At 47.1% G+C, this 56,980-nt stretch carries 66 protein-coding genes, 2 rRNA genes and 2 other annotated features (2 of these 70 only partly in view); all 68 genes read left to right on the forward strand.

What is annotated here, in order from left to right; translation table 11 throughout:
• A 23S ribosomal RNA gene (locus tag BBI11_RS00460) occupies positions 1–995 on the forward strand; it begins 1,938 nt to the left of the window's first position.
• A 65-nt stretch (positions 996–1,060) separates the two neighbouring features.
• Positions 1,061–1,176 (forward strand): 5S ribosomal RNA (gene rrf / locus BBI11_RS00465).
• Positions 1,177–1,290: 114 nt separating this feature from the next.
• The gene (locus BBI11_RS00470) at positions 1,291–1,536 is read left to right on the forward strand and encodes a hypothetical protein (RefSeq protein ID WP_068459619.1); all 246 of its coding nucleotides are present in this window, start codon (positions 1,291–1,293) and stop codon (positions 1,534–1,536) included.
• Positions 1,537–1,675: 139 nt separating this feature from the next.
• Positions 1,676–2,161 (forward strand): CtsR family transcriptional regulator, encoded by a 486-nt coding sequence (locus tag BBI11_RS00475; protein WP_068459627.1) that lies wholly within the window; start codon positions 1,676–1,678, stop codon positions 2,159–2,161.
• Positions 2,158–2,691 carry a UvrB/UvrC motif-containing protein gene (locus BBI11_RS00480; protein WP_068459628.1) on the forward strand — a complete coding sequence of 178 codons (534 nt, stop codon included), beginning with the start codon at positions 2,158–2,160 and terminating at the stop codon, positions 2,689–2,691. The genes BBI11_RS00475 and BBI11_RS00480 overlap by 4 nt, the downstream gene beginning before the upstream one ends.
• Positions 2,681–3,772, forward strand: coding sequence for a protein-arginine kinase McsB (locus BBI11_RS00485; RefSeq protein WP_068459629.1), 1,092 nt, complete (start codon positions 2,681–2,683; stop codon positions 3,770–3,772). The genes BBI11_RS00480 and BBI11_RS00485 overlap by 11 nt, the downstream gene beginning before the upstream one ends.
• The gene (locus BBI11_RS00490; protein WP_068459631.1) at positions 3,769–6,213 is read left to right on the forward strand and encodes an ATP-dependent Clp protease ATP-binding subunit; all 2,445 of its coding nucleotides are present in this window, start codon (positions 3,769–3,771) and stop codon (positions 6,211–6,213) included. The genes BBI11_RS00485 and BBI11_RS00490 overlap by 4 nt, the downstream gene beginning before the upstream one ends.
• Positions 6,214–6,272: 59 nt before the next feature.
• Positions 6,273–7,655 (forward strand): DNA repair protein RadA, encoded by a 1,383-nt coding sequence (radA, locus tag BBI11_RS00495; protein ID WP_068459633.1) that lies wholly within the window; start codon positions 6,273–6,275, stop codon positions 7,653–7,655.
• Between the two features lie 103 nt (positions 7,656–7,758).
• Positions 7,759–8,859 (forward strand): PIN/TRAM domain-containing protein, encoded by a 1,101-nt coding sequence (locus BBI11_RS00500; RefSeq protein WP_068459636.1) that lies wholly within the window; start codon positions 7,759–7,761, stop codon positions 8,857–8,859.
• 12 nt (positions 8,860–8,871) lie between these two features.
• Entirely contained in the window at positions 8,872–9,567 is a 696-nt protein-coding gene (gene ispD / locus BBI11_RS00505) for a 2-C-methyl-D-erythritol 4-phosphate cytidylyltransferase (protein ID WP_068459638.1), read from the forward strand.
• The gene (gene ispF / locus BBI11_RS00510) at positions 9,564–10,064 is read left to right on the forward strand and encodes a 2-C-methyl-D-erythritol 2,4-cyclodiphosphate synthase (protein ID WP_058382195.1); all 501 of its coding nucleotides are present in this window, start codon (positions 9,564–9,566) and stop codon (positions 10,062–10,064) included. Before ispD ends, ispF begins: the two co-directional genes overlap by 4 nt.
• A 42-nt stretch (positions 10,065–10,106) precedes the next feature.
• On the forward strand, positions 10,107–11,570 hold the full coding sequence (gltX, locus tag BBI11_RS00515; protein WP_068459640.1) for a glutamate--tRNA ligase: 1,464 nt from the start codon (positions 10,107–10,109) through the stop codon (positions 11,568–11,570).
• Positions 11,571–11,615: 45 nt separating this feature from the next.
• Positions 11,616–11,828, forward strand: a binding site (T-box leader).
• A gap of 51 nt (positions 11,829–11,879) precedes the next feature.
• On the forward strand, positions 11,880–12,554 hold the full coding sequence (gene cysE, locus BBI11_RS00520; protein ID WP_068459642.1) for a serine O-acetyltransferase: 675 nt from the start codon (positions 11,880–11,882) through the stop codon (positions 12,552–12,554).
• Positions 12,551–13,948: a cysteine--tRNA ligase gene (cysS, locus tag BBI11_RS00525; RefSeq protein WP_068459644.1), complete on the forward strand. Its 1,398-nt coding sequence runs from the start codon at positions 12,551–12,553 to the stop codon at positions 13,946–13,948. Before cysE ends, cysS begins: the two co-directional genes overlap by 4 nt.
• 3 nt (positions 13,949–13,951) lie before the next feature.
• The gene (locus tag BBI11_RS00530; RefSeq protein ID WP_068459646.1) at positions 13,952–14,368 is read left to right on the forward strand and encodes a Mini-ribonuclease 3; all 417 of its coding nucleotides are present in this window, start codon (positions 13,952–13,954) and stop codon (positions 14,366–14,368) included.
• A complete protein-coding gene (gene rlmB / locus BBI11_RS00535) occupies positions 14,365–15,114 on the forward strand; it encodes a 23S rRNA (guanosine(2251)-2'-O)-methyltransferase RlmB (protein WP_068459649.1) in 750 nt (249 codons plus the stop codon). The genes BBI11_RS00530 and rlmB overlap by 4 nt, the downstream gene beginning before the upstream one ends.
• A gap of 4 nt (positions 15,115–15,118) precedes the next feature.
• Positions 15,119–15,628: an NYN domain-containing protein gene (locus tag BBI11_RS00540; RefSeq protein ID WP_068459651.1), complete on the forward strand. Its 510-nt coding sequence runs from the start codon at positions 15,119–15,121 to the stop codon at positions 15,626–15,628.
• Positions 15,629–15,699: 71 nt separating this feature from the next.
• Positions 15,700–16,350, forward strand: coding sequence for an RNA polymerase sporulation sigma factor SigH (gene sigH, locus BBI11_RS00545; RefSeq protein ID WP_068459653.1), 651 nt, complete (start codon positions 15,700–15,702; stop codon positions 16,348–16,350).
• Between the two features lie 68 nt (positions 16,351–16,418).
• The gene (gene rpmG / locus BBI11_RS16210; RefSeq protein WP_082799265.1) at positions 16,419–16,565 is read left to right on the forward strand and encodes a 50S ribosomal protein L33; all 147 of its coding nucleotides are present in this window, start codon (positions 16,419–16,421) and stop codon (positions 16,563–16,565) included.
• A gap of 59 nt (positions 16,566–16,624) precedes the next feature.
• On the forward strand, positions 16,625–16,810 hold the full coding sequence (secE, locus tag BBI11_RS00550) for a preprotein translocase subunit SecE (RefSeq protein WP_068459656.1): 186 nt from the start codon (positions 16,625–16,627) through the stop codon (positions 16,808–16,810).
• Positions 16,811–16,906: 96 nt separating this feature from the next.
• Entirely contained in the window at positions 16,907–17,440 is a 534-nt protein-coding gene (nusG, locus tag BBI11_RS00555; protein ID WP_058382185.1) for a transcription termination/antitermination protein NusG, read from the forward strand.
• A gap of 173 nt (positions 17,441–17,613) precedes the next feature.
• Positions 17,614–18,039 (forward strand): 50S ribosomal protein L11, encoded by a 426-nt coding sequence (rplK, locus tag BBI11_RS00560; protein ID WP_058382184.1) that lies wholly within the window; start codon positions 17,614–17,616, stop codon positions 18,037–18,039.
• A 106-nt stretch (positions 18,040–18,145) separates the two neighbouring features.
• Entirely contained in the window at positions 18,146–18,844 is a 699-nt protein-coding gene (gene rplA / locus BBI11_RS00565; RefSeq protein WP_068459658.1) for a 50S ribosomal protein L1, read from the forward strand.
• A gap of 42 nt (positions 18,845–18,886) precedes the next feature.
• Positions 18,887–19,037 (forward strand) — a sequence feature (ribosomal protein L10 leader region).
• A gap of 35 nt (positions 19,038–19,072) precedes the next feature.
• Positions 19,073–19,573, forward strand: coding sequence for a 50S ribosomal protein L10 (gene rplJ, locus BBI11_RS00570; RefSeq protein ID WP_068459660.1), 501 nt, complete (start codon positions 19,073–19,075; stop codon positions 19,571–19,573).
• A 54-nt stretch (positions 19,574–19,627) separates the two neighbouring features.
• Positions 19,628–19,987, forward strand: coding sequence for a 50S ribosomal protein L7/L12 (gene rplL, locus BBI11_RS00575; protein WP_068459662.1), 360 nt, complete (start codon positions 19,628–19,630; stop codon positions 19,985–19,987).
• 113 nt (positions 19,988–20,100) lie between these two features.
• A complete protein-coding gene (locus BBI11_RS00580) occupies positions 20,101–20,703 on the forward strand; it encodes a class I SAM-dependent methyltransferase (RefSeq protein ID WP_068459664.1) in 603 nt (200 codons plus the stop codon).
• Between the two features lie 216 nt (positions 20,704–20,919).
• Positions 20,920–24,474, forward strand: a complete 3,555-nt coding sequence (gene rpoB / locus BBI11_RS00585) for a DNA-directed RNA polymerase subunit beta (RefSeq protein WP_068459667.1) — start codon at positions 20,920–20,922, stop codon at positions 24,472–24,474.
• A gap of 110 nt (positions 24,475–24,584) precedes the next feature.
• Positions 24,585–28,190 (forward strand): DNA-directed RNA polymerase subunit beta', encoded by a 3,606-nt coding sequence (rpoC, locus tag BBI11_RS00590; RefSeq protein WP_068459670.1) that lies wholly within the window; start codon positions 24,585–24,587, stop codon positions 28,188–28,190.
• Positions 28,191–28,494: 304 nt separating this feature from the next.
• Positions 28,495–28,914 carry a 30S ribosomal protein S12 gene (gene rpsL / locus BBI11_RS00595; RefSeq protein ID WP_068459672.1) on the forward strand — a complete coding sequence of 140 codons (420 nt, stop codon included), beginning with the start codon at positions 28,495–28,497 and terminating at the stop codon, positions 28,912–28,914.
• A gap of 44 nt (positions 28,915–28,958) precedes the next feature.
• A complete protein-coding gene (gene rpsG / locus BBI11_RS00600) occupies positions 28,959–29,429 on the forward strand; it encodes a 30S ribosomal protein S7 (protein ID WP_058382176.1) in 471 nt (156 codons plus the stop codon).
• A gap of 50 nt (positions 29,430–29,479) precedes the next feature.
• The gene (gene fusA, locus BBI11_RS00605) at positions 29,480–31,558 is read left to right on the forward strand and encodes an elongation factor G (RefSeq protein WP_068459674.1); all 2,079 of its coding nucleotides are present in this window, start codon (positions 29,480–29,482) and stop codon (positions 31,556–31,558) included.
• 119 nt (positions 31,559–31,677) lie between these two features.
• The gene (tuf, locus tag BBI11_RS00610; RefSeq protein ID WP_068459676.1) at positions 31,678–32,865 is read left to right on the forward strand and encodes an elongation factor Tu; all 1,188 of its coding nucleotides are present in this window, start codon (positions 31,678–31,680) and stop codon (positions 32,863–32,865) included.
• Between the two features lie 416 nt (positions 32,866–33,281).
• On the forward strand, positions 33,282–34,184 hold the full coding sequence (gene ilvE / locus BBI11_RS00615; RefSeq protein WP_068459678.1) for a branched-chain-amino-acid transaminase: 903 nt from the start codon (positions 33,282–33,284) through the stop codon (positions 34,182–34,184).
• Positions 34,185–34,524: 340 nt separating this feature from the next.
• Positions 34,525–36,258, forward strand: a complete 1,734-nt coding sequence (gene ilvB, locus BBI11_RS00620; RefSeq protein WP_068459680.1) for a biosynthetic-type acetolactate synthase large subunit — start codon at positions 34,525–34,527, stop codon at positions 36,256–36,258.
• Positions 36,255–36,767, forward strand: coding sequence for an acetolactate synthase small subunit (ilvN, locus tag BBI11_RS00625; protein ID WP_058382171.1), 513 nt, complete (start codon positions 36,255–36,257; stop codon positions 36,765–36,767). Before ilvB ends, ilvN begins: the two co-directional genes overlap by 4 nt.
• A 34-nt stretch (positions 36,768–36,801) precedes the next feature.
• Entirely contained in the window at positions 36,802–37,830 is a 1,029-nt protein-coding gene (ilvC, locus tag BBI11_RS00630) for a ketol-acid reductoisomerase (RefSeq protein WP_068459682.1), read from the forward strand.
• Positions 37,817–39,358 carry a 2-isopropylmalate synthase gene (locus BBI11_RS00635; protein WP_068459684.1) on the forward strand — a complete coding sequence of 514 codons (1,542 nt, stop codon included), beginning with the start codon at positions 37,817–37,819 and terminating at the stop codon, positions 39,356–39,358. The genes ilvC and BBI11_RS00635 overlap by 14 nt, the downstream gene beginning before the upstream one ends.
• 28 nt (positions 39,359–39,386) lie before the next feature.
• Positions 39,387–40,487 (forward strand): 3-isopropylmalate dehydrogenase, encoded by a 1,101-nt coding sequence (leuB, locus tag BBI11_RS00640; RefSeq protein ID WP_068459686.1) that lies wholly within the window; start codon positions 39,387–39,389, stop codon positions 40,485–40,487.
• Positions 40,488–40,506: 19 nt separating this feature from the next.
• The gene (leuC, locus tag BBI11_RS00645; protein WP_068459688.1) at positions 40,507–41,925 is read left to right on the forward strand and encodes a 3-isopropylmalate dehydratase large subunit; all 1,419 of its coding nucleotides are present in this window, start codon (positions 40,507–40,509) and stop codon (positions 41,923–41,925) included.
• 18 nt (positions 41,926–41,943) lie between these two features.
• Positions 41,944–42,537 (forward strand): 3-isopropylmalate dehydratase small subunit, encoded by a 594-nt coding sequence (gene leuD / locus BBI11_RS00650; protein WP_068459690.1) that lies wholly within the window; start codon positions 41,944–41,946, stop codon positions 42,535–42,537.
• Between the two features lie 151 nt (positions 42,538–42,688).
• A complete protein-coding gene (locus tag BBI11_RS00655; protein ID WP_068459692.1) occupies positions 42,689–44,014 on the forward strand; it encodes a Na+/H+ antiporter family protein in 1,326 nt (441 codons plus the stop codon).
• Between the two features lie 256 nt (positions 44,015–44,270).
• Entirely contained in the window at positions 44,271–44,579 is a 309-nt protein-coding gene (gene rpsJ, locus BBI11_RS00660; RefSeq protein WP_068459695.1) for a 30S ribosomal protein S10, read from the forward strand.
• A 49-nt stretch (positions 44,580–44,628) separates the two neighbouring features.
• Positions 44,629–45,258, forward strand: a complete 630-nt coding sequence (rplC, locus tag BBI11_RS00665; RefSeq protein ID WP_058382164.1) for a 50S ribosomal protein L3 — start codon at positions 44,629–44,631, stop codon at positions 45,256–45,258.
• A gap of 28 nt (positions 45,259–45,286) precedes the next feature.
• Positions 45,287–45,910, forward strand: a complete 624-nt coding sequence (rplD, locus tag BBI11_RS00670; RefSeq protein ID WP_068459697.1) for a 50S ribosomal protein L4 — start codon at positions 45,287–45,289, stop codon at positions 45,908–45,910.
• On the forward strand, positions 45,910–46,194 hold the full coding sequence (gene rplW / locus BBI11_RS00675) for a 50S ribosomal protein L23 (RefSeq protein ID WP_058382162.1): 285 nt from the start codon (positions 45,910–45,912) through the stop codon (positions 46,192–46,194). Before rplD ends, rplW begins: the two co-directional genes overlap by 1 nt.
• Before the next feature lie 47 nt (positions 46,195–46,241).
• Complete coding sequence (gene rplB / locus BBI11_RS00680; RefSeq protein ID WP_068459700.1) at positions 46,242–47,072, forward strand: 50S ribosomal protein L2; 831 nt, start codon at positions 46,242–46,244, stop codon at positions 47,070–47,072.
• A gap of 60 nt (positions 47,073–47,132) precedes the next feature.
• Positions 47,133–47,411, forward strand: coding sequence for a 30S ribosomal protein S19 (rpsS, locus tag BBI11_RS00685; protein ID WP_068459701.1), 279 nt, complete (start codon positions 47,133–47,135; stop codon positions 47,409–47,411).
• Between the two features lie 19 nt (positions 47,412–47,430).
• Positions 47,431–47,772, forward strand: a complete 342-nt coding sequence (gene rplV, locus BBI11_RS00690) for a 50S ribosomal protein L22 (RefSeq protein WP_058382159.1) — start codon at positions 47,431–47,433, stop codon at positions 47,770–47,772.
• Between the two features lie 3 nt (positions 47,773–47,775).
• Entirely contained in the window at positions 47,776–48,432 is a 657-nt protein-coding gene (gene rpsC / locus BBI11_RS00695) for a 30S ribosomal protein S3 (protein ID WP_068459703.1), read from the forward strand.
• A 1-nt stretch (position 48,433) separates the two neighbouring features.
• A complete protein-coding gene (gene rplP, locus BBI11_RS00700) occupies positions 48,434–48,868 on the forward strand; it encodes a 50S ribosomal protein L16 (protein WP_058382157.1) in 435 nt (144 codons plus the stop codon).
• Positions 48,858–49,058, forward strand: coding sequence for a 50S ribosomal protein L29 (gene rpmC, locus BBI11_RS00705; protein ID WP_058382156.1), 201 nt, complete (start codon positions 48,858–48,860; stop codon positions 49,056–49,058). The genes rplP and rpmC overlap by 11 nt, the downstream gene beginning before the upstream one ends.
• A 23-nt stretch (positions 49,059–49,081) precedes the next feature.
• Entirely contained in the window at positions 49,082–49,345 is a 264-nt protein-coding gene (rpsQ, locus tag BBI11_RS00710; protein ID WP_068459705.1) for a 30S ribosomal protein S17, read from the forward strand.
• 47 nt (positions 49,346–49,392) lie between these two features.
• Positions 49,393–49,761 carry a 50S ribosomal protein L14 gene (gene rplN, locus BBI11_RS00715; RefSeq protein ID WP_033542790.1) on the forward strand — a complete coding sequence of 123 codons (369 nt, stop codon included), beginning with the start codon at positions 49,393–49,395 and terminating at the stop codon, positions 49,759–49,761.
• Between the two features lie 36 nt (positions 49,762–49,797).
• Positions 49,798–50,109, forward strand: a complete 312-nt coding sequence (gene rplX / locus BBI11_RS00720) for a 50S ribosomal protein L24 (RefSeq protein ID WP_058382154.1) — start codon at positions 49,798–49,800, stop codon at positions 50,107–50,109.
• A 27-nt stretch (positions 50,110–50,136) separates the two neighbouring features.
• Positions 50,137–50,676 (forward strand): 50S ribosomal protein L5, encoded by a 540-nt coding sequence (gene rplE, locus BBI11_RS00725; protein WP_068459707.1) that lies wholly within the window; start codon positions 50,137–50,139, stop codon positions 50,674–50,676.
• Between the two features lie 19 nt (positions 50,677–50,695).
• Positions 50,696–50,881: a type Z 30S ribosomal protein S14 gene (locus tag BBI11_RS00730; RefSeq protein ID WP_068489164.1), complete on the forward strand. Its 186-nt coding sequence runs from the start codon at positions 50,696–50,698 to the stop codon at positions 50,879–50,881.
• Positions 50,882–50,910: 29 nt separating this feature from the next.
• The gene (rpsH, locus tag BBI11_RS00735; RefSeq protein WP_068459709.1) at positions 50,911–51,309 is read left to right on the forward strand and encodes a 30S ribosomal protein S8; all 399 of its coding nucleotides are present in this window, start codon (positions 50,911–50,913) and stop codon (positions 51,307–51,309) included.
• A gap of 30 nt (positions 51,310–51,339) precedes the next feature.
• A complete protein-coding gene (gene rplF, locus BBI11_RS00740) occupies positions 51,340–51,879 on the forward strand; it encodes a 50S ribosomal protein L6 (protein WP_068459711.1) in 540 nt (179 codons plus the stop codon).
• Positions 51,880–51,912: 33 nt separating this feature from the next.
• Positions 51,913–52,275, forward strand: a complete 363-nt coding sequence (rplR, locus tag BBI11_RS00745) for a 50S ribosomal protein L18 (RefSeq protein ID WP_058382150.1) — start codon at positions 51,913–51,915, stop codon at positions 52,273–52,275.
• Between the two features lie 20 nt (positions 52,276–52,295).
• On the forward strand, positions 52,296–52,796 hold the full coding sequence (gene rpsE / locus BBI11_RS00750; RefSeq protein ID WP_058382149.1) for a 30S ribosomal protein S5: 501 nt from the start codon (positions 52,296–52,298) through the stop codon (positions 52,794–52,796).
• 14 nt (positions 52,797–52,810) lie between these two features.
• On the forward strand, positions 52,811–52,993 hold the full coding sequence (rpmD, locus tag BBI11_RS00755) for a 50S ribosomal protein L30 (protein ID WP_068459713.1): 183 nt from the start codon (positions 52,811–52,813) through the stop codon (positions 52,991–52,993).
• Between the two features lie 33 nt (positions 52,994–53,026).
• A complete protein-coding gene (rplO, locus tag BBI11_RS00760; protein WP_058382147.1) occupies positions 53,027–53,467 on the forward strand; it encodes a 50S ribosomal protein L15 in 441 nt (146 codons plus the stop codon).
• Positions 53,467–54,762, forward strand: a complete 1,296-nt coding sequence (gene secY, locus BBI11_RS00765) for a preprotein translocase subunit SecY (RefSeq protein WP_068459716.1) — start codon at positions 53,467–53,469, stop codon at positions 54,760–54,762. The genes rplO and secY overlap by 1 nt, the downstream gene beginning before the upstream one ends.
• 57 nt (positions 54,763–54,819) lie before the next feature.
• Positions 54,820–55,473 carry an adenylate kinase gene (locus BBI11_RS00770; protein ID WP_068459718.1) on the forward strand — a complete coding sequence of 218 codons (654 nt, stop codon included), beginning with the start codon at positions 54,820–54,822 and terminating at the stop codon, positions 55,471–55,473.
• 402 nt (positions 55,474–55,875) lie between these two features.
• Complete coding sequence (infA, locus tag BBI11_RS00775; protein WP_006828950.1) at positions 55,876–56,094, forward strand: translation initiation factor IF-1; 219 nt, start codon at positions 55,876–55,878, stop codon at positions 56,092–56,094.
• 37 nt (positions 56,095–56,131) lie between these two features.
• Positions 56,132–56,245, forward strand: a complete 114-nt coding sequence (gene rpmJ / locus BBI11_RS00780) for a 50S ribosomal protein L36 (protein WP_006828951.1) — start codon at positions 56,132–56,134, stop codon at positions 56,243–56,245.
• Between the two features lie 24 nt (positions 56,246–56,269).
• Complete coding sequence (gene rpsM, locus BBI11_RS00785; RefSeq protein ID WP_058382144.1) at positions 56,270–56,635, forward strand: 30S ribosomal protein S13; 366 nt, start codon at positions 56,270–56,272, stop codon at positions 56,633–56,635.
• Between the two features lie 25 nt (positions 56,636–56,660).
• Positions 56,661–56,980, forward strand: the 5' portion of a protein-coding gene (rpsK, locus tag BBI11_RS00790; protein ID WP_058382143.1) for a 30S ribosomal protein S11. 70 nt of this gene lie beyond the right edge of the window; 320 of the gene's 390 nt are visible here — the first part of the coding sequence; the start codon lies at positions 56,661–56,663; the stop codon falls past the right edge of the window.

Consider the following 56,980-nt stretch of genomic DNA (forward strand, 5'->3'; position numbering starts at 1 on the left):
CGGCCGTAACTATAACGGTCCTAAGGTAGCGAAATTCCTTGTCGGGTAAGTTCCGACCCGCACGAAAGGCGTAACGATCTGGGCACTGTCTCAACGAGAGACTCGGTGAAATTATAGTACCTGTGAAGATGCAGGTTACCCGCGACAGGACGGAAAGACCCCGTGGAGCTTTACTGTAGCCTGATATTGAATTTTGGTGCAACTTGTACAGGATAGGTAGGAGCCAGAGAACCCGGAGCGCCAGCTTCGGGGGAGGCGTCGGTGGGATACTACCCTGGTTGTATTGAACTTCTAACCCACAAGCCTTAGCGGCTTGGGAGACAGTGTCAGGCGGGCAGTTTGACTGGGGCGGTCGCCTCCTAAAGAGTAACGGAGGCGCTCAAAGGTTCCCTCAGAATGGTTGGAAATCATTCGCAGAGTGTAAAGGCACAAGGGAGCTTGACTGCGAGACGGACAGGTCGAGCAGGGTCGAAAGACGGACTTAGTGATCCGGTGGTTCCGCATGGAAGGGCCATCGCTCAACGGATAAAAGCTACCCCGGGGATAACAGGCTTATCTCCCCCAAGAGTCCACATCGACGGGGAGGTTTGGCACCTCGATGTCGGCTCATCGCATCCTGGGGCTGTAGTCGGTCCCAAGGGTTGGGCTGTTCGCCCATTAAAGCGGTACGCGAGCTGGGTTCAGAACGTCGTGAGACAGTTCGGTCCCTATCCGTCGCGGGCGCAGGAAATTTGAGAGGAGCTGTCCTTAGTACGAGAGGACCGGGATGGACACACCGCTGGTGTACCAGTTGTTCTGCCAAGAGCATCGCTGGGTAGCTATGTGTGGCCGGGATAAGTGCTGAAAGCATCTAAGCACGAAGCCCCCCTCAAGATGAGATTTCCCATTGCGCAAGCAAGTAAGATCCCTCAGAGACGATGAGGTAGATAGGTTCGGGGTGGAAGCGTGGCGACACGTGCAGCTGACGAATACTAATCGATCGAGGACTTAACCAATAACTGAAATGCGTTTCCGTAATCCAATGTCGATTTATCCAGTTTTGAGCGAACAAGCTCAAAAGTCCAGTGATGATGGCAAAGAGGCCACACCCGTTCCCATCCCGAACACGGAAGTTAAGCTCTTTTGCGCCGATGGTAGTTGGGGGTTTCCCCCTGTGAGAGTAGGACGTCGCTGGGCATCTAATAGAAAGGCCGTTACCGGAAAACCTGGTAACGGCCTTTTTTTATTTTACAATTCAAAAAAGGGTTGAAAATATCAAATAAAGGGAAAAAAGAAATGAGGTGAAGACTTATGAAAGCTGGTTTTTACGAGGTGAAAAAAGTCGATAAAAGAACGGCATTATTAGTCTCATTAAAAGGTTCTGCTGAACAATATACTTACCCCATCGAATATTTCACTCATAACGTAAATGAGGGGGATGTAGTAGAGGTATGGCAAGAGGGGGCGCGTTGGAGAACTAAGTATATTGAAGAAAAAACCCATTCTCTATCCAGTCATACGAAAGACTTCATGAAACGAATGTTGGACCAAGAATAAAAAGTCTCGGGATAATCAGCCCGAGACTTTTTCTATCTCAAACTAAGTATTTGATATCCGCAAAATGCTTATGTATAATTAAGTCAAATATAGTCAAAGTCAATTATTAGCGCATTTACACGTTAAAGAGGTGAAAGCGATGCGGAATATTTCAGACATAATTGAAGGTTATTTAAAAGAGATTATAGAAATAAGCGGTAAGGATCATATTGAAATTAAACGAAGTGAGGTAGCTGAAAAATTTCAATGTGTTCCATCTCAGATTAATTATGTGATCAATACTAGATTTACCTCAGATCGTGGGTACTTAGTTGAAAGCAAGCGTGGTGGGGGCGGATATATTCGTATCCGGAAAGTACGTCTTCATAAAAAGTCAGATTTAATTGCTCAAATTATTAGTCGTCTTGAAGCTGGTGCTTCACAAACGATGGCTGAAGATATTGTGTGGAGGCTTTTGGGTGAAGAAGTCATATCTAAACGTGAAGCTAAATTGATTTTGAGTGCCGTTGATCGTTCTACTCTGGGACTGCCTCTTCCTGTACGAGATGAAGTACGAGCACGAATTTTAGTGGCGATGCTGTTTACTATTCAGTATGAGTCGAACGGGCAAGGAGTGATCAAGTGATTTGTGAGCAATGTGGAGAACGGCCAGCTACAGTCATCGTGAAAGAAAATCAGCAGGGCCATTTAATTGAAAAACACTTCTGCCATGTCTGTGCAGCGGAAAATCATAATATCAACTTTTCTTTTGACCAGGATCCGATGGCGATTCATAACTTATTAGCTAATTGGTTTCCAAAACAGAAATCTGCTGTGAGTCCTGTGCGAAGAGATGCTTTGACTTGTCCAAGATGTGGATTTACTTTCCAAAAATTCTTGAGTCTTGGTAAATTCGGCTGTGCAGAGTGTTACAGCACCTTTTCGCCCCAGTTAACTGAGATTTTGAAACGCGTGCAAAATGGAAATACAGAACATACAGGCAAGATTCCTGCTTCGTATGGAACGACATTGAAAATTAAAAAAGAAATTGAAGAATTGAGAAAGCAAATGCAGGCTGCGATTCAAGAAGAGGATTTTGAAGAAGCTGCAAGGCTACGCGATCAAGTGAAGCTTCTGAATGAAAAGCTTGAAGGAGGTGGGAACATTGGCGATTGACCGTTTCCTTCAACCTCGTGCAAGCAGTTGGATGGCTAATAATGGTGAGCATGTTGATATAGCCATGAGTACGAGAATCCGTCTTGCGCGAAATTTAGAAGAGTTTAAATTTCCATATGCATTTTCTGAAGATGAAGCGTTGAAAGTCGATAAAGCCATTTCTTCAGTCCTATTAGATAAAGGAAAAGAATGCGGATATGATTTTACCCACATCAGTGTCGAAGAGTTAAATGAGCTGCAGCGTGAAGTATTGGTGGAAAAGCATTTAATCAGCCCATATTTAGCGAATAGCCAGCATTCCAGTGCAGTATTATTATCAGATGAAGAAGAGCTCAGCGTCATGATTAATGAAGAGGATCATATGCGAATCCAAAGTTTGCAATCGGGTTTTCATCTACAGGAAGCATACGATATAGCGAATAAAATGGATTCACTTTTAGAAGAACACCTTTCTTATGCTTTTCATGAAAAATTTGGTTATTTGACCAGTTGTCCGACCAATACAGGTACAGGCATGCGCGCTTCTGTTATGCTTCACTTGCCCGCCTTAACCATGTCCCATCAAATCAATCGGATCATCCCGGCTATATCCCGTCTGGGGATGGTTGTAAGAGGGATTTATGGAGAGGGAAGTGAAGCGCTTGGAAATATATACCAGATTTCTAATCAAGTAACGCTAGGGAAATCTGAGTATGAGATTTTGCAGGATTTGCAAAACATGACCGAGCAGATTATCGAACAGGAAAGAAGAGCAAGAGAAGCGTTAAATGCGAATTCTTCGCTGCTTTTGGAAGATAGGGTTTATCGGTCGTTAGGTGTGTTGACCCATGCCCGGCTGTTAAATACAGAAGAGGCAGCCACTTGTTTATCGGATGTCAGGCTTGGCATTGACCTTGATCTGATTACAAACGTTGATATGTCCATATTAAATGAACTGATGGTCTTTATGCAGCCTGCCTTTTTACAGCAGTATGCAGGGCGTCCATTGGAAGCGAAGGAACGGGACCTTGCCCGAGCGGAATTGTTCCGAGAGAGGTTAGCTGATAACGGGATAAATACAAAAGGAGAGGATTTTGCATGATGTTCAACCGATTCACACAACGCGCACAAAAAGTTCTTCAATTAGCCCAAGAAGAGGCAATCCGCATGAAGCACGAATCGATCGGAACTGAGCATATTCTGCTTGGTTTGATCCGAGAAGGTGGCGGAATCGCTGCAAAAGCTCTTGAAGCGATTGAAGTGAATACACAATTGATCGAAGATGGTGTTAAAGAATTAGTGGGAGTCGGAGAAAAAGATGTCGGCCCGATTGTTCATTATACGCCGCGAGCTAAAAAAGTCATTGAACTGTCTGTTGATGAATCTCGTAAGCTTGGCCATTCTTATATCGGAACTGAGCATTTATTGCTTGCGCTTATCCGTGAAGGGGAAGGCGTCGCTGCACGTGTACTCGGCAATGCCGGTGTCAGCTTGAACAAAGCCCGCCAGCAAGTATTGCAGTTGCTTGGCAGTAACGAGCAAGCATCAACTGGCACAAGCCCAAATGCTTCGGCCAACACACCAACTCTAGATGGTCTAGCACGCGATTTGACACAAGTCGCGCGTGAAGGTAGCTTGGATCCGGTGATCGGGCGCAGTGATGAAATCACGCGTGTGATTGAAGTATTGAGCCGTAGAACGAAAAACAACCCGGTATTGATTGGGGAGCCAGGTGTCGGTAAAACGGCCATTGCAGAAGGGCTTGCGCAACAGATTGTTAATAATGAAATTCCAGAAACTTTGCGTGATAAACGCGTCATGGTACTGGATATGGGAACGGTTGTTGCCGGAACGAAATACCGCGGTGAATTTGAAGACCGCTTGAAAAAAGTGATGGATGAAATTCGCCAAGCGGGAAATGTCATTCTCTTCATTGATGAGCTTCATACCTTAATCGGTGCTGGTGGGGCTGAAGGCGCAATTGATGCTTCGAATATCTTGAAGCCTTCCCTTGCACGTGGTGAGTTGCAGTGCATTGGTGCGACCACGCTTGATGAATACCGCAAATACATCGAAAAAGATGCAGCGCTTGAGCGTCGCTTCCAGCCTATCCAAGTGGATGAGCCATCGGTTGAGGAATCCATTGAGATCATCAAAGGGTTGCGTGACCGTTACGAGGCGCATCACCGTGTGAAAATTACCGATGAAGCGATTGTTGCGGCAGCTAAAATGTCTGACCGTTACATTTCCGACCGCTTCTTGCCGGATAAAGCGATTGATTTGATCGATGAGGCCGGTTCAAAAGTGCGCTTGCGTTCGTATACGACTCCACCTGATTTGAAAGAGCTTGAAGCTCGTCTCGAAGCTGCGCGTTCTGAAAAGAATGAAGCGGTACAGAGCCAGGAATTCGAAAAGGCGGCTTCTCTTCGCGATGCCGAGCAGAAACTGAAAGATGAGCTCGATCAGACGAAGAAAGAATGGAAAGAAAAACAAGGCAAAGAAGAATCTGAAGTGACAGTCGAAGATATCGCAAAAGTTGTCTCTATGTGGACAGGCGTGCCGGTATCGAGATTAGCACAGACAGAATCTGATAAATTGCTGAATCTAGAGCAGATTCTCCATAGCCGTGTCATCGGCCAAGATGAAGCAGTGACGTCGATTTCGAAAGCGATCCGCCGTGCACGTGCCGGGTTGAAAGATCCAAAACGTCCGATCGGCTCATTCATTTTCCTAGGGCCTACGGGTGTCGGTAAAACGGAACTCGCGAAAGCTTTGGCCGAGTCAATGTTCGGAGATGAAGATGCCATGATTCGCATCGATATGTCCGAATACATGGAACGCCATACGACTTCACGCCTTGTGGGTTCACCTCCGGGTTACGTTGGATATGAAGAAGGCGGCCAATTGACGGAGAAAGTCCGCAGAAAGCCGTATTCAGTAGTCTTGCTAGACGAAATTGAGAAAGCACACCCTGAAGTCTTCAACATCCTGTTGCAAGTGCTTGAAGATGGCCATTTGACCGATTCGAAAGGACGCCGCGTCGATTTCCGCAATACGGTGATCATTATGACATCGAACGTCGGTGCACAAGAACTGAAATACAATAAATATGTTGGTTTCAACTTGGAAGATTCGAAAACGGATTACAAAGACATGAAAGGCAAGATGCTTGCGGAACTGAAGAAAGCGTTCCGTCCGGAATTCTTGAACCGTGTCGATGATATGATCGTCTTCCATTCACTTGAAAAGAACGACTTGCGCAAGATTGTCGAGCTGATGACGCAGCAGTTGACGGCCCGTTTGAAAGAACAGGACATCGACTTGGAGCTAACCGAAGCAGCGCTTGATAAAATTGCCAAAGAGGGGTATGATCCGGAATACGGAGCACGTCCTTTGCGCCGCTCACTTCAAAAATATGTCGAAGACCGTTTGTCTGAAGAGTTGCTGAAAGGTACAGCGATTGCCGGGCAAAAAATTATCTTCGATGTAAAAGACGAAGAATTCTTCGTCCGTACGAATGAAGAGGCCGTGAAGAAATCGTAACGATATCCCGCCCGCCGGATATAGCTCCGGCGGGCTTTTTCTATATATAGGAGGTAACTATGGCGAAGAAAAAAATAAAGTTCATCTGCCAATCCTGTGGTTATGAGTCTGCGAAGTGGATGGGGAAATGTCCGGGTTGTGCAGCTTGGAATACGATGACAGAAGAGACCGAAGTGGCAGCACCGAAAGGCACGAGAGGCGCATTCCAGCACAGCGCGCCGCAAATTGCCCAAAAAGCGACACCGATCAATTCGATTGAAACAAAAGAAGAGCCGCGAACAAAAACGGAGATGGAAGAGCTCAACCGTGTACTTGGCGGTGGAATCGTTTCCGGGTCGCTCGTGCTAATTGGCGGCGATCCAGGAATCGGGAAGTCCACTTTACTCTTGCAAGTGTCCGCATTGCTTGCGAAAGCGGGCAAGAAAGTGCTGTATATTTCAGGTGAGGAATCCATCCGTCAGACGAAGATGCGGGCAGAGAGGTTAGATGCAGTGTCTGGAGATTTATTGATTTTTGCGGAAACCAATTTGGAGCTGATTCATCATACGATTGAAGAAGTAGAGCCAGATTTTGTGATTGTCGATTCGATTCAGACAGTCTATCATCCGGAAGTGACGTCTGCGCCAGGCAGTGTGACGCAAGTGCGCGAGAGCACAGCGGAATTGATGAGGGTGGCGAAAACCAAAAACATCGCGATTTTCCTTGTCGGCCACGTGACGAAAGAAGGCCAAATTGCAGGACCGCGTATTTTGGAACACATGGTGGATACGGTGTTGTATTTTGAAGGAGAACGTCATCACACGTACCGGATCTTGCGCAGCGTCAAAAACCGTTTTGGCTCGACGAATGAAATCGCGATTTTTGAAATGCTGCAAGGCGGGTTAAAGGAAGTATTGAACCCATCCGAGCTATTTCTACAGGAACGTTCGAGCGGAACGGCAGGATCGACAGTGGTCGCTTCGATGGAAGGGACAAGGCCAATCCTGGTGGAGATTCAGGCATTGGTTACACCATCAAGCTTTAATTACCCGAAGCGGATGGCGACAGGAATTGATCAGAACCGGGTGTCGTTATTGATGGCGGTACTGGAGAAGCGCGTCGGGTTGATGTTGCAGTCACAAGATGCATATATCAAAGTAGCAGGCGGCGTAAAGCTGGATGAACCAGCGATCGATTTAGCAGTGCTCGCGAGCATTGTTTCGAGTTTCCGGGATATTGCGCCGAAAGTAGATGATTGCATTATCGGTGAAGTCGGATTGACTGGCGAAGTGCGGCGGGTATCGCGCATCGAGCAACGCGTGCAGGAAGCGGCGAAACTTGGGTTTAAACGCGCTATTATTCCAAATTCAAATATGGGTGGCTGGGATTTTCCGGAAGGAATACGCGTCGTAGGTGTGGAAACTATAAACGAGGCGCTGAAGGAATTATTCCCACAACAATGAGGGGCAGCAATGCCTCTTTTTTTCTATTCATGGCAGCGTAAGGCTATGCAGAGAGTTTCATATACAAAACGTGTATAATATTAAGGAGAAGGAGGTGCAATGGATGCTTCGAAAAATTATTCAGCTGTTGTTTTTATTAATCGGCGCTACGGTGGGAATTTTGTTTTTGCCATATGCTTTTGAACTTATTTCTATCTCTAATAATTTTTGGATTAACAACCCGTATGTAGCTGCAATTATCGGTGCTGCGATTTTTTATGTATTGTCATTGCTATTCGTCGATTCGATTGTCCATTTTATGAAATGGATGGAAGGCAAACTGCTCCACGCCCCGACGGCGGATCTATTGTTTGGAACGATTGGGTTGATTATCGGCTTGGTAGTCGCTTTTTTGGTCGGCTTCGCTTTGAATACCATTGATGTGCCATTAATCGCTACGGTGGCTCCTATCATTTTATCGGTAGTTTTGGGTTATTTAGGTTTCCAGGTTGGCTTTCAAAAAAGGGACGAGTTGATGGGGATGCTCACGCCTGCCAAATTGCCAAGTGTGAAAAAGGCGGAAGATGATCCAGTGGAACAATCCGCCTATAAATTGCTCGATACGAGTGTCATCATCGACGGGCGCATTGCGGATATTTCTGAAACCGGATTTATGGAAGGGACGTTTGTCGTTCCGCAATTCGTGATCGCTGAGCTTCAACACATTGCCGATTCATCGGATACCTTGAAGCGTACGCGCGGCAGGAGAGGGCTCGATATTTTGAAACGCCTGCAAACAGAGCGTGTCGGTGCGATCATGATCACGGAAGAGGATTTTGGCGATGCTGCGGAAGTCGATATGAAATTGATGCGCGCAGCCCAGAAAATGGGCGGGAAAGTCGTAACGAACGATTTTAATTTAAACAAAGTGTGCGAACTGCACAATGTGCCGGTGTTGAACATTAATGACCTCGCCAACGCGGTAAAGCCGGTGGTCATTCCGGGCGAGGAAATGCATGTGGTTGTCATTAAAGACGGCAAAGAGCAAAACCAAGGCGTCGCGTACTTAGATGATGGCACGATGATCGTGATCGAGGAAGGCAAAGGCCATATCGGCGAGGCGATCGACGTTGTCGTGACAAGTGTGCTTCAGACTTCTGCCGGGCGAATGATTTTTGCCAAACCTAAGGGACTTGCCGTGAAGAAAAATGGATCAAAAAAATAAAGGATGTCTATCATGAAATATACAGTCGTACTACCTGCTGCCGGCAGCGGAAAAAGAATGAAAGCCGAACGCAATAAATTATTGCTCGAGCTTTCGGGTAAGCCGATCTTCATCTATACATTGGAAGTGTTCGATAAAGACCCTCACTGCGAAGGCATGTGGCTTGCGGTCAAAGAAGAGGAACGTCAGCTGATTGAGGATTATGTCGAGCGCTATGCCATCCGGAAAGTCAGGGGCTATGCAACCGGCGGAGCAGAGCGCCAAGATAGCGTACGTGCGGGTCTTGAGTTGGCGGGGCAATCTGAAATCGTACTTGTGCATGATGCGGCGCGCCCATTTATCAGCCCAGTGGTCATCAGGGAATTGGTGGAGCAGGCAAGTGAATCGGGTGCTGCCATTGCTGGTGTGCCAGTAAAAGATACCATTAAAAAAGTACGCGAAGCCGTTATTACGGAAACGGTGGACCGTGAAGAACTATGGATGATCCAGACGCCGCAAGCGTTCCGTTACGACTTGTTGTTGGAAGCGGCGCAACGAGCACAAGCTGACGGATTCCTCGGGACAGACGAGGCGATGCTTGTAGAGCGCATGGGGCATCCGGTACAAATTGTGGAAAGTACGTATGATAACGTTAAGATGACCACACCCGATGATTTGATTTATGGAAAAGCGATTCTTGCGAGTCGATTACAGGAGGAACAGTCATGATACGAATTGGACAAGGATACGATGTGCATCAATTGGCAGAAGGGCGCCCTTTTATTCTAGGCGGCGTTGAAATTGAACACGACCGCGGGCTTCTCGGCCATTCGGATGCGGATGTGCTATTGCACACGATTACAGATGCCGCACTAGGCGCAATTGGCGGGGGCGATATCGGCAAACATTTCCCGGATACCGATCCGGAATTCAAAGATGCCGATTCCAAGAAATTGCTGACGCATATTTGGGAATACGTGAAAGAACAAGGCTATGAGCTTGGCAATGTCGATTGCACGGTTATCGCACAAAAGCCGAAACTTGCACCGTATATCGAGCAAATGCGTGCATCAATTGCGGAATTATTAGAAGCGGATATTTCACAAGTGAACGTGAAAGCGACGACGTCTGAACATCTTGGATTTACGGGTCGCGAAGAAGGCATTGCGGCGCTTGCGGTGATTTTGCTGAACCAACGTCCGCTTTCGCTGGACGTTCCAGAGTGATAGAATAACTAAAGGATAAAGGCAATTTTAGGAGGAAATCAAATGACACAAGAAACACGTGTACGCTATGCACCAAGCCCAACCGGACACTTACATATCGGCGGAGCCCGCACAGCGTTGTTTAACTATTTATACGCACGCCACATGAACGGCAAATTCATCGTTCGGATCGAAGACACGGATACTGCGCGCAATATCGAAACGGGCATCATGTCCCAAATCGATAACTTAAAATGGCTCGGCATCAAGCACGACGAGTCGATTGATGTCGGTGGCGAGTACGGTCCATATCGCCAAATGGAGCGTTTGGATATCTATAAAAAATATGCCGATGAGTTATTGGCGAAAGGCGATATTTACAAATGCTTCTGTACGCCAGATACACTCGAGACAGAACGTGAAGCTCAGCGCGCCTCTGGCATTGCAGCCCCTCAGTACAGCGGAACTTGCCGCAATTTGACGGCAGAAGAAGTGGCTGCAAAAGAAGCGGCCGGCGAGACGTTTTCTCTACGCATGAAAGTGCCGACAGATGTTACGTATAAATTCGATGATATGGTGCGCGGCGAGATTTCATTTGAATCTAAAGATGTTGGCGACTGGGTCGTTGTGAAAACAAATGGCATCCCGACTTATAACTTTGCAGTGGTCATCGATGATCATTTGATGAAGATCACTCATGTATTCCGCGGGGAAGAACATTTGTCGAACACGCCGAAACAGCAAATGGTTTACGACTCGTTTGGCTGGGATCATCCAACTTACGGACATATGACCTTGATCGTTAATGAAGATCGCAAGAAGCTATCGAAACGTGATGAGTCAATCATCCAGTTTATCTCCCAGTACAGAGACCTTGGCTATATTCCAGAAGCGTTGTTTAATTTCTTTGCGCTACTCGGCTGGTCCCCGGAAGGTGAAGAAGAGATCTTCTCAAAAGATGAATTGATCCGCATTTTCGATACCGAGCGTTTGTCGAAGTCACCATCGATGTTTGATAAGCAAAAATTGACATGGATGAATAACCAATACATCAAGCAAATGTCACTTGAGGAAGTCGTTGGCTTGGCATTGCCGCATCTGCAAAAAGCAGGCAAGCTGCCGGAAGATTTGAACGAAGAGCAAACGCAGTGGGCAGAGAAATTGATCGCCTTGTATCATGAGCAATTGAGCTTTGGTGCAGAAATCGTCGAGTTGTCCGATTTGTTCTTTACCGATGATCTTCATTACGGCGAAGCCGAAAAAGAAGTATTGAGCGGTGAGCAGGTGCCGGAAGTCATGGCTGCTTTTAAAGAGCAATTGGCGTCTTTAGATGCGTTCGAACCGGCTGAAATCAAATCCGCAATCAAAGCGGTGCAAAAAGCGACCGGCCATAAAGGGAAAAACCTCTTCATGCCAATCCGCGTCGTGACGACAGGGCAGACACACGGCCCGGAATTGCCGGATGCCATTGCACTTCTCGGCAAGGAAAAAGCGATTGCGCGCGTCGGCCAATACGCAGGGGCATAAAGTTTTGACTTATGCGCATAAGCGTGTACAATGAATTTACCAATTACCAAAACGTTGACGGGAAGAAGTAAGGAAAGCATGCTCCAAAGAGAGGGTCATCACCGGCTGTAAGTGACCCGTGCCGCTGCGTTCCTGAAATGCCTCCCCGAGTGCTGAGTCGAATCAAGTAGACCAGACGTTTGCCTGCGTTAAAGGCTTCGAGAGAAAAGGGCGTGCCCTTTTAATCAGAGTGGAACCGCGCGGGAAAGCGTCTCTGTCAAGCAATTGACAGGGGCGCTTTTTATATTGGAACAGAAAGGAGCAAGCCGCATGTGGAAGTTATTGAAAGAAGATATTGACGTTATTTTTGAACAGGACCCTGCTGCCCGGAGTTATTTTGAAGTGATGCTGACGTATGCCGGTCTGCACGCCATTTGGGCCCACCGGCTGGCGCATTTCTTCTTCAAGAAGAAACTGTTTTTCATCGCGCGGGCGATTTCCCAGGTCAGCCGCTTTTTCACCGGTATTGAAATCCACCCGGGCGCTGTTATCGGCCGTCGGTTGTTTATCGACCATGGCATGGGTGTGGTTGTCGGGGAAACCTGTGAAATTGGCAACGATGTCACACTGTACCAAGGCGTCACACTTGGTGGAACTGGCAAAGAGCGCGGCAAACGCCACCCGACACTCGCAGATAACGTACTCGTCGCGACAGGTGCCAAAGTGCTTGGGTCGATTACGGTCGGTGAAAACTCCAAAGTTGGAGCAGGCTCGGTCGTCTTAAAAGACGTACCTGCGAATTCCACGGTCGTCGGCATTCCAGGAAAAGTCGTCATCCAGGACGGTGTTAAAGTGAAGACTCGTGACTTGAATCATCAGAATATGCCGGATCCTGTAATGGACAAATGCGATGGCATGGAAATGAAAATTGCTGCTTTGCAGCGTGAAGTGGAACAATTGAAACAGCAAAATAATCAGCAGCAGGAAGAAGGGAAGATGTTATGACTATCCAAATTTTTAATTCATTGACGCGCCAAAAAGAAGTATTTGTGCCGCTCGAAGAAGGCAAAGTGAAGATGTATGTGTGCGGGCCGACCGTCTACAACTATATCCATATCGGCAATGCACGCCCTGTCATCGTTTATGACACGGTGCGCCGCCACTTGGAATATCGTGGCTTCGATGTGAAATACGTATCAAACTTCACCGATGTCGATGATAAATTGATCAAAGCCGCGAATGAACTGGGCGAGGAAGTGCCAGAAATTGCAGAACGCTTCATCACTGCCTATTTTGACAACACGAAAGCGCTCGGCTGCGCAGAAGCGGATGTTCACCCACGCGTGACGGGTCATATGCCGCAAATCGTTGAATTTATCGAAGCGCTCATTGAAAAAGGCTATGCCTATGAATCACAAGGCGATGTTTATTACCATACCCGTAAATTTGATGGTTATGGTAAATTGTCCCATCAATCGGTAGACGAACTGAAGATCGGAGCGCGCATCGAAGCAGGGGATAAAAAACAAGATGCGCTCGATTTCGTGTTATGGAAAGCGGCCAAACCCGGTGAGATTTCTTGGGAAAGTCCGTGGGGCAAAGGCCGCCCTGGCTGGCATATCGAATGCTCGGTCATGGCGAGAGAACATCTCGGCGACACGATTGATATTCATGCTGGCGGACAAGACTTGACGTTCCCTCACCATGAAAACGAAATCGCCCAATCGGAAGCTTATACAGGCAAGCCATTTGCGCGTTATTGGATGCATAACGGGTATATTAATATTGAAAACGAAAAAATGTCCAAGTCGCTCAACAACTTTGTATTAGTCAATGACATTTTGAAAGAACTCGATCCGCAAGTACTGCGGTTGTTCATGCTGTCGGTTCATTACCGTCATCCGATCAATTATTCGAGAAGTTTGGTGGAAGATGCCCAAGCAGGAATGGAACGAATCCGCACAGCCTACAGCAATTTGAAGCACCGCTTGGAAAATTCGGCGGGACTTGGCGACCATAACGATATTTGGCTGGACAAAATCAGCACAATCAAACAGGAATTCATTGAAACGATGGATGACGACTTCAATACGGCAAATGCCATTTCTAAATTGTTCGACCTGGCGAAACTGGCGAATACGTACCTGCTCGAGAAGCAGACGGCTGAAGCAGTTTTGAAAACCTTTGTAGAAGTGTTTGATGAGTTGGCGGGAGTGCTCGGTTTGCCATTTCCACAGACGGAGCTCTTGGATGCAGAAATCGAAGCATTGCTAGAAGAACGCATCGAAGCACGCAAAAACCGTGATTTTGCACGATCGGATGAAATTCGCGATCACTTGAAAGAACAAAACATCATTTTAGAAGATACAGCGCAAGGCACGCGTTGGAAGAGAGGCTAAGGCATGGTGTTGAGAAAGCAAGATGTCGACCAATTGAATGCTTTGGCGCTCGCTTATATGGGCGATGCGGTGTATGAGACGGCCGTGCGCGCCCACCTGCTCCACGCGGGACGCGTCAAGCCGAATATTCTCCACCGGTCATCGACTGCATTCGTCTCTGCGAAGTCGCAAGCGCTCATTTTGAAGCGCTTTGTCGATGAAGGGATTTTGACTGAAACAGAGCTTGCCATCATGCGTCGAGGCCGTAATGCCAAATCCGGTTCGGTACCGAAAAACACCGACGTCCAGACCTATAATTTCAGTACCGCTTTTGAAGCGGTGCTCGGCTGGTTGTATTTAAAAGAAGAACAGGCACGGCTGGATGAACTGATCAATTATGCAATCACCATTGCCGAAGAGCCGAGAGGAGTGATCAAATGACAGAGGAAACACCTGAAATCATTGGAGGCAAAAATCCGGTGCTAGAAGCATTGCGCGCGAAGCGTGACATCAATAAAATCTGGATCGCAGAAGGCGTCCAGAAAAAAGGCATTGCTGAGCTTCTGCAATTGGCTAAAGAGCAGAAAGTACTGGTTCAGTTTGTTCCGAAAAAGAAAATTGATGGACTGACCGATACGAATCACCAAGGAATCGCGGCAGCTGTCGCGGCTTATCGCTATGCAGAACTGGAAGAGTTGTTCGCTAAAGCCGAGGACAAGCAAGAAGATCCGTTTTTCCTGATCCTCGATGAATTGGAAGACCCCCATAATCTTGGTTCGATCATGCGGACAGCGGATGCGGTTGGGGTTCATGGCTTGATCATTCCACAACGCCGTGCAGTCGGTTTGACCGGCGTCGTCGCAAAATCGTCCACAGGAGCGATTGAACACGTGCCGGTTGTGCGCGTCAATAATCTATCGCAGACGGTCGACGAATTGAAAAAGCGCGGCGTATGGATCGCGGGAACGGATGCTAAAGAATCAGCAGACTACCGGCGCATGGATGCGACCTTGCCGCTTGCTGTCATTATCGGCAGCGAGGGCAAAGGCATGAGCCGCATCCTGCGCGACAAATGCGACTTCCTTTATCAATTGCCGATGGTTGGCCATGTGACCTCTTTGAATGCTTCGGTGGCGGCGAGCCTGTTGATGTATGAAGTCTACCGCAATCGCCATCCACTCGGGTGATGCGATGAATATTCTGTTGGTGGATGGCTATAATATCATTGGCGATTGGGCGGAGCTGCAGGCGCTGAAGAATGAACGATTGGCCGATGCGCGCGACCGCCTCATTGAACGGATGGCTGAGTACCAAGGCTTTAAAGGTTGGCGCGTCATTGTCGTGTTTGATGCCCACTTGGTACCGGGAATCGAAGCGAAAAATCTTCGGAGCGAAGTAGAAGTTATCTTCACACGATCGAGTGAAACGGCGGATGAGCGGATTGAGAAACTGGCAATCAGCCTGAATAGCCGGCGTGACCAAATTTATGTCGCCACTTCTGATTCGACCGAGCAATGGGTCATTTTTGCAAAAGGTGCCTTGCGCATCTCTGCCCGCGAACTGGAAATCGAAATGGAAGAAATCGATAAACGCATTGCCAAAAAAGTTCGGGAAATTCAAGAGCAGCGCGGCATCTCAAAGATTCCACTTGAAGGTGAAGTGGCAGAAATTTTTGAAAAATGGCGCCGTGGCCTCAAATGAGTTGTTGACGCTCAATTTTTTCTTCCTGTATACTGGAAATATCGAGGCTCACCCAATCGGAGGGATCACCCGTGGAAAAATTTGAGCAAGTTCGCAACCGTAACTTTACTGAATTGGCAGATGAAGAACTTGTCGGTCTGGTCCATAACGGCAACACGGAAGCCTTGGATTTTCTGATTACCAAGTTCCGTCCGTTTGTGCGGATGAAAGCGCGTTCGTATTTTTTGATCGGCGCAGATAAAGAAGACATTATCCAAGAAGGAATGATTGGCTTGTATAAAGCCATCCGTGATTTCAAGAGCGATAAATTGTCTTCCTTCCGTGCATTTGCCGAACTGTGCATCATCCGCCAGATTATCACGGCGATCAAAACAGCGACCCGCCAGAAACATATTCCGTTGAATTCCTATGTCTCTCTCGACAAGCCGATTTACGACGAAGAGTCAGACCGGACCTTGATGGATGTCCTTGCCGGAAGCGGTGCGGACGATCCGGAAGAGCTGATGATCCATAACGAGGAATTCCGCTATATGGAAGGCAAAATGGATGAAGTGCTGAGCGAGTTGGAACGCGAAGTGTTAACGCTTTATCTCGATGGACAGTCTTACCAGGAAATCTCTGAAAAGCTTGAACGGCATGTGAAATCGATTGATAATGCCTTGCAGCGGGTCAAGCGAAAATTAGAACGGCATCTACAGGCCAGTGAAAGCCGGACCTCGTAGTACTATTGACAGCAAGTTTTTATGATGATACTCTTGAAAAAGCTGTAAAATAGAGCAAGGTGATAAAAATGGCTAAAAAAATCGTGTTGAGCTGCTCGAAATGTGCTTCCCGAAATTATTCGGTACCTGCGAAAGCGGATTCAAGCACACGTTTGGAACTCAAAAAATTCTGTGCTCATTGCAACGAGCACACCGTGCATAAACAAACGAAATAATCTTGCTGTGAATGCCGGACGATATAGAGTGATTTTGAAATTCGGAGGTTTTTACGATAATGGGTAACATTGGCGATTTCTTTAAAAATGTCATTTCGGAAATGAGAAAAGTCAGCTGGCCAAAACGCAAGGAATTGACGCGCTACACAATCGTCGTCTTGTCCACGGTCATCTTTATGGCTCTTTTCTTCGCATTGATCGATACCGGCATATCGGAATTATTCCGTTGGTTCCTGGCCCTGTAACACAGTCATAAGAATAACGAAAAATAGCCCGTCATTCCATGGAACGGGTTTTTTCATTTGTAAAAAAGGAGGGATGGACGCTTAGTCCGCTCGAATATGGAGAAAAATTGGTATGTAGTCCATACGTATTCCGGTTACGAAAATAAGGTAAAAGCAAACCTGGAAAAGCGCGTAGAAACAATGGGAATGGAAGATTTGATTTTCCGCGTCATCATCCCTGAAGAACAGGAAACAGATTTTAAAGATGGTAAAAAACGCACGGTGATGCGCAAAACTTTCCCGGGCTATGTGCTCGTAGAGTTAGTCATGACCGATGAATCTTGGTATGTTGTCCGCAACACGCCAGGAGTCACTGGCTTTATCGGCTCATCAGGCGGTGGGGCGAAACCGACGCCACTACTAGAAGAGGAAGTCGATTTCATCCTCAAGCAAATGGGTATGACCGAGCGCAAAGTAGATATCGACTTTGCAGTGGCGGATACTGTCGAAGTCATGGAAGGGCCATTCGCCAACTTCCAAGGGAAGGTCGAAGAAATCGACGATACAAAAGGTAAAGTCAAAGTGTCGATCGACATCTTCGGACGCGAAACGAAAATGGAGCTCGATTTCGAGCAGGTCCAAAAAGTATAACAAGCCCCCTTGCTATTTTTTTGCAATGGTGGTATCATTTCATAGGTCAGACTGCCAAAGGGCAGCATCTGTACTAACCAATTAATTCTATCAACGAAAATCAAGTTGACGGACAGATATGAGTGGGAGGGGCAACCCTATTACCACATCACGGACTTAAGGAGGTGTGTTTCGTGGCTAAAAAAGTAGTTAAAGTCGTAAAATTGCAGATTCCTGCAGCAAAAGCTAACCCAGCGCCGCCAGTAGGACCAGCACTAGGTCAAGCAGGCGTCAACATCATGGGCTTCTGTAAAGAATTTAACGCGCGTACTGCTGAACAAGCAGGACTTATTATTCCGGTTGAGATTTCGGTATTTGAAGACCGTTCATTTACTTTCATTACGAAAACTCCGCCAGCTGCAGTTCTATTGAAGAAAGCAGCAGGTATTGAATCAGGTTCAGGTGAACCGAACCGCAATAAAGTAGCGACTGTGAAACGCGACCAAGTTCGCGAAATCGCAGAAACTAAAATGCCAGATCTAAATGCCGCTTCAGTTGAAGCTGCAATGTTGATGGTTGAAGGTACTGCTCGCAGCATGGGCATTACAATCGAAGACTAATTTCAAGAAGTTGTTTTTGGATGGGTTGCGCAGTTCAACGCGAACAGCGCAGCCCTTAATCGTGGGAGGTTCAATCCGTTAGACCACAACAAGGAGGACGTTTAAAATGGCTAAAACAGGCAAAAAGCTGCAAGAAGCAGCAAAACTGATCGACCGTTCTAAGCTCTACGAAGCAAAAGAAGCGATTGAACTTGCTAAAAAAGCAAGCACAGTCAACTTTGATGCTACTGTAGAAGTCGCTTTCCGCCTAGGAATCGACACGCGTAAAAATGACCAGCAAATCCGTGGGGCAGTCGTGCTTCCAAACGGTACTGGTAAAACTCAGAGCGTTTTGGTTTTCGCTAAAGGCGACAAACTAAAAGAAGCTCAAGAAGCAGGCGCTGACTATGTTGGCGATGCTGAGTACATCCAAAAAATCCAACAAGGCTGGTTCGAATTCGACGTTATCGTCGCTACTCCGGACATGATGGGCGAAGTTGGTAAACTTGGACGCGTCCTTGGACCAAAAGGCTTGATGCCAAACCCGAAAACAGGCACAGTTACATTTGATGTAGCGAAAGCTGTTCAGGAAATCAAAGCTGGTAAAGTGGAATACCGTGCAGAAAAATCTGGTATCATTCACGCGCCAATCGGCAAAGTGTCTTTCGAAGACGACAAACTTGCTGAAAACTTGCAAGCAATCTATGACGTGATCTTGAAAGCTAAGCCATCTGCTGCTAAAGGCACGTACATGAAATCCCTAAACGTAACGACTACAATGGGACCTGCTGTTAAAGTAGACCCTGCAAAAGTAGTAGTTAAATAAAATATTGACATTCTTTCACAACTTCGCTATACTGGCGAAGTTGTGAAATAACCATTTGTACCGCAGACAGTAGGGGCGGCTTGCCGCTTAATGAATCCCTGCCGAGGACATGATGAATTCAGATTCCATCTTAATTGATGCTGATTTTATGCCTCTGCGTCTGTACTGGACCAGAGGCTTTTCTTATGGACGGACGGTATGAATGACAAATCTATAGGAGGTGCCCATATGAGCAAAGCAATTGAAACGAAAAAAGTTGTTGTGCAAACAATCGCTGACAAGTTCGACGCTGCTGCATCAGTTGTCGTTGTTGACTACCGCGGTTTGAACGTTGCCCAACTTACAGAACTTCGTAAACAGCTTCGTGAGGAAGGCATCGAGTTTAAAGTTTACAAAAACTCTATGACTCGCCGCGCGACAGAAGTTCACGGCCTAGAAGCGATCAACGAACACTTCACAGGACCGAACGCTATCGCATTCTCAAACGAAGATGTTGTTGCTCCGGCGCGAATCATCAACGAATTCGCAAAAGGCAACGAAGCACTAGAAATCAAAGCCGGTATCATTGAAGGCAATGTTGCATCTGCAGATGAAATGAAAGCTCTTGCTGAACTTCCATCACGCGATGGCCTATTGTCTATGCTACTCAGCGTACTACAAGCTCCAGTCCGCAACTTCGCTGCTACTACTAAAGCTGTTGCAGACCAAAAAGAAGAACAGGGCGCATAATCTTTTAGCATCCTGAGCACTACAAAAAATTACCTATCATAGGAGGAAATTATAATGACACAAGAACAAATTCTAGACGCAATCAAAGAAATGACAATTCTTCAACTAAACGACCTAGTTAAAGCAATCGAAGACGAGTTCGGCGTAACTGCTGCTGCTCCAGTTGCTGCAGCTGCTGCTGGTGGCGCTGCTGAAGAAGAGCAAACTGAGTTCGACGTAATCCTTAACTCTGCTGGCGACCAAAAAATCAAAGTCATCAAAGTTGTTCGCGAAGTTACAGGCCTTGGCTTGAAAGAAGCGAAAGGTCTTGTTGACGAAGCTCCTAAAGCTCTTAAAGAAGGCGCTACTAAAGAAGAAGCTGAAGAAATCAAAGGCAAACTTGAAGAAGTTGGCGCTTCTGTAGAAGTTAAATAATCCAATTACTTTATAAGAAAGAAAGCTCGTCAGTATTTACCGACGGGCTTTTTCTTCTTTTTAAATCCAATCCAAGGGAAACTTGAGATTGTATGATGGAAGGAGGGCTCCGTATGTCCCAACATTATTATTCCAAAAATCCTCAAACTAAGAGCAAACCCCAAGAGTGGACCTACACATTGCGGGGCGAGACGTTCCGGTTTCAAACGGATTCAGGCGTTTTCAGTAAAAATGAGATCGACTTCGGTTCAAGGCTATTGATTGAGGCCTTTGATGAACCAGCTATAGAGGGTCCCATTCTTGATGTCGGGTGCGGCTATGGACCGATCGGAATGGCTATCGCCAACGCATTTCCACAAAGACACGTGCACATGGTGGACATTAACGCTAGAGCCATTGAACTCGCACAAAAAAACACCGTATTAAACGGTGTTGAAAATGTTTCAGTCTATGAAAGTGACGGCTTGTCTAGTGTTGAACAGCAGGGCTTCGGTGCTATTTTAACCAACCCGCCGATACGTGCGGGAAAAGAGACGATTTTCCGGTTTTACGAAGAAGCCTACACAAAACTCGCAGCTGCTGGATCGCTGTGGGTGGTCATACAGAAAAAGCAAGGAGCCGCTTCGACTCAGGAGAAATTGCAGGAGTTGTTCGGTGACGTTCGAGTCGCTGATAAGAAGAAGGGGTACTTTATTTTCGAGGCCAGAAAAGTTTGACTTGACAAAACGCCTGTGATATTATAATAAAATGCAAAAAATATTATTTTGAGGTCGTTTGCCCTTTTTCGGGCAGAGCATGGCGGCCAGTTTTAACATGTGTAAACCGAAAATGAGCTCATATGCGGTCTCGTTTTCTTTTTGTCTTTTCGATATCATACACTATTTTACAGATATCGCAAAGTCCTATAATCGTTTTATTGAGGGGTGAATAAGTTGACAGGTCAACTAGTTCAGTACGGTCAGCATCGTCAACGCAGAAGTTTTTCGAGAATCAGTGAAGTTCTAGATCTCCCGAATCTGATTGAGATCCAATCGTCATCTTACGAATGGTTCTTAGAAGAGGGGCTACGTGAAATGTTCCGCGACATTTCACCAATCGAAGATTTCACAGGAAACCTTTCCTTGGAATTCGTCGACTACAGCTTAGCAGATCCTAAGTACCCGGTGGATGAATCGAAAGAACGGGACGTCACTTACGCTGCACCACTACGCGTAAAAGTGCGTCTTCACAACAAAGAAACGGATGAAGTGAAAGAACAAGATGTCTTCATGGGTGATTTCCCACTGATGACAGAAACTGGTACTTTCGTCATCAACGGCGCAGAGCGCGTCATCGTTTCACAATTAGTCCGCTCGCCAAGTGTCTATTTCCATGACAAGACTGACAAAAACGGCAAACGAGGTTTTGGTGCTACTGTTATTCCAAACCGTGGTGCATGGCTTGAGTATGAAACCGACGCAAAAGATGTCGTCTATGTACGCATCGATCGGACACGTAAATTGCCAGTAACGGTTCTATTGCGTGCGCTAGGCTTTGGTTCCGATCAGGAAATCATTGAATTGCTCGGAGATAACGAGTATTTGCAGAACACTTTGGAAAAAGATAACACCGAAAACACGGAAAAAGCGCTTCTTGAAATTTATGAGCGTCTTCGCCCGGGAGAGCCGCCGACAGTAGAGAGCGCTAAGAGCTTACTTTACTCGCGTTTCTTCGACCCAAAACGCTATGACTTGGCAAATGTCGGCCGTTACAAGATGAACAAAAAGCTTCATATTAAAAACCGCTTGTTCAATCAGACGATTGCAGAAACACTCGTCGATCCTGAAACGGGCGAAATTTTAGTAGAAGCTGGCACTGTTATCGACCGCCGCGTTCTTGACCGCCTGATCCCTAATTTGGAGAATGGCGTTGGGTTCCATACCGTTTCCCAAGCAGGAGGCGTGCTAGAAGACGACGTCACCCTACAGTCCATTAAAATTTATGCGCCGAATGACGATGAGCAAAAAGAAATCACCGTCATCAGCAATGCATATATCGAAGATAAAATTAAAAACGTAACACCTGCAGATATCATTTCGTCTATCAGCTATTTCTTCAACTTGCTGCATGGCGTCGGCAATACAGATGATATCGACCACTTGGGTAACCGTCGTCTGCGTTCAGTCGGCGAACTTCTGCAGAACCAATTCCGTATCGGTTTGTCCCGTATGGAACGTGTTGTACGCGAACGTATGTCGATCAATGACACCCAATCGATCGTACCGCAGCAATTGATCAATATCCGTCCGGTTATTGCATCGATTAAAGAGTTCTTCGGCAGTTCTCAATTGTCTCAGTTTATGGACCAAACGAACCCGCTTGCAGAGTTGACGCACAAACGCCGTCTATCTGCGCTTGGACCCGGTGGTTTGACGCGTGAGCGCGCTGGCTTTGAAGTCCGTGACGTTCACTACTCCCACTATGGCCGTATGTGCCCGATCGAAACGCCTGAGGGCCCGAACATTGGCTTGATCAATACGCTTTCGACATTTGCGAAAGTGAATAAATTTGGCTTTATCGAAACACCTTATCGCCGCGTCGACCCGGAGACGAATAAAGTCACCGACCAAATCGATTACTTAACGGCTGATGAAGAAGATAACTATGTAGTCGCTCAGGCGAATTCCCGTTTGAATGATGATGGATCGTTTGTAGAAGAAGAAGTCGTTGCGCGTTTCCGCGGTGAAAACACTGTGTATAGCCGTTCGAGCATCGATTACATGGACGTCTCTCCTAAGCAAGTCGTGTCCGTTGCAACTGCATGTATTCCTTTCCTTGAAAACGATGACTCCAACCGAGCATTGATGGGAGCGAACATGCAGCGTCAAGCTGTGCCTCTATTAAATCCAGAAGCACCGTTTGTCGGAACAGGCATGGAGCATTTGGCTGCGCGTGATTCAGGCGCTGCTGTTATTGCTAAGCATGGCGGAATTGTTGAATTCGTTGAAGCGAAAGAGATTCGTGTTCGCCGCATCGAAAACGTAGAAGGCAATGAAGTCAAAGGCGACGTGGATACGTACCGTCTGCAAAAATTCATTCGTTCTAACCAAGGGACCAGCTACAACCAGCGTCCGATTGTCAAAGTCGGCGACCGCGTCGAAAAACGCGATATCTTAGCTGATGGACCTTCAATGGAGCGCGGTGAAATGGCGCTTGGCCGTAACGTGCTTGTCGGCTTCATGACTTGGGATGGCTTTAACTATGAGGATGCGATCATCATGAGTGAGCGCCTTGTTAAAGATGATGTCTATACATCCGTTCATATCGAAGAATACGAATCAGACTCTCGTGATACAAAGCTCGGGCCTGAAGAGATCACGCGTGATATTCCTAACGTCGGCGAAGATGCATTGCGCAACTTAGACGACCGCGGCATTATCCGTGTCGGTGCTGAAGTAAAAGACGGTGATATCCTCGTCGGTAAAGTAACTCCAAAAGGGGTTACGGAATTGACTGCAGAAGAACGTCTGCTTCATGCAATCTTCGGTGAAAAAGCACGTGAAGTACGTGATACTTCCTTGCGTGTGCCTCACGGTGCAGGCGGAATCGTACTTGATGTGAAGATCTTCAATCGTGAAGACGGAGATGAATTGCCACCGGGTGTTAACCAATTGGTCCGTGCTTATATTGTCCAAAAACGGAAAATCTCCGTTGGGGATAAGATGGCCGGACGCCATGGTAACAAAGGTGTTATCTCCCGCATTTTGCCTGAAGAAGATATGCCGTTCATGCCTGATGGCACACCAATCGACATCATGTTGAACCCGCTTGGTGTACCGTCCCGTATGAATATCGGACAGGTACTTGAGCTTCACCTGGGTATGGCTTCCCGTTCTCTAGGCCTTCACATGGCATCATCCGTATTTGATGGTGCTAATGAAGAAGATGTTTGGGAAACGATGGAAGAAGCTGGAATGCCGCGCGACGGTAAAACCATCCTTTATGATGGCCGTTCAGGTGAACCATTTGACAACCGTGTTTCTGTCGGAATCATGTATATGATCAAACTGGCACACATGGTTGACGATAAACTCCATGCACGTTCTACTGGCCCTTACTCGCTTGTAACGCAACAGCCACTTGGCGGTAAAGCACAGTTTGGCGGTCAGCGTTTCGGGGAGATGGAAGTTTGGGCACTAGAAGCATATGGTGCCGCTCATACACTCCAAGAAATCTTGACTGTTAAATCGGATGATGTTGTCGGCCGTGTGAAAACGTACGAAGCGATTGTCAAAGGTGAAAGTGTTCCAGAACCGAGCGTTCCGGAATCATTCAAAGTATTGATCAAAGAGCTTCAAAGCTTGGGCATGGACGTTAAAATGCTCACAATCGACGACGAAGAAATCGAATTGCGCGATTTGGATGAAGAAGACGATCTTCAGCCGGCGGATTCGCTGAATATCTTGCCGATTGCGGACGAAGAATCACCAGTAGGCACGATTGAATAAAGTATATATAGAAGAAACCGCCCAGCATTGTGCCGGGCGGAAACTTATCGATTCAGCCATAAACGAGGAAGAGCCGTACAGAAACTCGAGACAAAAGGGAGGTAGGCTCCTTGATAGATGTAAATAATTTTGAGTATATGAAAATCGGATTAGCATCACCCGATAAAATTCGCTCATGGTCCTATGGGGAAGTCAAAAAACCAGAAACAATCAACTACCGTACGTTAAAGCCTGAAAAAGATGGTTTGTTCTGTGAACGTATTTTCGGTCCTACTAAAGACTGGGAATGCCATTGCGGAAAGTACAAACGCGTCCGTTATAAAGGTGTCGTCTGTGACCGCTGTGGCGTCGAAGTAACCCGCTCAAAAGTGCGCCGTGAGCGCATGGGCCATATCGAGCTTGCAGCACCGGTTTCCCATATTTGGTATTTCAAAGGAATCCCAAGCCGTATGGGCCTTATCTTAGATATGTCCCCGCGTTCTTTGGAAGAAGTGATCTATTTTGCTTCTTACGTCGTCATTGATCCAGCGGATACGCCGCTCGAGAAAAAACAATTGCTTTCCGAAAAAGAATATCGTGCATATCGCGATAAATTCGGCAAGAAATTCCAAGCAGCGATGGGTGCTGAAGCAATCAAACGCCTGCTTCAGGAAATCGACTTGGAACGTGAAACAGATGCATTGAAAGAAGAACTCAAATCTGCTCAAGGCCAGCGTCGTACACGTGCGATCAAACGCCTTGAAGTAGTAGAATCTTTCCGTAACTCTGGAAACAACCCGGATTGGATGATCTTGGATGTACTTCCTGTCATCCCGCCAGAATTGCGTCCGATGGTCCAGCTTGACGGTGGCCGTTTTGCGACTTCCGACTTGAACGACCTTTACCGCCGTGTCATTAACCGCAACAACCGCCTCAAGCGTTTGCTTGACCTTGGTGCACCAAGCATCATCGTCCAGAACGAAAAACGCATGCTTCAAGAAGCTGTTGATGCATTGATCGACAATGGTCGTCGCGGCCGTCCAGTTACAGGTCCTGGTAACCGTCCGTTGAAATCTCTTTCTCATATGCTGAAAGGGAAACAAGGACGTTTCCGTCAAAACTTGCTCGGAAAACGTGTCGATTATTCTGGACGTTCTGTAATCGTTGTAGGACCAAACTTGAAGATGTATCAATGCGGATTGCCTAAAGGCATGGCAATTGAACTCTTTAAGCCGTTCGTTATGAAAGAATTGGTGGAACGCGGACTCGCGCACAACATCAAGAGCGCGAAACGCAAAATCGAACGTCTCCATTCGGAAGTTTGGGACGTGCTGGAAGATGTCATCAAGGAGCATCCGGTTCTCTTGAACCGCGCACCGACACTTCACAGACTTGGGATCCAAGCATTTGAACCGACACTTGTTGAAGGTAAGGCTATTCGCCTTCACCCACTCGTATGTACGGCTTATAACGCCGACTTTGATGGTGACCAAATGGCTGTTCACGTACCGCTATCGTCTGAAGCGCAAGCGGAAGCTCGTCTTCTCATGCTCGCAGCACAGAACATCTTGAACCCGAAAGATGGAAAACCGGTCGTAACACCTTCTCAGGATATGGTTCTTGGAAACTATTACCTAACGCTCGAGCGCAAAGGCGCGACAGGCGAAGGGGCAACGTTCTCTGGACCTGAAGAAGTATTGATTGCTTATCAAACGGGTCACGTTCACTTGCATACGCGTATTGCGATTCAAGCTGGAACAGTGAGCAACCCAACATTTACGGAAGAACAAAATAAAATGCTTCTTCTGACAACAGTCGGAAAAGTGATTTTTAACGAAATTCTTCCGAAGTCGTTCCCTTATATCAACGAACCAACGGATTACAACCTGCAAGTGGAAACGCCAGCGAAATACTTCGTCCCAACGACGACAGATGTTCGTAAGCATATTCAGGAATCAGAGCTTGTAACACCGTTCAAGAAGAAAATTCTTGGGGAAATCATCGCAGAAGTGTTCAAACGTTTCCATATTACGGAAACTTCACGTATGCTTGACCGCATGAAGAGCCTTGGATTTAAATATTCTACACAAGCCGGCATCACGGTTGGTGTGGCCGATATCGTCGTTTTGCCTGACAAAGGTGAAATCCTAGTAGAAGCCCAAAGCAATGTAGATAAAGTGATGAAGCAATTCCGCCGTGGTTTGATCACGGAAGAAGAGCGCTACACACGCGTTATCTCTTATTGGAGCACTGCGAAAGATATCATTCAGGAAAAACTGATGGCTTCCCTTGATACGCTGAACCCGATTTACATGATGAGTGACTCTGGAGCGCGTGGTAACGCGTCCAACTTCACGCAGCTTGCGGGTATGCGCGGACTCATGGCCAACCCGGCCGGCCGCATTATCGAACTTCCAATCAAATCTTCCTTCCGTGAAGGTTTGACAGTACTCGAATACTTCATCTCGACTCACGGTGCACGTAAAGGTCTTGCCGATACAGCACTGAAAACAGCTGACTCCGGTTACTTGACTCGTCGTCTCGTGGACGTTGCACAAGATGCAATCGTACGCGAAAATGATTGCGGAACGGACCGTGGCTTGCTTGTAGGGGCGCTTATGGAAGGTACGGAAGTTATCGAAGAGCTAGAAGAACGGATCGTTGGCCGTCATGCTAAGAAGACGGTACGTCATCCAGAAACAAAAGCAGTGATTGTAGAGAGAGACGCACTCATCACACAAGATTTGGCTCGCCTCGTAATCGAAGCCGGCATCAAAGAAGTGACGATCCGCTCTGCCTTCACGTGTAATACTAAACACGGCATTTGCAAAAAGTGCTATGGTACAAACCTTGCAACAGGCGACGAAGTGGAAGTTGGCGAAGCAGTCGGAATCATCGCTGCCCAGTCCATCGGAGAGCCGGGTACACAGCTTACGATGCGTACATTCCACACAGGCGGTGTAGCAGGGGACGATATCACACAAGGTTTGCCGCGTATCCAAGAAATCTTCGAATCCAGAAATCCGAAAGGGCAAGCGGTTATCTCTGAAATCACGGGTACGATCACCGAGGTTGATGAAATTCGCGAAGGCCAGAAGGAAATCACGATTCAAGGCGATGTGGAAACACGCAAATACTTGGCACCTTACAATGCCCGTTTGAAAGTTCAAGTAGATGATACAATCCAGCGCGGTGAAGTGCTGACAGACGGTTCTATTGATCCGAAGCAATTGCTTCAGGTTAAAGAAGTCCAATCTGTTCAATTGTATCTATTGAAAGAAGTTCAAAAAGTTTACCGCATGCAAGGGGTAGAAATCGGGGATAAACACGTTGAAGTTATGGTCCGTCAAATGTTCCGTAAAGTCCGCGTCATTGAAGCCGGAGATACCGACTTGCTGCCAGGTTCTCTTCTTGATATTCACCAGTTCACAGAAGCAAATGAAAAAGCAGTGCTTGCTGGCAATATGCCAGCAACTAGCCGACCTGTCATTCTCGGGATCACGAAAGCTTCCCTAGAAACAGAATCGTTCTTGTCTGCTGCGTCCTTCCAAGAGACGACTCGTGTCCTTACCGATGCGGCGATCAAAGGAAAACGCGATGAGCTTCTCGGATTGAAAGAGAATGTCATTATCGGGAAATTGGTTCCTGCGGGGACTGGTATGCAACGTTACCGTCAGATCGAAATCGAGCAAAGCGAAAAAGCCCAGCAAGAAGAGATCGTCGGAAGCGAATCATAAGCTAGTAAAACTATTCCTGGAGAGCAATGCGCTCTCTGGGATTTTTTTTGATTTTTGGTTGACAGTAATGCATAGTGAATGATAGTATATTAAGGGTTGATGATTATCGATCTTTGCATGTCAGGAACATGATCGTCAGGTACGAAGCAAAAACAGTAAAAGCGTTCAGCTTTGCTGGATGTAGCCGTCATGGCATTACTGGATACCGGTTTTTGTGTGAAATCACAAAGACTTTGTTTTTTACCCAAAAATGAACCACCTGGATATGTGGTATTAGAACACCTTTTGAGAGGAGGAAAAATCGATGCCTACAATTAACCAATTGGTTAACAAGCCTCGTAAACCAAAAAGCACTAAATCAGACTCACCTGCGTTGAACAAGGGGTATAACAGCTTCAAGAAAGCCCAGACTAACTTGAGCGCTCCACAAAAACGTGGCGTCTGCACACGTGTTGGAACGATGACACCTAAAAAACCAAACTCCGCATTGCGTAAATATGCGCGTGTACGTTTGACAAACCAAATTGAGGTCAATGCATACATCGGCGGCGAAGGTCACAACCTTCAAGAGCACAGTGTTGTTCTTATCCGCGGCGGTCGCGTAAAAGACCTTCCGGGTGTACGTTACCACGTTGTACGCGGAGCACTTGATACTGCTGGAGTAAACGGCCGTATGCAAGGACGCTCTAAATACGGAACAAAACGCCCTAAAGCAAAAAAATAATAACAATGAATTAACGAAAGTTTTCGTTGAAAGGAGGAACATACATGCCTCGTAAAGGTCCTGTAGCTAAACGTGACGTGTTGCCAGATCCGATTTATAGTTCGAAATTGGTAACTCGTTTGATTAACAAATTGATGGTTGACGGAAAAAGAGGTACTTCACAAAAGATCCTCTACGGTGCGTTCGAACTAATTAAAGAACGCAGCGGGAAAGATCCGATCGAAGTATTCGAACAAGCTTTGGAAAACATCATGCCGGTTCTTGAAGTTCGCGCTCGCCGTGTTGGTGGAGCTAACTACCAAGTACCAGTTGAAGTTCGTCCAGAACGCCGTACGACTCTTGGACTTCGCTACCTAGTGAACTACTCACGTCTACGTGGGGAAAAAACTATGGAAGAGCGTCTAGCTAACGAAATTCTAGATGCTGCCAACAACACTGGTGCTTCCGTCAAAAAACGTGAAGATATCCACAAAATGGCAGAAGCCAACAAAGCATTTGCTCATTACCGCTGGTAAATTCTTGCGAAACTTAAAATCTTATTTCGAGACGGAAGGAGAAAGACCATATGCCTAGAGAGTTCTCCTTAGACCATACACGTAATATCGGAATCATGGCTCACATCGATGCCGGTAAAACGACTACTACGGAGCGTATTTTGTATTACACAGGCCGTATCCACAAAATCGGCGAAACGCACGAAGGTGCTTCTCAAATGGACTGGATGGAGCAGGAGCAAGAGCGTGGAATCACGATCACATCTGCTGCGACAACAGCTTCATGGGAAGGCCACCGCGTTAACATCATCGATACTCCAGGACACGTAGACTTCACAGTTGAAGTTGAACGTTCACTGCGCGTACTTGATGGTGCTGTAACGGTTCTTGATGCCCAATCAGGCGTTGAGCCGCAAACAGAAACAGTATGGCGTCAAGCGACAACATACGGAGTACCGCGTCTTGTATTCATCAACAAAATGGATAAAATTGGCGCAGACTTCTTGTATTCAGTAGGCACTCTTCACGATCGCCTGCAAGCTAACGCACACCCAATTCAATTGCCAATCGGCGCAGAAGACGAGTTCTCAGGGATCATTGACCTTGTAAACATGAACGCGCGCTTCTATGCGAACGATTTGGGAACTGAAATCACTGAAGGCGAAATTCCTGAAGAGTACAAGGAGCTTGCTGACGAGTGGCACACGAAACTACTCGAAGGCGTTGCTGAGCTTGATGAAGACTTGATGGAAAAATACCTTGGTGGCGAAGAAATTACTGTTGATGAACTTAAAGCTGCAATCCGTAAAGGAACGCTTGACGTTGAGTTCTATCCAGTAGTTTGCGGAACTGCTTTCAAAAACAAAGGGGTTCAATTGATGCTTGATGCAGTAATTGATTACCTCCCATCACCACTAGATGTACCACCAATGACAGCACTTCGTCCGGATTCAGACGAAGAAGTATTGCGTAAAGCATCTGAAGACGAGCCTTTCTCTGCTCTGGCATTTAAAGTAATGACAGACCCATATGTAGGGAAATTGACGTTCTTCCGTGTTTACTCTGGTACGTTGAAATCTGGTTCGTACGTACAAAACTCTTCAAAAGGCAAGCGTGAGCGCGTAGGACGTATCCTGCAAATGCACGCTAACTCCCGCGAAGAAATCGCTGAAGTATATTGCGGGGATATCGCTGCTGCGATCGGCCTAAAAGATACTTCTACAGGCGATACATTGTGCGACGAAAAAGATCAAGTAATCCTTGAGCGCATGGTCTTCCCGGAACCGGTTATCTCACTTTCAGTAGAGCCGAAATCCAAAGCGGACCAAGACAAGATGGGCCAAGCCCTTGCGAAATTGCAAGAAGAAGACCCAACTTTCCGTGCGCACACAGACCAGGAAACTGGTCAAACGATCATCGCGGGTATGGGTGAGCTTCACCTTGATATCCTAGTTGACCGTATGAGACGCGAATTCAACGTTGACGCAAACGTCGGAGCTCCTCAGGTATCTTACCGTGAGACATTCCGTCAGTCTGCGAAAGTTGAAGGGAAGTTCGTACGTCAATCCGGTGGTCGCGGTCAGTTCGGACACGTTTGGATCGAGTTCTCTCCAAACGAAGAAGGCGCTGGCTTTGAGTTCGAAAATGGAATTGTCGGTGGTGTTGTTCCACGTGAATACATCCCAGCAGTTGAAGCGGGTCTTCGTGACTCACTTGATAACGGTGTAGTTGCCGGTTATCCATTGGTCGACATTAAAGCGCGTTTGTTCGACGGATCTTACCACGATGTTGACTCCAACGAGATGGCGTTTAAAGTAGCTGCTTCTATGGCACTGAAAAACGCTGTATCGAAAGTTAACCCGGTAATCCTTGAGCCGATCATGAAAGTTGAAATTGTAATCCCTGAAGAGTACCTTGGCGATATCATGGGTGACGTTACGTCACGCCGTGGACGCGTAGAAGGTATGGACGCTCGCGGAAACGCGCAAGTTGTCCGTTCAATGGTTCCACTTTCTGAAATGTTCGGTTACGCAACAAACTTGCGTTCAAACACGCAAGGACGCGGTGTGTTCTCGATGCACTTTGACCACTACGAAGAAGTGCCGAAATCTATCGCTGAAGACATTATCAAAAAAAATAAAGGCCAATAATTGAATTTTGGTCTTTAATCAAGTATAAATAGTTTGTATGCTCAAACTGCTGTTTTTCGGTAGCTTGAGCCATCAAACTACTACTACTATTAACTTACATTCTGAGGAGGATTTTTCTAATGGGTAAAGCTAAATTTGACCGTTCTAAAACACACGCTAACATTGGTACAATCGGACACGTTGACCATGGTAAAACAACTTTGACTGCAGCAATCGCTACAGTTCTTGCAAGAGCATCAGGCGGGGAAGCTCGTTCTTACGACCAAATCGATAACGCACCTGAAGAAAAAGAGCGCGGTATCACAATCAACACTTCTCACGTTGAGTACGAAACTGAAACTCGTCACTATGCACACGTTGACTGCCCAGGTCACGCTGACTATGTTAAAAACATGATCACTGGTGCTGCACAAATGGACGGCGGGATCCTAGTAGTATCTGCTGCTGACGGCCCAATGCCACAAACTCGTGAGCACATCTTGCTTTCACGTCAAGTAGGCGTACCTTACCTTGTAGTATTCATGAACAAATGCGACATGGTAGACGACGAAGAGCTTCTTGAACTAGTTGAAATGGAAGTTCGCGACCTATTGTCTGAATATGACTTCCCTGGCGATGACATCCCAGTCATCAAAGGTTCTGCTCTTAAAGCTCTTGAAGGAGAGTCTGAGTGGGAAGAAAAAATTCTTGAGTTGATGGCTGCTGTTGATGAGTACATCCCAACTCCAGAACGCGACACTGACAAGCCATTCATGATGCCAGTTGAGGACGTATTCTCAATCACTGGCCGTGGTACAGTTGCAACTGGCCGTGTTGAGCGTGGACAAATCAAAGTTGGCGACAACGTTGACATCATCGGTATCAACGAAGAAGCTAAATCTACAACTGTTACAGGTGTAGAAATGTTCCGCAAATTGCTTGACTATGCTGAAGCTGGCGACAACATTGGCGCACTTCTTCGCGGTGTTTCTCGTGACGATATCCAACGTGGACAAGTTCTTGCTAAACCAGGCACAATCACTCCACATACAACTTTCAAAGCAGAAGTTTATGTTCTTTCAAAAGAAGAGGGTGGACGTCACACTCCATTCTTCACAAACTACCGTCCGCAGTTCTACTTCCGTACAACTGACGTAACTGGCGTTTGTAACCTTCCTGAAGGAGTAGAAATGGTTATGCCTGGCGACAACATCGAAATGGATGTTGAGCTTATCTCACCAATCGCTCTTGAAGAAGGTACTAAGTTCTCTATCCGTGAGGGTGGACGTACTGTAGGCGCTGGCGTTGTAGCTTCTATCCAGAAGTAATTCGCTTTTGCTGAAACCCCCTAACTCGTAATGAGTTAGGGGGTTTTTTTTGCGTTCATTTCTAAAAGAAGAGTGAACATTCCGTGACAGTATCAAAATAGGATGGCGTAAAGATCTACGTTTGCCGGTATCTAATTCTTCCTAAAATAGACAGGGACAGGATAAAGTTCTTCATTTTCATACGCAATATATCGCATTCCTATAAAATATTCAAACTTTTTTAAAAATATTTCAAACCGCGCTGCGACAACAATGTAAACGGATACAAAAGATTTCAATCTTCAGAATTAGTAGAAAAATCGCATTTTGTTTGTTGACACCCTGTAGAATAGGCGATATGATAGCAACAATTTAACAGAGCAAAGCATTCGGAGTGCAAATCCTCATAAAAAATTTCGGAGAAAGAAGTGGTCATCATGGCTGAACAAGTAATCTATATGAATGGTGAATTTGTAAAAAAAGAAGATGCCAAGATTTCAGTCTATGATCATGGCTTTCTATATGGCGACGGAGTCTTCGAAGGCATCCGTTCTTACAACGGAAATGTCTTTCGGTTAGAAGAGCATCTAGAACGCCTTTACGATTCAGCTAAATCAGTGATGCTTGAAATTCCGCACACTTTCGACGAAATGACTCAGTTGGTCGTAGAAACGCTTCGGCAGAACCAATTGAAAGATGCGTACATTCGCTTAGTCGTCTCACGCGGCGTTGGAAACTTAGGTCTTGACCCATTCAGCTGTGCAGAGCCGAATGTCATCGTCATTGCTGAGCCGCTTTCTTTATTCCCGAAAGCTTTGTACGACAGCGGCATTGAAATCGTTTCGGTCGCTTCTAGAAGAAGCCGTTCAGATGTTCTCAGCCCAAAAGTCAAATCGCTGAACTATATGAACAACATCCTGGTGAAGATCGAAGCAAGCTTAGCAGGTGTCTCGGAGGCACTTATGTTGAACGACCAGGGCTATGTGGCAGAAGGATCAGCTGACAATATCTTCATCGTTCGCAAAAATAAATTGCTGACGCCTCCCGGTTATGTAGGAGCGCTTGAAGGCATTACCCGAAACGCCATCATGGAAGTGGCGGCGGAAAAAGGCTATCAAATGGAAGAGGGGGTCTTCACAAGACACGATGTTTACGTGGCGGATGAAGTATTCCTGACAGGGACAGCAGCAGAAGTCATTGCTGTCATCAAAGTGGACGGGCGCGTAATTGGCGATGGAAAACCAGGGCCAGTCACTAACGACCTTCTCGAAGCATTCCGTGAGCTGGTCCAGCAAGACGGCGTTAAAGTGTATAACGAAGAACATCTAAACGTAGTATAAGTTCATATGATCAATTCAATGACGAGGTTAAAGCAAATGGAACACAGCATTCACAGAGAGCCGGGGCGGTGGAAGCCGGTAATGCTACCAGATGCGACATCCCCTCTGAGTGGAATGCTGAAAGGCCAAGGCCCTTTAGGTGTTCCCGGTGACTGCAAGCGACGGGTTATCGTTATCAGCGGATAAGAAATTATCCAAGAGGCTGCAAATCGCAGTGAAATAGGGTGGTACCATGAAGCTTTTTCATCCCTACGCAAAGAAGATGTCTTCTTTGCGTAGGGATGGAAAAGCTTTTTCATTTTGGTACTTCCAAAGGCTTAAGTAAAAGGAGGCGGAAAGATTGGGAGTAAACGTAAAAGTCAGAGAAGAACTCAAACAGGAATTGGCCGGCAGCGGGGCGGACGTATTAATTCAATCATTGAAACAGCAAGGTGTTGAGATCATTTTTGGCTACCCAGGAGGTGCGGTTTTGCCAATCTACGATGCATTGCATCGAAACCCCATCCGCCACATACTAGCAAGACATGAACAAGGTGCTATCCATGCGGCGGAAGGCTACGCTAGAGTGTCTGGGAAAACAGGGGTGGTCATTGCTACTTCTGGACCGGGGGCGACAAACCTTGTCACCGGCATAGCGGATGCCATGCTCGATTCCTTGCCGCTTGTCATCTTCACTGGACAAGTTGCTACTTCGGTCATCGGTACCGATGCTTTCCAGGAAGCGGATATTGTCAGCATTACTCAGCCAATCACCAAACATAATTACCAAGTAAAGAAAACGGAAGATTTGCCGCGTATCATCAAGGAGGCATTTTTCATCGCATCGACAGGACGCCCGGGACCGGTCCTTGTCGACATCCCAAAAGACGTCGCCACTACTTTATTCGCAGGAAAAGAAGAACAGGCAGATGCAGATGTCTACTTGCCAGGGTACCAACCGACGATTTCGCCGAATTACTTGCAGATCCAAAAAGCTGTGCAATTGCTGTCTAAGGCGACAAAGCCGGTGATCCTTGCCGGTGCCGGAGTACTAGCAGCAAAAGCTTCCGAAGAGCTTCACGCCTTTGCAGAACAGCATCAAATTCCGATCGTCAATACGCTCCTCGGCCTCGGGACAGTCGGTGGCGATCATGAATTGTTCCTAGGAATGGGCGGAATGCACGGAACTTATGCTGCGAATACAGCCATTTGTGAATGCGACGTGCTAATGAACATCGGGGCCCGTTTTGACGACAGGCTCACCGGCAATTTGGCCTCATTCGCGCCGAATGCAGAAGTCATTCACGTCGATATCGACCCGGCGGAAATCGGGAAAAATGTCCCGACGGCCATCCCGATCGTATCGGATGCCAAAGCCGCTTTAGTGGAACTATTGAAAAGTAATTTCGAAAGCCCGAATACAACAGAATGGCGAAACAAGCTTCATGCTTACAAAGAAGCTTATCCGCTTCAGTATCATCAAAAAGAACGTGTTGGCATCATGCCTCAGCAAGCCGTCGAATTGATTCACCGGTTGACGGGCGGCGATGCGATCGTCACGACGGATGTCGGGCAGCATCAAATGTGGACAGCTCAGTATTACCGCTTCAACAACCCGCATAACTGGGTGACATCCGGCGGGCTTGGGACGATGGGCTTTGGCTTTCCCGCAGCGATTGGGGCGAAGTTCGCAAGGCCGGAAGAAACGGTTGTAGCGATAGTCGGCGATGCCGGATTCCAAATGACTTTGCAGGAATTGTCGCTATTGCAGGAATACCGGCTGCCGGTAAAAATCGTCATCTTGAACAACCAAAGTCTTGGCATGGTTCGCCAGTGGCAAGAAACCTTCTACGAAGAACGTTATTCCCAATCGATGATGCCAGTACAGCCAGATTTTGTGAAGCTGGCAGCCGCTTATGATATTGACGGCTATAAAGTCGAAACGATGGAAGAAGCGGAAGCGGTATTTAAAGAAGCGTTTGAATCGGATGGCCCAGCGCTCATCGATTGTCGGGTAATCCAGCTCGAATGCGTCTACCCGATGGTGGCGCCAGGCAAAGGGCTCAACGAAATGATCGGGGTGAAAGGCGAATGAAGCGAGTAATCACAACGACGGTCATCAATCAAAGTGGTGTTTTGAATCGGGTCACCGGGCTGTTGATGAAGCGTCAATTCAATATTGAGAGCATTTCGGTCGGACATACCGAGCAAGCAGGCATTTCCAAAATGACCTTTGTCGTCAACGTTGAGGATAAAGGCAAGCTCGAGCAATTGCTCAAGCAGCTGCAAAAGCAGATTGATGTGCTAAAAGTCAATGACATTACCGATAAGGCGATGGTCATGAGGGAACTGGCGCTGATCAAAGTGGTCGCACCACCCGCAGCGCGCAGCGAAATTTACAGCATTGTCGAACCCTTCCGTGCGACGGTGGTCGATATGAGTAAAAACGTCACCACGTTCCAAGTGACAGGTGACCCTGAAAAAATCGAAGCCTTCATCGATTTGATGAAGCCATACGGCATCAAAGAATTAACAAGAACCGGGGTATCCGCTTTTGTCAGAGAAACACAAAAAGCCCATACACCGCAATTGAACATCCTTTAAACCAAAACCCCAAAACTCGAGGAGGAAATTAAAAATGGCAAAAATGTATTATAACCAAGACGTAAACGACCAGGCTCTAAAAGGACAGACAATCGCGGTGATCGGTTACGGTTCACAAGGACACGCACACGCGCAAAACTTAAATGATTCAGGTTTTAAAGTGGTAGTTGGCGTTAGATCCGGCAAATCATTCGACCAGGCAAAAGCAGACGGCCTGGAAGTAGCGACAGTCGCAGAAGCCGCACAGGCAGGCGACGTCATCATGGTCCTCGTGCCGGATGAACGCCAAACACAAATCTACGAAGAGTCGATCAAGCCGCATTTAACGGCTGGAAAGTCACTCGTCTTTGCACATGGCTTCAATGTTCATTTCAATCAAATCGTGCCACCAAAAGATGTGGACGTCTTCCTTGTCGCTCCTAAAGGCCCGGGGCATCTTGTCCGCAGAACATTCGAAGCAGGAGCGGGCGTACCGGCATTGTTCGCCGTACACCAAGATGTGTCTGGCAATGCGAAAGATACGGCTCTGGCGTACGCGAAAGGCGTCGGCGCTGCTCGTGCGGGGATCCTTGAGACAACGTTTAAAGAAGAAACGGAAACCGACCTATTCGGTGAACAAGCGGTCCTGTGCGGCGGGGTGACTTCACTCGTTAAAGCCGGATTCGAGACATTGGTGGAAGCAGGCTATCAGCCGGAACTGGCATACTTTGAATGCTTGCATGAACTGAAGTTGATTGTTGACCTAATGTACGAAGGAGGCATGTCCGGAATGCGCTACTCGATCTCCGACACAGCGCAATGGGGTGACTTCGTATCCGGCCCGCGTATTGTCGATGCCGATACAAAAGCCCGCATGAAAGACGTGCTAACGGATATCCAAACCGGTAAATTCGCCAAAGGCTGGTTGCTGGAGAATCAATTGAACCGTCCGGAATTCACGGCGATCGAAAACGCCGAAGCGGACCATCAAATCGAACAAGTCGGACGCGAATTGCGCGCCATGATGCCATTCGTCAATGAAAACAAAAAACCAAAAGAGGTGGCTACGAATGTCTCAAATTGATATTTTCGATACGACACTACGGGACGGAGAACAGTCGGCCGGGATCAACTTGAATACAGCTGAGAAAATCGAAATCGCCCGCCAGCTCGAACGTCTAGGCGTGACGATTATCGAATCGGGGTTCCCGGCTTCATCGCCAGGAGACTTCGACGCAGTGCAGCGGATAGCCAGTACGGTGAAGAACTCCATCGTAACGGGACTGTCCCGCTCCATGAAAGCGGATATCGACCGGACATGGGATGCCTTGAAAGGTGCGGAACAACCGCATATCCACATTTTCTTGGCGACCTCTCCTATCCATATGGAACATAAATTGATGAAAACACCGGAACAGGTGGTCGACATTGCTGTTGAATCCGTCCGGTATGCGAAAAAGTTCTTCCCGCTTGTCCAGTGGTCGGCGGAAGATGCTTCAAGGTCCGACCCTGAATTCCTGGCGCACATCATCAAGAAAGTCATCGAAGCAGGCGCTACCACAGTCAATCTGCCGGATACAGTCGGTTATGCGACACCTGAAGAATACGGCGCGATGTTCCGTTATATGACGGAAAACGTGCCGGGCATTGAGAACGTTAAGTTGTCGGCACATTGCCATAACGATTTGGGGATGGCAACGGCGAATACGCTCGCAGCAATCGAAAACGGCGCGACACAAGTCGAAGGCACGATTAACGGCATCGGCGAACGGGCCGGAAACGTCGCATTGGAAGAAATTGCGGTGGCGCTCCATATCCGCAAGCAATTTTACAATATTGAAACCGGCATCAACTTGAACGAGATTAAGCGCTCGAGCCAATTGGTCAGCCAATTGACCGGCAGCATCATCCAACCGAACAAAGCGGTTGTCGGCAAGAATGCTTTTGCGCACGAATCAGGGATCCACCAAGACGGCATGCTGAAAAATCCACTGACGTATGAAATCATCACACCGGAATTGATTGGGGATGCGGCAACCGAACTAGTGCTAGGAAAACACTCCGGCAGACACGCTTTCCGCGACCGTGCAGTCAAGATGGGCTTCGAATTGCCTGACGCTAAATTGAATGAAGCATTTATCGAGTTCAAGAAACTCGCCGACCGCAAAAAACAGATCACCGAAGACGATTTGTTCGTGCTATTGACCGACCAGCAAATCCACGATAGCGAAACGCCGGTCTACGAGCTTGAAAGCGTGCAGGTACAGTACGGCACAGCGAACATTCCGACAGCGACCGCATCAGCGATCGGTCCAGACGGCAATCAAATTCATGAAGCGGCCACTGGTTCAGGGTCGGTCGAAGCGATATTCAACACACTTGAACGTATTGTCGACGGCAAAGTGCATATCCTGGACTACCGCGTGACATCGATCGGCAAAGGCCGTGATGCTCTCGGGGAAGCAGTCATCAATATGAGCTATGACGGCGAAACTGTCACAGGGCGAGATGTTGCCCAAGACGTCTTAGAAGCAACCGCAAAAGCTTATTTCAACGCAGTGAACCGCCAGCTCGTGAAACAGGGAAATAAAACAAAAATCCAAGCAGTATAAAAAGCAAACCCACAGAGGAGGAATTACTATGGAAAAGACAATCGCAGTATTGCCAGGAGACGGCATCGGACCAGAAGTAACAGAGGCAGCAGTAAAGGTGCTAAAATCCATTGCGATGCGCTATGGCCACACATTCCATTGGAAATTCGCAGCCATCGGGGGAGCGGCAGTCGATCAATTCGGCAGCCCGCTACCGAAAGAAACCGTTGAAGCGTGCGAAGCGAGCGATGCGATCCTCCTCGGTGCGGTAGGCGGCCCGAAATGGGACAACAACCCCGCGGAACAGCGCCCGGAAAAAGGGCTGCTGAATATCCGCAAACACTTCGATTTGTTTGCCAACGTCCGCCCTGTCAAAGCGGTACCGGCACTTCTCGGATCTTCCCCATTAAAAGAAGAAATCGCGCGTGAAGTGGACATGGTCATCGTCCGTGAATTGACCGGCGGCTTGTATTTCGGTGAACCGAAACGCCATAACGAAAATTCCGCGGTCGATACACTTGTCTACACGCGGGCCGAAATCGAACGCATCGTCGACCAGGCATTTGAAATGGCCCGTTCGCGCCGCGGTAAATTAGCTTCCGTCGACAAAGCGAATGTCCTCGAGTCCAGTAAGCTTTGGAGAAAAGTGGTTGAAGAACGCAAGACAGGCTATCCGGATGTGGAAGTCGAGCATATGCTAGTCGATTCAGCGGCCATGAAATTAATCACCAATCCACGAGCGTTCGACGTTGTCGTGACAGAGAATATGTTCGGCGACATCTTGAGCGACGAAGCATCGGTCATCACGGGCTCGCTCGGCATGTTGCCATCTGCGAGTGTTCGTTCAGACGGTTTTGGTTTGTACGAACCCGTACACGGCTCGGCACCGGACATCGCCGGACAAAACAAAGCAAACCCATCAGCAGCGATCTTGTCAGCAGCGATGATGCTGCGCCAATCGTTCGGCATGGATTCAGAAGCATCGGCAATTGAAGATGCGGTCATGAGCGTATTGGAAGATGGCTACTGCACTGGCGATTTGTCGGCTTGCGGCAATAAAGTCATCTCGACGCAACGCTTCGTAGAGAAAGTCATCGAGGAATTGGAACGGGAATTCGTGTCGGAACACATCATGTTTTCCTACGTGTAAATGGAAGGGGCATTCTGCAATGGCAAAAACGATTATTGAAAAAATCTGGGAACAGCATATTGTATTCGAAGAACCGGGAAAACCCGACTTGTTGTATATCGATCTTCATCTCCTGCATGAAGTCACCTCGCCACAGGCATTTGAAGGCTTGCGTTTGAATGGCCGGAAAGTGCGGCGCCCGGATCTGTGCTTTGCGACAATGGACCATAACGTGCCGACGCGCAACCGCTCCGTGATCAAAGACCCGATTTCCCGCAAGCAAATCAAGACGCTTCAGGAAAACTGTGATGAATTTGGCGTGCCGCTCGCAGGGATCAACCATCCTGACCAAGGCATCGTCCACGTCATCGGCCCGGAACTAGGTCTCACGCAGCCTGGCAAGACGATTGTCTGCGGCGATAGCCATACATCCACGCACGGCGCATTCGGTGCTTTGGCATTTGGCATCGGGACGAGCGAAGTGGAGCATGTCTTGTCGACACAGACGCTGTGGCAGTCCGAGCCGAAAACGATGGAAATCCGCATCGACGGGGAACTGGGCTTTGGCGTATCTGCCAAGGACATCATCCTTGCGATCATTTCAACTTACGGCGTCGACATGGGGACGGGGCATATCATTGAATACACCGGGGAAGCGATCCGCAACTTATCGATGGAAGAACGCATGACCATCTGCAATATGTCCATCGAAGCGGGTGCACGCGCCGGTCTTGTAAGCCCAGACGAAACAACGGTCGAATATTTGCGCGGCAGAAGAAATGTCCCGGAAGGCGAAGCGTTCGAGCGCGAAGCCGAGCGTTGGCTGGCGCTGGCGACAGACGAAGGCGCAAGCTATGACGTGTCGCATACTATCCATGCAGACGACATCTCTCCGTTTGTCACATGGGGCACAAACCCGTCGATGGGCTCTGGGATCGCTGAACACGTGCCGACAGCGGCAGATTACGATAAGCAGGAAGACCGTGACGCCTTGCGCCAGGCGCTTGCTTATATGCAATTGGAAGAAGGCGCTCCGCTGTCATCGATCGCTATCCAGCATGTCTTTATCGGATCGTGTACGAATGCGCGCCTTAGTGATTTGCGGGCAGCGAGTGAAATCGTCAAAGGCAGAACCGTGCATCCGGCGGTCACGGCGATTGTTGTACCGGGCTCTGAGACCGTCAAACGCGCAGCTGAAGCGGAAGGGCTTGACCAAGTATTCCTGCAAGCAGGCTTTGAATGGCGCGAAACTGGCTGCAGTATGTGCCTAGCAATGAATGAGGATGCTGTGCCGGCAGGAGAGCGCTGCGCGTCTACGTCAAACCGTAATTTTGAAGGGCGCCAAGGGGCCGGCTCCATGACGCATTTGGTGTCACCGGTCATGGCAGCTGCCGCGGCAATTGAGGGGCATTTGACAGATGTCCGCAACTATATGAAAGAACCTGTGCCACAGGCATAACGGAAGGAGAGACTGAATGTGAAACCGATCAATGAAATTTCGAGTGTCTTAACACCGCTCGACCGCAAAAACGTTGATACCGACCAAATCATTTCAAAGGAATTCCTTAAGCGCATTGAGCGCACAGGGTTCGGCAAGTATTTGTTTTACCATTGGCGTTTTAAAGCGGACGGCACTCCTAATCCAGAGTTTGTCTTGAACGACACTCGCTTCCAGGATTCCGAAATTCTTGTGGCGCAGGAAAACTTCGGTTGTGGCTCCTCCCGTGAACACGCTCCGTGGGCGATTTTGGATTACGGTTTTCGGGTAGTTATTGCCCCGAGCTATGCGGATATCTTCTATAATAACTGTGTCAAAAACGGCATCTTGCCGATTCGCCTGCAAGAAGCAGAAGTGACGGCTTTGCTTGAAAAGGGCAAACAAGCACGATATCGCCTTGATGTTGATTTGAGACAGCAATCTGTTACGGGTGAAGATGGAGCCAGTTATTCATTCGATATCGACCCATACTGGAAAGAAATGCTGTTGAATGGCTGGGATGAGATCTCCCTGACGATTCAATACGATTCCTATATCCAGGCATACGAAGAAAAAACACAGCAAGCCCAATAAAGCACCCGCCGCTTTTCGTCCTGATTCTTAAGACGGGGAGCGGTTTTTTTAATGCCATTGAAAGCCATTTCGCTGTGTTGACATCATTGTGGAGATTTGTTACTTTAGTAAAGTACTTTAACGCTTTAGCAAACTAAAGGAGAAATGAACAATGAATGCAGTTATTATCGCTGTGTTAGTAATGCTGGTTCTGAGCTTGCTTCGGGTCAATGTGGTGTTTGCCTTATTGATCGGCGCACTCGCTGGAGGACTTAGCGGAGGGCTTAGCTTCACTGACACGCTGACATCTTATACAGACGGACTTGGGGCAGGGGCGACCATTGCACTGAGCTATGCCATGCTCGGTGGATTCGCCGTCGCGATTTCACGTACCGGTATACCCGAGCTACTCGTATCGGGCGTATTGAAACTGGTCAATAAAGACGGGGAGGCAACACGCGAGAATTTGGCGAAAGCGCTCATCATCTTTGCGCTGTTTGCGATGGCAATCTTTTCGCAAAACTTGATCCCGATTCACATCGCCTTTATCCCGCTTCTTGTGCCGCCGATTTTGCACATCTTGAACGAACTGCGAATCGACCGCCGGCTCATCGCTTCGGTGCTGACCTTTGGTTTGACAGCGCCATATATTTTATTGCCGTATGGCTTCGGCTTGATCTTCCACGAGATTCTTGCCACCCAGATGGAACTGGCAGGCATGCCGATTGATATGGCGGATATTCCAAAAGCGATGGCGCTGCCAGTCGCAGGATTATTCCTCGGTTTAGTGGTCGCGGTGTTTATCTCTTACCGCAAGCCGCGGGAATATCGTGAAGCAACAATTACTACTATAGAAGAAACTCCAGCTCGTACTGCTTCCACCAAGGACGTAATCGTAACGGTCGTCGCTTTAATCGCTGCGCTATTCGCACAGATTCAGAGTGATTCGATGATCATCGGCGCACTCGCCGGCATTCTCATCCTCTACGTCTTCGGGGCGATGAAATGGAAAGAGGCAGATGACGTTCTGACGGCAGGTATGCGCATGATGGCGTTTATCGGCTTCGTGATGATTTCAGCGAACGGTTTCGCATCGGTCATTCAAGCGACGGGAGCGATCGACACATTGGTCGAGAACGCAGCGGCCATCTTCGGAGACAATAAAGGGCTAGCGGCACTTGCTATGCTGATTGTCGGTTTGTTTGTTACGATGGGCATCGGTTCCTCGTTTTCGACTATTCCGATCATCGCAGCGATCTTCGTGCCACTCAGTGTCGAGTTCGGATTCTCAACGCTGGCCATCATCGCCTTGATCGGCACAGCAGGGGCACTCGGGGACGCCGGATCGCCTGCATCTGACTCGACGCTAGGGCCGACCGCCGGACTCAATGTCGATGGGCAGCATAATCATATCTGGGATACAGTCGTTCCGACGTTCCTCCACTACAATATCCCGCTCGTATTATTCGGTTGGATGGCGGTTATGTTGCTCGGTTGAGTCCGAAAGATTTCGACTATTACCGTATTGGTTGAAACTGAAAAGAATCCTGCTATACTAGTTAAAGCGAATGAAAAAGAATTTCGTGCAAAGACTTGCGGAATTCTTTTTTATTTTGTATAATGGTGAATGTTGGTCTTTGACTGCGTAGAAGCGAGAGGTTACCGACACACCCGGCCGCTTTGCCATGGCGAGTGTGAGGAAAATTTTCGTGGAGAAGTCTATCCCAAAAATAGGCGAAAAGGGAGGGAAAATAATGGCAAAACAAAAAATTCGTATCCGTTTAAAAGCATATGATCATAGAATCTTGGATCAGTCTGCTGAAAAGATTGTTGAAACTGCTAAACGTTCAGGTGCTAGCGTATCAGGTCCGATACCGTTGCCGACTGAGAAGTCTGTTTACACAATCTTGCGAGCTGTCCACAAATACAAAGATGCTCGCGAACAATTCGAAATGCGCACACACAAACGTCTGATTGATATCGTTAACCCGACACCACAGACAGTTGACGCGCTAATGAAACTGGATCTACCATCCGGCGTTGATATTGAAATCAAACTATAATTGGTAAACGAAAATAATAAACATAAAATTTTGCAGGAGGTGTGACGACATGACCAAAGGAATCTTAGGTAGAAAAATCGGTATGACGCAAGTTTTTGCTGAGAACGGTGATTTGATCCCTGTAACTGTAATCGAAGCTGCTCCAAACGTAGTGCTTCAGAAAAAAACAGTTGAAGTGGATGGCTACGAATCGGTACAACTTGGTTTTGATGACAAGCGCGAGAAGCTTTCGAACAAACCAGAGAAAGGCCACGTAGCAAAAGCAAACACTGCTCCTAAGCGCTTCATTCGCGAACTTCGCAATGTAAACTTAGCTGATTACGAGATTGGTCAGGAAGTCAAAGTAGATGTATTCGCAGAAGGCGATGTAGTAGATGTAACAGGAACTACGAAAGGTAAAGGTTTCCAAGGTGTTATTAAACGCCACGGACAATCACGCGGACCAATGACTCACGGTTCACGTTACCACCGTCGTCCTGGTTCAATGGGGCCTGTTGCTCCGAACCGCGTATTCAAACAGAAGAAATTGCCTGGTCAAATGGGCGGCAACACGGTCACTATCCAAAACCTTCACATCGTGAAAGTGGATGCTGAGCGCAACTTGCTTCTTATTAAAGGGAATGTTCCTGGCGCACGTAAATCATTAATCCGTGTTAAGTCGGCTATCAAAGCTAACTAATCACATTTAAGGGAAGGAGGAAACAAGAATGCCTAAAGTAGCGTTACTAAACCAAACTGGTTCACAAGTTGGCGATATCGAATTGAACGATCTTGTCTTCGGCATTGAACCAAATGAATCTGTACTTTTCGATGCAGTCGTTGCACAACGTGCTTCATTGCGTCAAGGTAACCATAAAGTTAAAAACCGTTCTGAAGTAGCTGGTGGCGGAAGAAAGCCATGGAAGCAAAAAGGAACTGGACGTGCTCGTCAAGGTTCGATCCGTTCACCACAATGGCGCGGAGGCGGAGTCGTATTCGGCCCAACACCACGCAGCTATAGCTACAAACTTCCGAAAAAAGTCCGTCGCTTGGCTCTTCGTTCTGCATTGTCTTCGGCTCTAGCAAACGAAAACCTGATGGTACTTGAAGGATTGGCTTTCGACGCACCGAAAACTAAGGAATTCACGAAACTCGTGACTGACTTGTCTGTCGGCAAGAAAGCATTATTCGTAACAGCTGACCTTGATGAGAACGTGGCACTATCTGCACGCAACATCAAAGGCATGACAGTTGTACCGGCAAACGGTATCAACGTATTGGACTTGCTTGGCCATGACAAAGTTGTCATGACTAAAGGAGCCGTAGAGAAAATCGAGGAGGTGCTAGGTTAATGGAAGCACGTGACATTCTAAAGCGTCCAGTCATTACCGAGCGTTCTTCTGAGGTAATGGCGGAGAAGAAGTACACTTTTGAAGTGGACGTTCGCGCTAACAAAACTCAAGTTAAACATGCAGTTCAAGAAGTCTTCGGCGTTCAAGTTGAGAAAGTCAACATCATGAACTACAAAGGCAAATTCAAACGCATGGGCAAACACGCAGGCTATACAAACAAACGCCGCAAAGCGATTGTAAAATTGACTGCTGATTCAAAAGACATCGAACTATTCGAAATGTAATTGTATAAGTTCTGAACAAGAACTAATCAAAGAAGGAGGGAAACAACGTGGGGATTAGAAAATACAAACCTACCACTAACGGTCGTCGTAACATGACTAGTTCGGATTTCGCTGAAATCACAACGAACAAGCCTGAAAAGTCGCTTTTGCAACCAACGAAGCGTAAAGGCGGCCGTAATAACCAAGGTAAAATCACTGTACGCCACCACGGGGGCGGACATAAGCGCCAATACCGCGTGATTGATTTCAAACGTAACAAAGACGGCATTCCAGGTCGCGTTGCTACGATCGAATACGATCCGAACCGCTCTGCGAATATCGCACTTATCCATTACGCTGACGGAGAAAAACGTTACATCCTTGCACCAAAAGGTGTTCAGGTTGATACGCAAATCATGTCAGGACCGGAAGCAGACATCAAAGCAGGTAACGCTTTGCCATTGATCAACATCCCAATGGGTTCTACTATCCACAACATTGAGTTGAAACCAGGCGGAGGCGGCCAATTGGTACGTTCTGCAGGAGCTTCAGCACAAGTACTTGGTAAAGAAGGAAAATACGTAACAGTTCGCTTGCAATCAGGCGAAGTTCGCATGATCCTTGCTACTTGCCGCGCAACAATCGGCGCTGTCGGAAACGAACAGCACGAATTGATCAACATCGGTAAAGCAGGACGTAACCGCTGGAAGGGCAATCGCCCAACAGTCCGCGGATCTGTTATGAACCCGAACGATCACCCACACGGTGGTGGTGAAGGACGTTCGCCAATCGGACGTAAATCTCCAATGTCTCCATGGGGCAAACCAACTCTTGGATACAAAACACGTAAGAAAACGAACAAATCCGATAAATTCATCGTGCGTCGCCGCAAAAAATAATTTGATTCCGCTACGGTTCACCAAAAGAACCGTGGTGCAATCACGAAGGGAGGATCCCAAATGGGTCGCAGCTTGAAAAAAGGACCTTTTGTAGACGATCATCTTATGAAGAAAGTTGAAGCGCAAAAGGAATCTGAGAAAAAACAAGTGATCAAAACTTGGTCTCGCCGTTCTACAATTTTCCCGACATTCATCGGACAAACAATTGCAGTATACGATGGCCACAAACACATCCCTGTATACGTGACTGAAGATATGGTAGGCCATAAACTTGGTGAATTTGCTCCAACACGCAAATACGCAAGCCATGGTGCAGACGATAAGAAAACAAGACGTTAATTGAGAGGAGGATTTCCCCATGCAAGCAAAAGCTGTTGCTAGAACAGTACGTATTGCTCCTCGTAAAGTCCGTTTAGTAGTAGATTTAATCCGAGGCAAGCAAATCGGTGAAGCGGTCGCGATTTTGAACCACACTCCTAAAGCAGCATCCATTGTTGTTGAGAAGTTGTTGAAATCTGCAGCTGCTAACGCTGAACACAATTACGAAATGAACATCGAGAACCTTGTCATCAGCGAAGTATTCGTTGACGAAGGGCCGACTTTGAAGCGTTTCCGTCCACGTGCAATGGGACGCGCGAGCGCGATCAACAAACGCACAAGCCACATCACACTAGTGGTATCTGAGAAGAAGGAGGGATAATTCGTGGGACAAAAAATTCATCCAATTGGAATGCGAATCGGAATCATCCGTGATTGGGAGTCAAAATGGTACGCTGAAAAAGACTACGCGACACTCCTTCACGAAGATTTGAAGATCCGTGAATATATCGAAACACGTTTGAAAGAAGCTTCAGTTTCGAAAATCGAAATCGAACGCGCTGCAAACCGTGTGAACGTTACAATCCACACTGCTAAGCCAGGTATGGTAATCGGTAAAGGTGGCTCTGAAGTAGAAGTACTTCGTACGCAACTGAACTCGATGACTGGCAAGCGTGTACACATCAACATCGTAGAAATCAAACGAGCTGACCTTGATGCGAAATTGGTCGCTGAAGGAATCGCACGTCAACTAGAAAACCGTGCATCTTTCCGTCGTGCTCAAAAACAAACGATCCAACGTACAATGCGTTCAGGCGCTAAAGGGATCAAAACTCAAGTATCTGGACGTCTAGGCGGAGCTGACATTGCCCGTGCTGAGTCCTACAGCGAAGGAACTGTTCCGCTCCATACATTGCGCGCAGACATCGACTACGCACACGCTGAAGCAGACACTACTTATGGTAAGCTTGGCGTAAAAGTATGGATCTATCGCGGTGAAGTCCTTCCAACCAAGAAGAAATCTGAGGAAGGAGGCAAATAATATGTTATTGCCAAAACGCGTAAAATATCGTCGTGAACACCGTGGCAAGATGCGCGGAGAAGCGAAAGGCGGCAAAGAAGTCGCATTCGGCGAATATGGCCTGCAGGCTCTTGAGTCTTCATGGATCACTAACCGCCAAATCGAATCTGCCCGTATCGCTATGACTCGTTACATGAAACGTGGCGGTAAAGTGTGGATCAAGATTTTCCCTCACAAGCCATACACGAAAAAGCCTCTTGAAGTACGGATGGGTTCCGGTAAAGGTTCACCTGAAGGCTGGGTAGCGGTAGTAAAAACTGGTAAAATTATGTTCGAAATCGCTGGAGTATCTGAAGAAGTTGCACGCGAAGCATTGCGTCTTGCCTCTCACAAATTGCCAGTGAAAACGAAATTCGTAAAACGCGAAGAAATTGGTGGTGAATCGAATGAAAGCTAATGAAATCCGTGACCTAACCACTGCTGAAATCGAACAAAAAGTGAAATCACTGAAAGAAGAGCTTTTCAACCTTCGCTTCCAATTGGCTACTGGTCAATTAGAAAACACTGCTCGCATCCGCGAAGTACGTAAAGCGATTGCCCGTATGAAAACTGTGATTCATGAAAGAGAACTCAGTGGCAACAACTGATAATTCGAGAGGAGGTTGCAAGTATGTCTGAGCGTAACCAACGCAAAGTATACACAGGCCGCGTCGTGTCTGACAAAATGGATAAAACCGTTACAGTAATGGTTGAAACTCAAAAAAAGCACGCGCTTTATGGCAAACGTGTAAAATACTCTAAGAAATTCAAGACTCATGATGAGAACAACGAAGCGAAAATGGGCGACATCGTTCGCATCATGGAAACTCGTCCACTATCAGCTACAAAACGTTTCCGTTTAGTGGAAGTCGTCGAAAAAGCTGTCATCATCTAATTTAAATAAGTTCGGAATCCTAAAAGTTCCGGAGGGAGGTTACCTAAGTGATCCAACAGGAAAGTCGTTTAAAAGTTGCAGACAACTCGGGTGCTCGTGAAGTACTTACGATTAAAGTGCTTGGTGGTTCTGGTCGCAAGACAGCAAACATCGGTGACGTAATCGTTTGTACCGTGAAAAAAGCAACACCAGGTGGCGTTGTTAAGAAGGGTGAAGTCGTTAAGGCTGTCATCGTTCGCACGAAAAGCGGAGCTCGCCGTAAAGACGGTACTTACATCAAATTTGATGAAAATGCATGTGTGATTATCCGCGACGATAAAGGTCCACGCGGAACACGTATCTTCGGACCAGTTGCACGTGAACTTCGTGACAACAACTTCATGAAGATCGTTTCACTTGCTCCTGAAGTTCTATAAAACATCCAACGTGCGATACCAAGGAGGTGCGACAGAATGCATGTAAAAAAAGGCGATACAGTTAAGGTCATCTCTGGGAAAGACAAAGGCAAAACAGGAGTTGTTTTGACTGCTCTACCTAAGAAAGACCGTGTGCTCGTTGAAGGTGTTAACATCGTCAAAAAGCATACAAAACCGAACCAGGCAAGCCCGCAAGGCGGAATTGTCAGCCAAGAAGCTGCGATTCACGTTTCTAACGTGATGGTAGTGGACCCTAAATCCGGCGAGCCGACTCGCGTAGGATACAAAATGGAAGACGGCAAAAAAGTTCGTGTTGCAAAAAAATCCGGTGAAAAATTAGATAAATAAAATTCCTGAATGAGGGGAGGTACAAACATGAACCGCCTACAAGAAAAATATACTAACGAAATCACACCTGCTCTAGTGAGCAAGTTTGAATATTCCTCAGTAATGCAGGCACCAAAAGTTGATAAGATCGTTATCAACATGGGTGTCGGTGAAGCTGTACAAAACACAAAATCACTTGATTCTGCTGTTGAAGAATTGCAGACGATCACTGGTCAAAAGCCGGTCATCACAAAAGCTAAGAAATCTATCGCTGGCTTCCGTCTTCGTGAAGGTATGCCAATCGGATGTAAAGTTACACTACGCGGTGAGCGTATGTATGACTTCCTGGATAAATTGATTGCTATCTCACTTCCACGTGTTCGTGACTTCCGTGGCGTATCGAAAAAATCTTTCGACGGACGCGGTAACTACACACTTGGTGTGAAAGAACAATTGATCTTCCCTGAAATCGATTATGATAAAGTTTCTAAAGTACGCGGTATGGATATCGTAATTGTGACAACTGCGAACTCTGATGAAGAAGCTCGTGAGTTATTGACACAATTCGGTATGCCGTTCCAAAAGTAAAGATGAGGGAGGCGTAAACGTGGCTAAAAAATCAATGATTGCTAAACAAAAACGCACGCCAAAGTATAAAGTACAAGAGTACACACGCTGTGAACGATGCGGACGTCCGCATTCAGTACTGCGCAAATTCAAACTTTGCCGTATTTGTTTCCGTGAACTTGCATATGTGGGACAAATTCCTGGCGTCAAAAAAGCCAGCTGGTAATCCCCTAAATTGGGAAGGAGGTAAATGTAATGACAATGACAGATCCGATTGCAGATATGCTGACACGCATTCGTAATGCAAACATGGTTCGTCACGAGAAATTGGAGCTTCCGGCTTCCAACGTGAAAAAAGACATCGCTGAAATCCTAAAGCGCGAAGGTTTCGTTCGTGACGTAGAATATGTTGAAGATGATAAACAAGGCATGATCCGCATTTTCCTTAAATACGGTGCCAACAACGAGCGCGTCATCACTGGCTTGAAACGCATTTCAAAACCAGGACTACGTGTTTACGCTAAAACTGACGAGGTGCCACGCGTACTAAACGGTCTTGGGATCGCTCTAGTATCGACATCACAAGGTTTGGTAACTGATAAAGAAGCCCGCGCGAAAAAAATCGGCGGCGAAATCATAGCTTACGTTTGGTAAGAAGCAACAAACGAATGGAGGTGCAACAGAATGTCACGTGTAGGTAAAAAACCAATCGAGGTTCCTGCTAGCGTTACCGTTACTATCGACAACGATAATAACGTAACTGTAAAAGGGCCTAAAGGCGAGCTTGCTCGCTCGTTTAACTCAGATATCACGATCACGCAGGAAGACAATGTTTTGACATTGTCACGCCCATCAGATTCCAAAGATCACCGCACAATCCACGGTACAACTCGTGCATTGCTCGCGAACATGGTTACTGGAGTATCTGAAGGCTTCTCCCGCTCACTTGAACTAGTCGGTGTAGGTTACCGTGCCCAGCTACAAGGCAAGAAATTGGTCTTGAACGTTGGATACTCTCATCCGGTGGAATTCACTCCGGAAGAAGGAATCGAAATCGAAGTACAAGGCAACACGAAAGTCGTTATCAAAGGGATCAATAAAGAGATGGTCGGAGCACTTGCTTCAAACATCCGCGCTACGCGCCCACCAGAGCCGTATAAAGGCAAAGGGATCCGTTATGAAGACGAAAAAGTTCGCCGCAAAGAAGGTAAAACAGGTAAATAATGCTGCTTAGGCAGGCTGAAAGGAGTGACCTCAGTGATTACGAAACTCGATAAAAATGCATCCCGTAAAAAACGTCACGCTCGCGTACGTTCTAAAATCACGGGAACAGCTGAACGTCCACGTTTGAACGTTTTCCGTTCAAACAAATACATCTACGCTCAATTGATCGACGATGTAAACGGCGTAACGCTTGCTAGCGCATCATCTGCAGATAAAGATTTTTCTCTTGAAACAAAAGGCAACGTCGAAGCGGCTGCACAAGTCGGCGAAACGATTGCAAAACGCGCAGTAGAAAACGGCTTGAAATCAGTTGTTTTTGACCGCGGTGGTTATCTATATCACGGCCGTGTGAAAGCTTTGGCTGAATCTGCTCGTGAAAACGGCTTAGAATTCTAAAAGAAGGAGGGACCCATATAATGCGTCGTATTGATCCAAACAAACTCGAACTTGAAGAACGCGTAGTTACGATTAACCGCGTAGCGAAAGTTGTAAAAGGTGGACGTCGTTTCCGTTTCTCCGCATTGGTTGTTGTAGGCGACAAAAATGGTAAAGTCGGTTTTGGTACTGGGAAAGCACAAGAAGTTCCAGAAGCAATCCGTAAAGCTATTGAAGATGCGAAGAAGAACTTAATCGAAGTACCTATGGTTAAAGGTACTACTCCACATCTAGTAACTGGGCGCTTCGGTGCCGGCTCGATTCTTATCAAACCTGCTTCACCAGGTACTGGTGTTATCGCTGGTGGTCCTGTTCGTGCGGTACTAGAGCTTGCAGGAGTACAAGACATCTTGTCTAAATCTCTTGGTTCTAACACACCAATCAACATGGTCCGTGCTACTATCAACGGTTTGACTCAACTGAAGAGCGCTGATGAAGTTGCAAAACTTCGCGGCAAAACTACAGAAGAGTTATTCCAATAAGGGAGGGAAATTACATGGCTACTAAACTAGAAATTACCCTCACTAAGTCAGTGATCGGTGCTAAACCGACACAACGTAAAACAGTCCAGTCACTAGGCCTGCGCAAAATGCATCAAACAGTTGAGCACCAAGACAACGCGGCAGTTCGCGGAATGCTTGATAAAGTCGCTCACTTAGTTACTATTAAAGAAGTTTAATCCCTGATTTCTATAGAAGGAGGTGCCAACCACATGAAACTTCACGAATTAAAACCAGCAGAAGGTTCACGCAGCTCACGCAAGCGTATCGGACGCGGAATCGGTTCAGGTACTGGTAAAACAGCCGGTAAAGGTCACAAAGGTCAAAAAGCCCGTTCAGGCGGCGGTGTCCGTCCAGGATTCGAGGGTGGTCAAAACCCATTGTTCCGTCGTTTGCCGAAGCGTGGATTCACGAACATCAACCGTAAAGACTACACTGTTGTAAACCTTGACGTGTTGAACCGTTTTGAAGAAGGCACAGAAATTACACCTGCATTGTTAATCGAAACAGGTGTTGTGAGCAAAGAGCGTTCTGGTATCAAGATTCTTGGTAACGGAAGCTTGGACAAGAAATTGTCTGTACAAGCCCACAAATTCTCTGCATCAGCTAAAGAAGCTATTGAAGCTGCCGGCGGTCAAACCGAGGTGCTTTAATGTTTCAGACAATCTCTAATCTTATGCGCGTATCTGATATTCGAAATAAAATTTTCTTTACTTTAGCAATGCTCATCATCTTCCGTATCGGGACATTCGTTCCGGTGCCGAACGTTGATGCGTCAGTACTCCAAGCTACAGATCAGATGGGTCTGATCGGTTTCTTGAATACTTTCGGTGGAGGCGCCCTGGCCAATTTCTCGATTTTGGCAATGGGAATCATGCCTTATATCACAGCATCGATCATCGTGCAGCTCCTGCAAATGGATGTTGTGCCGAAATTTGCTGAGTGGGCGAAACAAGGCGAAGTCGGAAGACGGAAACTTGCTCAATTCACTCGTTACTTTACAATCGTTCTTGCCTTTATTCAGGCGATCGGCATGTCTTATGGGTTCAACCAAATGTACGGAGGTACATTGATCCAAGATGACTCGATTGCAACGTATGTCGTAATCGCCATCGTACTGACAGCAGGAACAGCATTTCTATTGTGGCTTGGTGAGCAGATCACGGCAAAAGGCGTGGGGAACGGTATTTCGATTATCATCTTCGCAGGGATTGTCGCTGCAGTACCAGGAGCAATTAACCAACTTTATGCGCAGCAGATTCAAGGAGCTGGCGATCAGCTACCAATCAATATTGCCATTATGGCATTGCTCGCACTCGCAGTTGTTGCGATTACTGTATTGGTCATCTACGTTCAACAAGCGTTGCGTAAAATTCCGATCCAATATGCCAAACGTGTCGCTGGCCGTGGCCAGAGCTCGACTGGGCAACAAACGCATTTACCTTTGAAAGTAAACGCGGCCGGAGTTATCCCGGTAATCTTTGCAGTGGCGTTCATCATCACGCCGCAAACTATCGCTTCTTTCTTTGGTGCCAACGCGTTTACGGAGGCAATTCAGAATACGTTTGATTACACGCGTCCGGTCGGCATGATTATTTATGTCGCCTTGATCATTGCATTCACGTATTTCTATGCTTTCATTCAGGTTAATCCTGAAAACGTAGCGGACAACTTGAAAAAGCAAGGTGCATACATTCCGGGAATCCGTCCGGGTAAAAATACGCAAGATTATTTAACAAGTGTGCTTTACCGCTTAACGTTTGTGGGAGCTATCTTCCTTTCCGTTATCGCGGTCATGCCGATTTTCTTCATTAATATCGCAAACTTGCCTCAATCTGCACAGATTGGCGGTACGAGCTTGCTGATTGTCGTCGGGGTAGCCCTGGAGACGATGAAGCAATTGGAATCACAACTTGTGAAACGTCATTACAAAGGCTTTATGAAATAATCAATGGGGAGGAACGTGAAAACGTTCCTTATCCACTTGTCTGAGGGGGCAAAACGTATGAACATTGTGTTGATGGGTCTACCAGGTGCCGGAAAAGGCACGCAAGCAGACGAAATAGTCAAGAAGTACGACATCCCTCATATTTCGACAGGCGACATGTTCCGCGCAGCTATTAAAGGCGGCACGGAACTGGGCTTGGAAGCAAAGTCGTTCATGGATCAAGGTGCCTTGGTGCCTGATGAAGTAACAATCGGTATCGTCCGAGAGCGACTCAGCCAAGCGGATTGTGAGAAAGGCTTCCTACTGGATGGCTTTCCACGCACAGTCCCTCAGGCTGGGGCGCTGGAATCTCTTCTGGCTGATCTTGGCAAACGAATCGAGCATGTCGTAAACATCCAAGTTGAACAAGACGAATTGATTGCACGTTTAACAGGCCGTTGGATTTGCAAAGTTTGTGGAACTGCTTACCATACTGTCTTCAATCCTCCAGCTACAGCTGGTGTGTGCGATAAAGATGGCGGAGAGCTCTACCAACGCGAAGACGACAAACCTGAAACCGTCACGAAGCGTTTAGAAGTTAACATGCAACAAACTCAGCCGCTTCTCGACTTCTATGAAGACAAGAACGTGCTGACCAATATAGATGGACAGCAGGACATTGATAAAGTATTTGCTGACATTGATGCTCTTCTAAAGGGCGACCGAGGCTAAGTCCCCGGCGCCGGGCGCAGTTAGTTGCCTCCATGTGGCTTTAAGGAGCACCGGAGATATGAATTTTCGTGAGCTGCAAAAGCAAACAAGGCCTGATTATATGAAACCGGTGAGGCTCGTTGCTCCGTGCAATTCCGCACCGGAGGTAGTATAATGGGTTTCGTGGAAGCATCTGTGTAACGGGTTTGGAACTCATCCAAGGCAGTCCGGGCAGTCGAGGATACGTGGGTCAGACTGATTCAACCGGATCCCCCGAACTTCGCTGTCATAAGTGGAGCGAGGAACCCGGAGAAGGTCTTCAAATGTCACTCATGCATTCCTTGTGAATGGATAAGAATTATTCAAAGCAAATACTGTTTGAAGATGAGAACCTAATTTGTATACAGAAGGGAGACTGGGTCGATGGCGAAAGACGATGTAATTGAAATCGAAGGAACAGTCGTTGAGACTTTGCCTAACGCGATGTTTAAAGTGGAGCTTGAAAACGGCCATACGATTCTTGCGCACGTATCAGGCAAGATTCGCATGCATTTCATCCGCATTCTGCCAGGAGATAAAGTAACAGTAGAACTTTCTCCTTATGATTTAACACGCGGTCGCATCACATACCGTTTTAAATAATCTTTTGCACTCCGGACTACTAAGGAGGTTGGGTTAGATGAAAGTGAGACCATCTGTTAAGCCGATCTGCGAAAAATGTAAAGTTATTCGCAGAAACGGTAAAGTAATGGTAATCTGTGAAAATCCGAAACACAAACAAAGACAAGGTTAATAAAGAAGGAGGTGCATCGCACACATGGCACGTATTTCTGGTGTTGACATTCCGCGCGACAAACGCGTTGTAATTTCATTGACTTATATCTACGGTGTTGGGAAAACGACTGCTCAGAAAGTTCTTTCTGGTGCTGGTGTTTCTGAAGAGACTCGCGTTCGCGATCTTACAGAAGACGAGTTGAACAATATCCGTGAACAATTGGATCAGTACAAAATCGAAGGTGACCTTCGCCGTGAAGTTTCCATGAACATCAAACGTTTGATGGAAATCGCTAGCTTCCGTGGTATCCGCCACCGTCGCGGTCTTCCGGTTCGTGGTCAAAATACGAAGAACAACGCGCGTACGCGTAAAGGTCCTCGTAAAACTGTAGCTAACAAGAAAAAATAATCAGTAAAGGAGGTTGTTTCTTAACATGGCACGTAAACAACAAACTCGTAAGCGTCGTGTGAAAAAGAATATCGAATCCGGTATTGCTCACATCCGCTCAACATTCAATAACACAATTGTTACGATCACTGATATGCAAGGTAACGCAGTATCATGGTCTTCGGCTGGTGCTCTAGGATTCCGTGGTTCACGTAAATCCACTCCATTCGCTGCCCAAATGGCTGCTGAAACTGCTGCTAAAACTTCCATGGAACATGGTTTGAAAACTTTGGAAGTAACTGTTAAAGGTCCTGGTTCAGGTCGCGAAGCTGCTATCCGTGCGCTTCAAGCTGCTGGATTGGAAGT

This window comes from Planococcus maritimus (genome assembly GCF_001687625.2).
Classification (GTDB): Bacteria; Bacillota; Bacilli; order Bacillales_A; family Planococcaceae; genus Planococcus; species Planococcus maritimus.

Coding starts and splice junctions, on each gene's coding strand:
- BBI11_RS00580 (WP_068459664.1), top strand. CDS start 20,101: ATGTCCCAACATTATTATTCCAAAAATCCTCAAACTAAGAGCAAACCC.
- rplF (WP_068459711.1), top strand. CDS start 51,340: ATGTCACGTGTAGGTAAAAAACCAATCGAGGTTCCTGCTAGCGTTACC.
- BBI11_RS00530 (WP_068459646.1), top strand. CDS start 13,952: ATGGTGTTGAGAAAGCAAGATGTCGACCAATTGAATGCTTTGGCGCTC.
- nusG (WP_058382185.1), top strand. CDS start 16,907: ATGGAGAAAAATTGGTATGTAGTCCATACGTATTCCGGTTACGAAAAT.
- rpmG (WP_082799265.1), top strand. CDS start 16,419: ATGGCTAAAAAAATCGTGTTGAGCTGCTCGAAATGTGCTTCCCGAAAT.
- rplP (WP_058382157.1), top strand. CDS start 48,434: ATGTTATTGCCAAAACGCGTAAAATATCGTCGTGAACACCGTGGCAAG.
- rplJ (WP_068459660.1), top strand. CDS start 19,073: ATGAGCAAAGCAATTGAAACGAAAAAAGTTGTTGTGCAAACAATCGCT.
- secE (WP_068459656.1), top strand. CDS start 16,625: ATGGGTAACATTGGCGATTTCTTTAAAAATGTCATTTCGGAAATGAGA.
- rpmD (WP_068459713.1), top strand. CDS start 52,811: ATGGCTACTAAACTAGAAATTACCCTCACTAAGTCAGTGATCGGTGCT.
- rpmJ (WP_006828951.1), top strand. CDS start 56,132: ATGAAAGTGAGACCATCTGTTAAGCCGATCTGCGAAAAATGTAAAGTT.
- rplO (WP_058382147.1), top strand. CDS start 53,027: ATGAAACTTCACGAATTAAAACCAGCAGAAGGTTCACGCAGCTCACGC.
- infA (WP_006828950.1), top strand. CDS start 55,876: ATGGCGAAAGACGATGTAATTGAAATCGAAGGAACAGTCGTTGAGACT.
- rplL (WP_068459662.1), top strand. CDS start 19,628: ATGACACAAGAACAAATTCTAGACGCAATCAAAGAAATGACAATTCTT.
- tuf (WP_068459676.1), top strand. CDS start 31,678: ATGGGTAAAGCTAAATTTGACCGTTCTAAAACACACGCTAACATTGGT.
- cysE (WP_068459642.1), top strand. CDS start 11,880: ATGTGGAAGTTATTGAAAGAAGATATTGACGTTATTTTTGAACAGGAC.
- cysS (WP_068459644.1), top strand. CDS start 12,551: ATGACTATCCAAATTTTTAATTCATTGACGCGCCAAAAAGAAGTATTT.
- rplA (WP_068459658.1), top strand. CDS start 18,146: ATGGCTAAAACAGGCAAAAAGCTGCAAGAAGCAGCAAAACTGATCGAC.
- leuB (WP_068459686.1), top strand. CDS start 39,387: ATGGAAAAGACAATCGCAGTATTGCCAGGAGACGGCATCGGACCAGAA.
- rpsH (WP_068459709.1), top strand. CDS start 50,911: ATGACAATGACAGATCCGATTGCAGATATGCTGACACGCATTCGTAAT.
- rpsE (WP_058382149.1), top strand. CDS start 52,296: ATGCGTCGTATTGATCCAAACAAACTCGAACTTGAAGAACGCGTAGTT.
- rpsG (WP_058382176.1), top strand. CDS start 28,959: ATGCCTCGTAAAGGTCCTGTAGCTAAACGTGACGTGTTGCCAGATCCG.
- rpsL (WP_068459672.1), top strand. CDS start 28,495: ATGCCTACAATTAACCAATTGGTTAACAAGCCTCGTAAACCAAAAAGC.
- rpsQ (WP_068459705.1), top strand. CDS start 49,082: ATGTCTGAGCGTAACCAACGCAAAGTATACACAGGCCGCGTCGTGTCT.
- rplE (WP_068459707.1), top strand. CDS start 50,137: ATGAACCGCCTACAAGAAAAATATACTAACGAAATCACACCTGCTCTA.
- rplX (WP_058382154.1), top strand. CDS start 49,798: ATGCATGTAAAAAAAGGCGATACAGTTAAGGTCATCTCTGGGAAAGAC.
- rplC (WP_058382164.1), top strand. CDS start 44,629: ATGACCAAAGGAATCTTAGGTAGAAAAATCGGTATGACGCAAGTTTTT.
- radA (WP_068459633.1), top strand. CDS start 6,273: ATGGCGAAGAAAAAAATAAAGTTCATCTGCCAATCCTGTGGTTATGAG.
- BBI11_RS00635 (WP_068459684.1), top strand. CDS start 37,817: ATGTCTCAAATTGATATTTTCGATACGACACTACGGGACGGAGAACAG.
- rpmC (WP_058382156.1), top strand. CDS start 48,858: ATGAAAGCTAATGAAATCCGTGACCTAACCACTGCTGAAATCGAACAA.
- BBI11_RS00770 (WP_068459718.1), top strand. CDS start 54,820: ATGAACATTGTGTTGATGGGTCTACCAGGTGCCGGAAAAGGCACGCAA.
- ilvE (WP_068459678.1), top strand. CDS start 33,282: ATGGCTGAACAAGTAATCTATATGAATGGTGAATTTGTAAAAAAAGAA.
- BBI11_RS00655 (WP_068459692.1), top strand. CDS start 42,689: ATGAATGCAGTTATTATCGCTGTGTTAGTAATGCTGGTTCTGAGCTTG.
- rlmB (WP_068459649.1), top strand. CDS start 14,365: ATGACAGAGGAAACACCTGAAATCATTGGAGGCAAAAATCCGGTGCTA.
- rpsJ (WP_068459695.1), top strand. CDS start 44,271: ATGGCAAAACAAAAAATTCGTATCCGTTTAAAAGCATATGATCATAGA.
- ilvN (WP_058382171.1), top strand. CDS start 36,255: ATGAAGCGAGTAATCACAACGACGGTCATCAATCAAAGTGGTGTTTTG.
- leuC (WP_068459688.1), top strand. CDS start 40,507: ATGGCAAAAACGATTATTGAAAAAATCTGGGAACAGCATATTGTATTC.
- ispF (WP_058382195.1), top strand. CDS start 9,564: ATGATACGAATTGGACAAGGATACGATGTGCATCAATTGGCAGAAGGG.
- BBI11_RS00500 (WP_068459636.1), top strand. CDS start 7,759: ATGCTTCGAAAAATTATTCAGCTGTTGTTTTTATTAATCGGCGCTACG.
- rplV (WP_058382159.1), top strand. CDS start 47,431: ATGCAAGCAAAAGCTGTTGCTAGAACAGTACGTATTGCTCCTCGTAAA.
- rpsM (WP_058382144.1), top strand. CDS start 56,270: ATGGCACGTATTTCTGGTGTTGACATTCCGCGCGACAAACGCGTTGTA.
- BBI11_RS00475 (WP_068459627.1), top strand. CDS start 1,676: ATGCGGAATATTTCAGACATAATTGAAGGTTATTTAAAAGAGATTATA.
- ilvC (WP_068459682.1), top strand. CDS start 36,802: ATGGCAAAAATGTATTATAACCAAGACGTAAACGACCAGGCTCTAAAA.
- rplD (WP_068459697.1), top strand. CDS start 45,287: ATGCCTAAAGTAGCGTTACTAAACCAAACTGGTTCACAAGTTGGCGAT.
- BBI11_RS00470 (WP_068459619.1), top strand. CDS start 1,291: ATGAAAGCTGGTTTTTACGAGGTGAAAAAAGTCGATAAAAGAACGGCA.
- BBI11_RS00540 (WP_068459651.1), top strand. CDS start 15,119: ATGAATATTCTGTTGGTGGATGGCTATAATATCATTGGCGATTGGGCG.
- secY (WP_068459716.1), top strand. CDS start 53,467: ATGTTTCAGACAATCTCTAATCTTATGCGCGTATCTGATATTCGAAAT.
- BBI11_RS00490 (WP_068459631.1), top strand. CDS start 3,769: ATGATGTTCAACCGATTCACACAACGCGCACAAAAAGTTCTTCAATTA.
- rpsS (WP_068459701.1), top strand. CDS start 47,133: ATGGGTCGCAGCTTGAAAAAAGGACCTTTTGTAGACGATCATCTTATG.
- fusA (WP_068459674.1), top strand. CDS start 29,480: ATGCCTAGAGAGTTCTCCTTAGACCATACACGTAATATCGGAATCATG.
- gltX (WP_068459640.1), top strand. CDS start 10,107: ATGACACAAGAAACACGTGTACGCTATGCACCAAGCCCAACCGGACAC.
- ispD (WP_068459638.1), top strand. CDS start 8,872: ATGAAATATACAGTCGTACTACCTGCTGCCGGCAGCGGAAAAAGAATG.
- rplW (WP_058382162.1), top strand. CDS start 45,910: ATGGAAGCACGTGACATTCTAAAGCGTCCAGTCATTACCGAGCGTTCT.